Below are 57,671 nucleotides of genomic sequence, written 5' to 3'. Positions count from 1 at the left end.
AGGATCACGGTGTAGCGGCCCGGCTCCAGCGCTTTCGCATCGACCGAACGCAGGGCCTTGTCGATCGCGATCTCGGCCGCTTCGGCCGCGTTGAAGCGGCGCGCATCGACCGCCGAGCGGGTCACCCAGCCCGAACCGCGGCCGTCTTCGGTGCGCGCGGTGCAGGTGAAGGACAGGTCGGTGAATTCCTGGAAGCCGAACACGCCCTTCGAGTTGGCGATGCAGGCGAAGCGGTTGCTATCGGTGAAGAAGCCGGCGGTGACCAGCTTCTTGGCGCGCGCCCGGCTGATCGAGGCGGCCGCCACTTCGGCGCGGTAGTCCGGATCGATGGCCGCGGTCGACGACATGAAGGTCTTGGTGCTCAGGTATTCCTGCTTGCCGACGCTTGGGACGAATTCCGGATTCTCCGGCGCCAGGCGCGCCAGTTCCTCGGCGCGACGCACGGCCTTTTCCAGCGACTTGTCGTCGAACTCGTTGATGACGGCGGTGCCGACGCGCTTGCCGAAGGCGACGCGCACGGCCAGTTCGGTGTCTTCGGTCAGGCCGGCGGTCGACACGCTGTTGCGCGCGAAGCGGATGTTACCGGTGGTGTTGCCCTCGATCGACACGTTGCACTCGTCGGCTTTCGAGAAACCGATCACGCGGTCGGCGATGCGTTTTGCTTGTTCCTGGTTCAGCTGTTTCATGATGTTCTTCCCCTCAACCGATCTTGCGTGCGGTATTGATGACGTTGATGCCATTGAAGCGCGCGGTGCTCGAACCATGCGAGACTGCGCTGACCTGGCTCGGCTGGCCTTTGCCGTCGAAGAACGAGCCGCCCATGCGCCAGTCGCGCTCGTCGCAGATGGCCGAGCAGGCGTTCCAGAATTCCTGGGTATTGGTCTGGTAAGCGACATCTTCCAGCTGGCCGGTGATCTTGCCGTTCTTGATCTCGTAGAACAGCGTGCCGCCGAACTGGGAGTTGTAGCGCTGCTGGTCGATCGAGTAGGAACCGCGGCCGAGGATGTAGATGCCCTTCTTGACATCCTTGACCATCTCGTCCGGGGTCAGGCGCTGCTTGCCCGCCTCCAGCGAGATGTTCGGCATGCGCTGGAACTGGATGGTGCTCCAGCTGTCGGCATACGAGCAGCCGTGCGATTCCTTCTCGCCGATGATGTGGGCCTGGTCGCGCGTGGCCTGGTAGTTGACCAGGATGCCGTTGCGGATGATGTCCCACTTCTTGGCGCGCACGCCTTCGTCGTCGTAGCCGATCAGGCCGAGCGAACCCGGGGTGGTACGGTCCGCAACGAAGTTCACGCGTTCGGAACCGTACTTGAATTTCTTCGATTCCCACTTGTCCAGGCCCACGAAGCTGGTGCCGGCGTAGTTGGCTTCGTAGCCGAGCACGCGGTCCAGTTCCGTCGGGTGGCCGACGTTCTCGTGGATGGTGAGGAACAGGTGTTCGGGGCTCAGCACCAGGTCGTACTTGCCCGGCTCGACCGACTTGGCGCTCAGCTTGTCGCGCGCCTGCTTGCCGGACAGCCGGGCGTCCTCGATGATGTCGTAGGAATTGGTGTACAGCGTGGTCACGCCGCCCGCGGCCTGCACCTTGTCGCTGGCTTTCGCGTCGAAGTACTCGTAGCCCATGCTCACCGGCGAGCTCAGGCCGGCGCGCGAGCGGAACTTGCCGCTGGCCTTGTCGACGGCGGTCGCATTGATCGGGGCCCACAGGCGGTGGATGTCCTGGTCGATGTAGGAGCCGTCGGTGGAGGCGAAGTACTTCTGCTGGTTGATCTGGAACAGCGAGGCAGTCATGAAGCTGGCGCCGGCGTCCAGGCCCGCCTTGTTGGCGGCGATCAGCATGTCGGCCTTGTCCTTGACCGGGATGCTGCGCCAGTCCTTCTTGACCGGGGTGGCCCAGGCCACTTCGCCGACGCCCTTCACCGGGGCGAGGCGCACCGGTTCGGTCTGCAGCCGGGCGTTGGCCTTGGCGATGGCCACCGCCTGGCGCGCCGCGTTGGCGATGCCGTCCGGGGTCATGTTGTTGGTCGAGGCAAAGCCGTAGGCGCCGTTGGCGATCACGCGCACGCCGACGCCGGTCGACTCGGTGTTGCTGATGTTCTCGACGTTCAGGTCGCGCGTGATGATGAACTGGTTCAGGTAGCGGCCGATGCGCACGTCGCAATAGGACGCGCCGGCCTTGGTGGCGGCGTTCAGCGCGGTATCGGCAAGAAGCTTCTTGGCGCTGGCGGGCATGGCGCTCATCAGCTCATCGGCGGCGATGGCATTGCCGAAGACCGGAATGAGCATGGCGCCGGCCGTGCCGGCGCCGATCTGGAGGAATTTACGACGTTCCATGGTGGTTTCCGTATGTGTACGCGGGGCGTGTTGCTTACACCGCGTCCGAGAGCGAGGTAAAGTTGAAATCGCGGATCTTCATCGACGGGATCAGCATCGAGTAGTTCGCCTCGTCGCCGCCGATCACCAGCGGCTTGCCGATTTCCTCGATGTTGTTCAGCATGGTCACCGGGCTCTCGTTGAAGCGGAAGTTCTTGATCGGGTACTTGACCTTGCCGTTCTCGATGTAGAAGGTGCCGTCGCGGGTCAGGCCCGTGACCAGCACCGACTGCGGGTCCACCATGCGGATGTACCAGGTGCGGGTCACCAGCACGCCCTTCTTGGTGTTGGCGATCAGCTCCGCCGTGCTCTTGTCGGTGCCGGCCATGATGATGTTGCCGGCGCCGCCGGTGGCGCGCTGGTTCTTCTTCTGGGCCCAGTAGCGCGAGTAGTTCAGCGCGTTGATGCGGCCGTCCTTCACCAGGTGGGTGCGTTCGCGCGGCAGCATGTTGCCGTCCCACGGCAGCACCGGCACGTCCTTGTCCCACGGGTCCGACCAGATGTTGACCTGCTGGTCGAACAGCTTGTCGCCGAGGCGGTTGGCGCCGCCCTTCTTCGACAGGAAGCTGCGGCCTTCGTCGGCCATGCGGGCGTTGAAGCCGCCGATCATGAAGGTCAGCAGGTCGCTGGTGGCGCTCGGCTCCATCACCACGGTGTAGCGGCCCGGCTCGAGCGCCTTGGCGTCCACCGAGCGCAGTGCCTTCTCAATGGCGACGTCGGCCGCTTCGCGCGGGTCGAATTTGGCCACGTCGCGCGCCGAGCGCTTGACCCAGCCCGAACCGCGGCCGTCTTCGGTGCGCACGGTGCAGGTGAAGTCGAGCGAGGTGGCGACCTGGTGGCCGAACACGCCGTTCGAGTTGGCGATGGTTTCAAAGCTCTCGCGGTCGGTGAAGAAGCCGGCTGCGACCAGGCCCTTCTTGCGGCAGGCTTCCATCGCATAGGCGGCGGCCTGGGCGCGGAATTCCGGATCGATGGCGGCGGTGCGCTGGACATACGTCTCGGACGACTGGTAGGCGGTCTTGCCGATCGTCGGCATGAACTCCGGGTTCTCCGGCGCCAGGCGCGCCAGGTCTTCGGCGCGGCGCACGGCCTTTTCCAGCGACTTGTCGTCGAACTCGTTGATGGTGGCGGTGCCCTGGCGCTTGCCGAAGGCGACCTGCACCTGGATCTGGGTGTCGTCGGCCAGGCCGGCGGTCGACACGGCGTTGCGGGCGAAGCGGATGTTGCCGATGCGGCTGCCTTCGACGTTGACGATGCACTCGTCGGCTTTCGAGAGCGACAGCACGCGGTCGGTGATGCGCTTGGTCTGGTCCTGGGTCAGGATGCTCATGGGGGTCCTCTGCCTTAGCCGATCTTGCGGGCGGTGTTGATCACGTTGATGCCGTTGAAGCGCGTGGTCGACGAACCGTGCGAAACGATACTGATCTGCGGCGGCTGACCTTTGCCGTCGAAGAAGGAACCGCCCATGCGCCAGTCGCGCTCGTCGCAGATGGCCGAGCAGGCAGTCCAGAACTCCTGCGTGTTGGCCTGGTAGGCGACGTCTTCCAGCATCGGGCCGATCTTGCCGTCCTTGATCTCGTAGAACAGCTGGCCGCCGAACTGGAAGTTGTAGCGCTGCTGGTCGATCGAGAACGAGCCGTCGCCGACGATGTAGATGCCCTTCTTGATGTCCTTGACCATCTCGTCCGGGGTCAGCTTCTTCTTGCCGGCGGCGAGCGAAACGTTCGGCATGCGCTGGAACTGCACCGAATTCCAGGAGTCGGCATACGAGCAGCCATGCGATTCCTTTTCGCCGATGATGTGGGCCTGGTCGCGGGTGGCCTGGTAGTTGACCAGGACGCCGTCCTTAATGATGTCCCACTTCTTGGTCTTGACGCCTTCGTCGTCGTAGCCCACGCAGCCGAGCGAACCCGGGGTGATCTTGTCGGCGTACAGGTTGACCATCGGGTTACCGTACTTGAATTTCTTGGTTTCCCACTTGTCGAGGGTGGCGAAGCTGGTGCCGGCGTAGTTGGCTTCGTAGCCGAGCACGCGGTCCAGCTCCGTCGGGTGGCCGACATTCTCGTGGATGGTCAGCCACAGGTGTTCCGGGGACAGCATCAGGTCGTACTTGCCCGGGGTGACCGACTTGGCGGTCAGCTTCGTTCTAGCGTCGCGACCGGCGGCCTTCGCATCCTCGATCAGGTCGTACGAACCGGTGTACAGGGTGGCGACGCCGCCGGCGGCCTTGATCTTGTGCTCGGGGCGGGCGTCGAGGTATTCGTAGCCCATGCCGACTGGCGCACCCAAGCCGGACCTCGAGCGGAACTTGCCGGTGGTCTTGTCCACGGCGGTGGCCTGGAACGGAGCCCACAGGCGGTGCACGTCCTGCTCGATGTAGGAGCCGTCGGTGGAGGCGAAGTACTTCTGCTGGTTCACCTGGAACAGCATCGAGTTCATGAAGGTCGCGCCGCCGTCCATGCCGGCCTTGTTGGCGGCGATCAGCAGGTCCGCCTTCTCCTTGATCGGCACCGTGCGCCAGTCCTTCTTGATCGGCGTGGCCCAGGATACCTCCCCCACGCCCTTCACTGGTGCAAGGCGCACCGGTTCGGACTGCAGCTTGGCGTTGGCCTTGGCGATCGCCACCGCCTGGCGCGCCGCGTTGGCGATGCCGTCGTTCGACATGTCCGAGGTGGCGGCGAAGCCGTAGGCGCCGTTCGCGATCACGCGCACGCCGACGCCGGCCGACTCGGTATTCGCCACGTTCTCGACATTCAGGTCGCGGGTCGTGATGAACTGGTTCAGGTAGCGGCCGATGCGCACGTCGGCGTAGCTGGCGCCGGCCTTGGTGGCGGCGTTCAGCGCGACGTCGGCCAGCGCCTTCTTGGCGGCCGTGGGCATGGAGCTGAGCAGTTCTTCCGCGGCGATCGCGCGGCTGAAGGGGACGAGCGTGGTAGCGAGCGCCAGGCTGCTAAAATTGAGAAAGGTACGGCGTTCCATAGAGTCTCCTGAAATCAAGCTACTTCTGGGCAGCGGTCCCGCCTTATGGTGCGGTCCGCTATTCGTATTTACGGCGCAAATGAAGGGTCTTCACCGGACCGATGCAGCCTCGGCAAACTTGTCAACCTTAGCAGCAACTTGCGCTTTTGAATAGGCAATTGTTGTGCCATGTCAAAGCGTCTTTCAAGTGCATGATTTGGTGGGCGCCCACTGTCCGGGGCGAGTGTCCGCGGGCGTATCCGGGTGTCCGCTGCGGACACATTGAAGAACGAAATGTATGCATATACAGGCAATGCTTGACTGTCCGCCAAGTGTGACCGATCATCAGCGCGGCGGCGGCGTCCCGCCCGGCCGCGCACAACACGATGGAGACTTCACACCGATGAAACGACTGATCCTGACCGCGATGCTGGCCACCGGCCTCGCCGGCGCCGCCGGTACCACCCTGGCGGACGACGCCCTGAAAGCCGCCATCGCGGGTGAACACCGCAGCGCCGCCAACAAGGCGCGCGACGCGGCGCGCCACCCCTACGAGACCCTCACCTTCTTCGGCATCAAGCCGAACATGACGGTGGTGGAGCTGGCGCCCTCGGGCGGCTGGTACACCGAGATCCTGGCCCCCTACCTGCGCCAGAACGGCAAGCTGATCGGCGCGGGCGAAGAGATCGCCCCGGAAAAGCGCTACGGCATGGCCTTCAAGAAGAAGCTCGATTCGAATCCGGCGATCTACGACAAGGTGGTCCCGAGCATCTTCGAACCGCCTGCGCGCTACCAGATCGCGGCGCCGAACAGCGTCGACATGGTGCTCACCTTCCGCAACCTGCACAACTGGGTCGGCGGCGGTGAAGACGCGCTGAAGACCACCTTCAAGGAAATCCACAAGGTCCTGAAGCCGGGCGGCGTGCTGGGCATCGTCGACCACCGCCTGCCAGCCTCGATGACGCAGGATGCCAAGGCCTCGAGCGGCTACGTGCACGAAGCCTGGGTGATCAAGCAGGTCGAAAGCGCAGGCTTCAAGCTGGCGGGTAAATCCGAAGTCAACGCCAACCCGAAGGACACCGCCAACCACGAAAAAGGCGTGTGGACCCTGCCGCCGGTGCTGGCCAACAAGGACAAGGACCGCGAGAAGTACATGGCGATCGGCGAGAGCGACCGCATGACGCTCAAGTTCGTGAAACAATAAGCTTCACACCGGGGGCGGCGCCTCCCGGTGACGATTCGTGTATTTCCTTCGGCGGCGAGCGTGTATATTCTTGCGAGTTGTACTATTCGCATCATTCGTACGTTTGAGCCACCGAAGGAATCCATGAAAACCGCACGCCTCGCAGCCGCCGTGGCATTCGCCCTGGCCGGCCTCGTCCACGCACAGGACACCACCCTTCCTCCAGCCCCCACGCCCGAGACGCCACCCTCGCAGGCGGTCGCGACCCCGTCGGCCACCAAGGCACCGGCCTTGCCGGCCATCGAGAACTCGGTGGTCAAGATCTTCGCCACCGTGCGCCGTCCCGACCCGTACAAGCCCTGGGCCAAGCAGTCGCCGGCCAACGTCACCGGCTCGGGCGTCATCATCGAGGGCAAGCGCATCCTGACCAATGCCCACGTGGTCGGCTATGCCAGCCAGGTCGAGGTGCAGGCCAGCCAGTCGGGCGACAAGGTCTCGGCCAAGGTGATCGCGCTGGCGCGCGGCCTGGACCTGGCGGTGCTGGAGCTGGAAGACCCCTCCTTCTTCGACAAGCGTCCGCCGGTACAGCGGGCGGCCGTGCTGCCGGACGTGCGCGAGGCGGTGTTCGCCTATGGCTATCCGGTCGGCGGCAATTCGCTCTCGACCACCCGCGGCATCGTCTCGCGCGTGGAGTTCGTCGGCTACGGTTCGTTCAGCTCGGGCCTGCGCATCCAGATCGACGCGCCGATCAACCCGGGCAACAGCGGCGGCCCGGTGATCGCCGGCGACAAGATGATCGGCCTGGCCTTCTCGATGGCGACCAACGCCCAGAACATCGGCTACGTGATCCCGAACGAAGAAATCGAGTTGTTCCTGAAGGACGTGGCGGACGGCCGCTACGACGGCAAGCCGCTGCTGCACGACAGCGTCCAGACCCTCGAGAACCCGGCGCTGCGCCAGTACCTGAAGCTCGACAAGTCGGTGGAAGGCGCGCTGGTGCACCGCCCGTACAAGCTTGACGCGAGCTGGCCGCTGAAGGAAGGCGACATCATCACCCACATCGGCGAGTACCCGATCGACAACCAGGGCATGGTGCAGCTGGGATCGAACCTGCGCGTGCGTTTCCAGTACCGCATCCAGCAGGTCGCCAGGAACGGCAAGCTGCCGATGACCATCGTCCGCGGCGGCAAGTCGATGAAGGTCGAGGTACCGGCCAGCGGCCCGCGTCCGCTCCTGATCCCGGACCTGAACGGCGCCTATCCATCCTACTTCGTGTACGGCCCGGTGGCCTTCACCCGAGCGACCAGTGAATTCCTGGCGTTCATGGTGATGAATGCGGCGGCCGCCAATGCCTACGCCTTCAACGACAGCCCCCTGATCACGCAGCGCGGCGATTCGCCGGACCCGGCACGCGAGGAGCTGGTGGTGATCAGCGGTCCGTTCTTCCCGCACAAGCTGGTGAGCGGCTACAGCAACCGCTTCGGTTCGGTGGTCGATACGGTCAACGGCGTCAAGATCCGCAGCCTGGCCCACCTGGTCTCGACGCTGCGCGACCTGAAGGACGAGCACGTGGTGTTCAAATTCGACCAGCGCTATGGCGAGACCATGATCCTGCCGCGCAAGGCGGTGCTGGATGCGACCGAGGGAATCCTGTCGGATAACGGGATTCGCACGCAGGGGTCGGAGGATATGATGAAGGTGTGGGGCGGGAAGTAATTCCCGCGCTGCAGAATGAAAGACCGCAGCCTCGGCTGCGGTCTTTTGTTGCTTACTTCGCCTTCTTCACCGGCGTGAACAGCAGATCCTGGAAGTCATAGCTGAAGTCCGTCTCCGTCGACACCGGCTTCATGCGCACCCGCTCGATGCTGCCGTCGTGGTCCAGCGAGAAGGTGACGTAGGCATCCGCATTGAAGTTGCGCTCCTTCCAGCGCACGATGAAGGTGTCGTGCTGGAAGTGCTCCATCTCCCCGGTCAGGTCCGGCGTCTTCGCGAAGGCCAGCACCAGCCTGCTGCCGTTGCGGCGGATCGACGCCTTGCCGTACCACGCGTCCTCGTACTCGCCCTCGTACGAGGCCAGCGGCAGCGAGGGCTTCGACGCCGCCGCGCGCGCCGCCGCTTCGCCCTTCACGCGGGCCGCTTCCTTGGCCTGGTTCTCGCGGTCGATGTCGGCGATGCGGCCGATCCAGTCGGTCGGCGCCACGCCCAGGTGCTGGTCCAGCAGGCGGTACTGCAGGGCGTTGAGCGACGGTCCGCTCTCGGCATTGGTGAAGATCGCGATGCCCAGCTTCGATTCCGGCACCAGAAGCACGCGGGTGTAGAAGCCCTGCAGGGCGCCGCCGTGCATCGCCACCAGCTTGCCCTGGTAATCGCGCAGCTGGAAGCCGAGGCCGTAGGCGTAGAAGTTCGGCTTGGTCGCCGCCAGCGGCGGACGCGGCTCGCTGATCTTCATCGGCGTCTGCGGGGTCCACATCTCGCGCGACTGCTTGTCCGACCACAGGCGCACTTCCTTGCCGGCGGCGTCCGTGCCGACCTTGCCGCCGTCGAGCAGCACCTGCATCCAGCGCGCGATGTCCTCGGCGCTGGTATTGATGCCGACCGCACCGTCGGCATTCGCCACCGGCATCGGCTTGACCGGCACCGCCTTGCCGTTGATCTTGCTGTGCGGCGCCGAGACGTTGGCGAACTTCGCGTTCTCCGCCAGGCTGGTGGTGGTATTGGCCATGCCGACCGGCTTGAGGATCCACTCGTGCATGGTTTCGCCCCAGGTCTTGCCCGACTTGCTGGCGATGATCTTGCCTGCCACGATGTACAGCAGGTTGTCGTAGGCGTAGGCGCTGCGGAAGCTGGTCGCCGGCTTGATGTAGCGGAGGTTGTGGATGATCTCGTCGGTGGTGAAGCTGGTGGTCGGCCACCACATCAGGTCGCCCGCACCCAGGCCCAGGCCGCTGCGGTGGACCAGCAGGTCGCGCACGGTCATCTCGGCGGTGACGTAGGCGTCGTACATGCGGAAGTCCGGCAGGTGCTTGATCACCGGGTCGTCCCAGGCCAGCTTGCCCTGGTCGACCAGCATGGCCAGCGCCGCGGCGGTGAACGCCTTGGAGTTCGAGGCGATCTCGAAGATGGTCTTGCCGTCCACCCTGGCCGGCTCGCCGCGCTTGCGCACGCCGAAGCCCTCAGCGGCCAGGACCTTGCCGTCCTTGACTACGGCGATGGCGATGCCAGGCACGTCGAACTCTTTCATGACGCGCTCGACGTCGGCCTTCAGGTTGTAGGCGGGAGCCTGGACAGCGGTGGCCGGCACGGCGGTCTGCGCCAGCACGGCGCTAGTGGTGGAAAACGCGATCAGGACCGCGGCTGCAAGTCGATTCATGGAAAACACGCTGTTCATCCTCTTATTTCTTGTTCATCTGCTTGTCGACGCTGGCCTGCGTCTCCGGGTGGTAGCGCTCGCGCGCGGCCTTGTACACGCGCTCGGCCCAGGCCCGGTCTTCGGGATTGGCGCGCAGTGCGCCGTACAGCGGCACCACGAACTTCTGGCGGCCCACGCTCATCAGGAAGGCTTCCAGGTTGGGGCGGATGCCGCGGTAGCCGGCGTGCACCGATGCGCGGTAGAAGCGGAAGGCCACCTCATTGTTGCCGGTCTTGGCCAGGCCGAAGGCCTTGTCCAGTTCTTCCAGCTTGGCCGCATTCGCCTTGTTGTCGATATCGTTCAGGAACTTCATCCATTCGGCGGCGTTCCAGTTCCTGGTATCGAGCTGGGCGGTCTTGATGTCGCCCTTGAGCCAGCGCGCCGTGGTGTCGTTCAGCTTCGCCAGGCGGGTCGAGACGGCTTTCCTGGCGCTGGCCGGGATGCCCGGGCCGTACAGCCATTCGTCGAGTTCCGCATCGCTCATGATCTTCGGATTCTTCGACAGCAGGTTCGCGCGCAGGTATTGCACAAACTGTTCGGTGGTCACGCTCTGGAAAGCGTGCTGGTCGAACCAGCCGCGCAGGAAGGGGTCGAAGGCGGCGCGGCCGGCGCGCTGTTCCAGCGTGCGCAGGAACCAGGCGCCTTTCGGATAGGCCAGGCCTTCGTCGGTGTAGTGCTGCGAACTCGTGTCCGGGTCGCGCGTGAGCAGGGCCTGCTTGGCTTTCGGGATGTCCTTGAGCGAATCGAGCGCTTCTTCCTGTTCCAGCTGCAGGTTCATGGTCGCCACTTCCTCGCCGTACATCTTCTCGAGGATGCGGGTGGTGACGTAGGTAGTGAAGCCCTCGTTGAGCCACCAGTGCTTCCACGAGGCGTTGGTCACCAGGTTGCCCGACCAGCTGTGCGCCAGCTCGTGCGAGACCAGGTCGACCAGGCTGCGGTCGCCCGCGATCATGGTCGGGGTCAGGAAGGTCAGGCGCGGGTTTTCCATGCCGCCGATCGGGAAGGACGGCGGCAGTACCAGCATGTCGTAGCGCCCCCAGCGGTAGGGGCCGAACAGCGCTTCGGCCGCGGCCACCATCTTTTCGGTGTCGGCCAGCTCGTACTCGGCGGCCTTGATGCGCATCGGTTCGGCATAGACGCCGGTGCGCCCGCCCAGGGTGCGCGCTTCCAGCTCGCCGATGCCGATCGCGATCAGGTAGGACGGCACCGGCTGCGGCATGGTGAACTTCCAGCCGCCCTTCCCTAGGGCCTTGGGGTCGTTATCGGCGCTCATCACGACGCGCATGCCTTCCGGCGCCTGGATGCGCGCGGTGTAGGTGAAGCGCACCGCCGGGGTGTCCTGGCTCGGCACGAAGGAACGTGCGGCGATCGGCTGCGACTGGCTGAACATGAACGGGTACTTGCCCGACATGGTCTGCTTCGGCGTCAGCCACTGCAGCGCGGGCGCGGTCGGCGCGGTCTGGTAGTGGATCCGCACCTTGGCCGGCTGGCCGGGCAGCGCGATGCGCAGGGCCTGGCCCTTCTCGGCATCCAGCTTGTCGAGGGTGTACTTGACCGGGCGCCAAGCGCCTGCCGCGTCCTGTGCTTCGATCTTCGAGATGCTCAGCTCGCGGGTGTCGAGGTCCAGCGTGGTGGCTTTCTTGTCGATCCAGTTCAGCGTCAGGTCGGCGTAGCCGGCCAGGGTCTTGCGCGTGAAGTCGGCCTTCAGGTCCAGGTGCAGGGCCGTGGTCTTGACCTGGTCGTATTTGGCGTAGCTGAGGGGGTCGAGTGCGAACGCGTCCGCGCTCCATTGGCAGATAAAGGCGCAGGCCGAGGCGCGCAGCAGGGTGCTTGTCTTCATGATCTCTCGCATGGAAGGGATGAAGCCGGACAGCCCGGGTAGGGCCGGAGGCGCAGGCAGGATAGCATCTTCAAACCTGGCCGGAAAGCGCCTGTGCCGGCTACCCTACTCCTGCGTCACCCACACCGGCGCCGACCACAAGACCTTGCCGTCGTCCTGCGTCACCCGCGCATAATAGAAATGCCTGCCCGGCCCGGGAGTAAAAGTGGTCGTGGCAAGGTTCGAGACTTCGGTGACGCTGCCGTTCCGCCCCGGCACACCCTCCATGATCGCCACCGCCGCCACCTTCTTGCCCGCAGCCGAGGCGAAATTCGCGCTGAGCGTCAGCGGACCGCGGTTGCTGAAGCGCTCCCCCATCAATCTTCCGTTCGCGGTGAAGACCAGCTGCGAGCCCTTGTCCATGGTGGCGAACACGCGCCGCGCCTTGATGGCCTCGACGAAGCTGTCGCGCGTCAGCGCCGTCCCGTTGGGCAGCAGCACGCCGGTTCGGTTGGTGTAGGACGCGCCCCAGTTGGCGCAGTGGTTGTCCTGGTTGGTGCTGAAGGCCACGCGGTAGCCGGCTTCCAGCAGCCGGTTGCAGGACTGCTCGAAGTTGCTGCGCCGGGTTTCGGTCTCGGTGTCGTTGGTCGAGAAGGCGGTGCTGTTCATCACCTCGCACAGCGCCATCGCCTCGTCGCCGTCCTCGGTATACCCGAGCGGCACGCCGTTCACCTTGAACTGGCCGCTGTGCGAGGGATGGTTGAACTGTCCCACCCAGCCGCGCCGGCGCATCAGGGTGTAGAGCGCGGCGTAGTCGTTGCGCGCGGTCGCCGTATCGGCCAGCAGTTCGCCCAGGGCGTTGGTCTCCCAGCCCAGCAGCTCGTCGCTGTTGAAGATGTTGACGTGGCCGCCGTTGTCGATGACGCCCCACTCCATGCCGTACAGCGCCAGGAAGCCCGGCTTGGTGGCGTTGAAGGCGGCCGCGCTGGCCAGGCCGGCCTGGTACAGGTCTTTCGCCCTGGCCGGGTCGGCGGTGGCGTCGGTGCCGTCCGAGCCGTCGTACATGTGGTTGTGCTCCGAGACCGCCAGGATATCCAGGCCGCGTCCGCGGGCGTAGGCAAAGGCCGCTTCCGGTCCGTACCTGGCCTTGAGCGGGTCCTGGGCGCCCCTGCAGTCGTCGAGGGCGGCGCCGCCGTCGCTGTGGTTGCTCTGGCTGTGCAGGTTGGCCAGGTAGACCGTGTAGGGCAGCGCGCCGGTTGCCGGCGCCATCGCCGTGCCGCCGGCGGCGTCGCGGACGCCCGGCAGCGGCGCGAAGCGCGGCATGCGCTGGGCCGGGCGGGCGCCGACCGCGATCTGCCAGTCCTGCTCGACGGCGCCATGGTGCTCGTCATGGTGGACGCCGCGCAGGATGGCGCGCATGCGCACCCGGTACAGGCCGCTTGGTGCGGGCGCGCCCTTGATGCGGCCGTCCCAGGCGACCTGCAGGGGGACGTCCTGGCCGGCGATGGGAAGGCTGCCGCGCCAGCGCTGGACGACGCGCCCTTGCGGATTCACCAGTTCCAGCTTCCAGTAGACGGTCCCGGGCTGTTCCAGGCCGGGGTAGCTGAAGTTCAGGCTGAAGGTCCGGCGCGCATCCGCCGCAGCCTGGAAAGGTGCGTGCAGGGTGGCTTCGAATTCCTTGTGCTCGGCAGGGGCCGCGACAGCGCCGTTGCAGCACAGGGCCAGCAGCAGCGCACCGGAAGTGGGGGGCAGGGTGATCTTTTTCATAATGCAATTTTGACAATTGCATCGAACTCGACCTTGCGCTTCCCTGCCTTCGAAGTTGCAAATTTATCTACATTATTTGAGAGGATTCAATTGTTCCGCGAGGAAGTCGATGAATGCCCGGGCGCGGATGGTCTGGTTACGCTGGCTGGGGTAATACACGAACAGGTCGGCGTCCGGCAGCACGAACTCGGGCAGCACGATTTTCAGGCGGCCGCTGTCGAGGTACCTGGCCAGGTCCCATTCCGACCTGATCAGGATGCCATGGCCGTCCAGCGCCCAGCCAAGCACGATGTCGCCGTCATTGCTCGACAACATGCCGTGCACCTTCACGACTTCGGTATGGTCGTGATGCTGGAAACGCCAGATACCGTAGGCATCGTCGTTTTGCCGGTGGATGATGCAACGGTGCCTGGCGAGATCTTCCAGCTTCTCGGGCGTTCCGTGCCGTTCCAGATAGGCCGGCGAGGCGCACAGGAAGCGCCGGTTCGACATGATGCGCCGCGCATTCAGGCGCTTGTCGGGCAAGGCGCCGAAGCGTATCGCCAGGTCGAAACCGCTGTCGACCAGATCGATGGGCCGGTCGGTCACCTCCATTTGCAGTTCGACTTCCGGATAGCGCAGCGCGAACGCGGAGACCAGCGGGGCGATCGTGGTGCGGCCGAAGCCGAGCGTCGCGTTCACGCGCAACAGGCCGCGCGGGGTCGCACGTCCCTGCGATACCACGTCTTCCATTTCCCGTATCTCGGCCAGGATGCGCGTCGCGTGCTGCAGGTAGGTCTCGCCTTCGCTCGTCAGGCTGAGGCTGCGCGTGGTCCGGTTGAGGAGCCGTACGCCCAAGCGGCTCTCCAGGGCCGCCAGACGCTTGGTGGCGGCAGGAGGCGTCAGGTCGATCGCGCGCGCCGCCGCCGCCAGGCTGCCGTGCCGGGCAACCAGGGCAAAGAACTGCATGTCGGAGGTCGGATCGGTCTTCACTTATATTCACTTGATAATTGAATTCCAGTGAATTATAGGAGGATTTTTTGCGCTTACCCTACAAGCCTTCCGTCATACGATCACCAGGAGCCTCCCGTGAAAATTGTTGAAATCCGTGAAAAAACCGTCCCCATCAGCTCGCCGATCCGCAATGCCTACATCGACTTCAGCAAGATGACCCTGAGCCTGGTGGCCGTGATCACCGACGTGATCCGCGACGGCAAGCCCGTCATCGGCTACGGATTCAACTCCAACGGCCGCTACGGCCAGGGCACGCTGATGCGCGAACGCTTCATCCCGCGCATCCTGGAAGCCGACCCGGCCTCGCTGGTCGACGACGCCGGCACCAACCTGGATGCGCACAAGATCTGGAACTGCATGTTCACCAACGAAAAGCCTGGCGGCCATGGCGAGCGCTCGGTGGCGATCGGCACCATCGACATGGCGATCTGGGATGCCGTCGCCAAGATCGAAGGCAAGCCGCTGTTCCAGCTGCTGGCCGACCGCTACGGCAACGGCAAACCCGACCGCAAGATCTTCGTCTACGCCGCCGGCGGCTATTACTACCCGGGCCAGGACCATGGGAAGCTGAAGGACGAGATGCGCAGCTACATCGACCGCGGCTATACGGTGGTGAAGAAGAAGATCGGCGGCGCGTCGCTGGACGAAGACCTGCGCCGTATCGACAGCATCCTGTCGGTGCTGCAGGATGGCCAGAAGCTGGCAGTGGACGCCAACGGCCGCTTCGACCTCGACACGTCCATCCGGTATGCGAAAGCGCTGTCGCAGTACGACCTGTTCTGGTACGAGGAACCGGGCGATCCGCTCGACTTCGAGCTGCAGGCGACCCTGCGCAACTACTACAAGAACCCGATGGCGACCGGCGAAGACCTGTTCTCGATGCAGGATGCACGCAACCTGATCCGTTATGGCGGCATGCGCGCCGACCGCGACTGGCTGCAGTTCGACTGCGCGCTGTCCTACGGCCTGGTCGAATACCTGCGCACCCTCGACATGCTGCGCGAGCACGGCTGGTCGCCGAAGCGCTGCATTCCCCACGGCGGCCACCAGATGTCGCTGAACATCGCGGCCGGCCTGGGCCTGGGTGGCAACGAGTCCTACCCTGACCTGTTCCAGCCCTACGGCGGTTTCCCGGACGGTGTCACGGTCGACAACGGCTACATCACCATGCCGGACCTGCCGGGCATCGGCTTCGAAGGCAAAGCGGACCTCTACGCCGAGATGCAAAAGCTGTCTGTCTGAAGCCTTGCCTAGTGCGCAGGCGGCGTAACGCTTCCCTCGACGATAGACACCCGCGAGCTCGCCGATCGATCGCGGATGGGAATCAACTTGCGATCGGCGGGAGAGTCGTACCAGGCCAATGAGGGCCGTGGCGATCCAGCGCCGCATGCCGGGTTTCGTCTTCATGGCGTTTCCCTCTGACCAGTTTCGAACTGCGTTTTCCGCAAGTACGACCATCATGTGGGCAGCAGGCTTCAGGCGGTATCCTCATCCTGCCGATTTGTTGCCTGATCCTCTGACTGGCTAACAATTGCATAGGCATCGATCGGATTCCGCCTTATTCTTATGACGGAAATGGAGACCGCTACCGTGCACCTGCTTGCCCCCACCCCGTCGCCCTCGTCTTCGCCCCGTCGCCGCGAAGAATTGCGGGCGCAACTGGCCGGCCGTACTGCATCCTTGATCGGCTCCGCAGCGAGCCTCGCGACCCTGGGCGACATCAGCCAACGGACGGCCAGGGCCATCGAATGGATCAGGGAACACTACACACAGCCGCTGCGCATGGAAACGCTGGCCCAGATCGCCTGCATGGGGGTGTCGACACTGCAGCACCACTTCCGGACGCTCACGTCCATGACGCCGCTCCAGTACCAGAAGCAGCTCCGCTTGTATGAAGCGCGGCGGCGCATGCTCGTGGACGGCCTCGATGCCGCGAGTGCGGCCTTCGAGGTCGGCTATGAAAGTGCCAGCCAGTTCAACCGCGAATACAGCCACTGGTTGGAAAACCGAAGGTATGGAGTGGCTGATCCGTCAATGCTTCGCATTGGCAATCCCTGCGTGGCTGCTGTTCAGCTTTCACCCGGCTCACGCCCAAGAGCAGCAGATGATGGTCCGGATTTCGGAGATACAGGTACACGCGGCGCATCTCGAACAGTACAAGGCGATTCTCAAGGAGGAGGCTGAAGCATCGGTGAGGCTGGAACCGGGCGTGATCGCCATATTCCCGATGGTCCAGCGAGAAAACGCCACCGAGTTCCGGATTCTCGAGATGTATGCCGATCGCCAGGCCTATGAGGCCCACCTCAAGACGCCGCATTTTCAAAAATACAAAGCCACGACGCTCCACATGGTCAAATCGCTGAAGCTGGTGGACATGCAGATACTCGATGCAGCCACCATGACCAGCATGTTCAAGAAAATGAAGCGCCGGTAGTCATTCTCAGAAATGGAAATCCGCCCGCAGCATCGGCGTGCTGGCGCGTTGCCCCGCCCCGCCCGTGGTCCGGCGCGAATTGCCGAACTTGTTATTCCAGAACTGGTAGCCGACGCCGACCCGGATCTTCTTTTTCGCGTAGCCGAAACGCGGGCCGATGTCAACCATGAGCGCCATGTCGAGGTTGGTCTCGGCGCTGGTCGGCGCGCCGGTCTCGTCCAGCCCCTTGGCGGCGATGAAGTTCAGGAAGCCTTCGAAGGACCAGGCTTCGGCCACCGGGATGCCCCAGCTGGCGCCGAACATCGGGTGGGTGTCGTAGGTGTAGCGCCCGCGCACGTTGGCGATCGGCGGGAAGGGTCCGCTCGGCGCATTCGATTCGCGCAGCCACAGGATGCTGGTGTTCAGGAAGCCCGGCACGTCCCAGAACAGGGTCGGACCGGCGACCAGCATGCGCTTGCGCGAGTTGTAGCCGACATCGTCCTTGTGGTTGACGTCGAAGCCGACCGTCAGTCCCACGCCCTTGACCTTGCCGAAGCGGATCTCGGCGCCGCGCAGCGCGCCGATGTCGAGCGTGTGGCGGTACAGCAGGTAGGCCTCGCGCGCGCCGCTGTCGCTGCCGAGCGAGCGCGGGTCGGTACTGTCCGACTTGAGGACATCGAGATTCAGGTAGTTGCTGCCGTACTTGTAGCCGCTGGCGTGGGTGAAGGCCACGATGTGCTTCTTGATGTGCTCCGGATTGAAGGGTTCGGCGAAGCTGGTGCCGTAGCGGTAGCTGATGGCGTTGTCGCTCCAGTCCACCGCCCTGGCGGGCAGCGCGCAGATCAGCAAGGCGGCGCAGGCCGCTCCAGTCGCTTTTTTTCTCATGTTGTCGTCCCCGGCTGGTTGTCGTGATGGCCGGCGAGCGCATCTCCCGGCCTGCGTTCCACATACAGTGCTAGCTTGTGCTCGCGGCCGTCGTCCACGAGCTCGATCGCCGTCCCCTGCTGCGGCTCGCCGTCGAGCACGAGCAGCTCGCCCACCGTGGCCGGCAGCACCGTGACCTGGTAGTCGGTCCGCCCGCTGCGGTAACGGAAGCGCAGGCTGTCCCAGCCGACGGGCAGCAGCGGCGCCAGCGCCAGGCGGTCGACCGTACGGCCAAGGCCGAGCAGCGCGTCGGTCAGCAGCACATGGGTCCAGCCGGCCACCGGTCCGGCGTGCGCGCCATCCATCATGAAGCAAGGCGCAGCGCCGCAGCGCACGGATGCCCCGGGCTTGTCCCTGCCGCCAAGCGGATTCAGGCTGCCGGCCAGCTCCCAGGCGCGCGTGCCGGCGCCCTCCCCGGCCAGGGCCAGGGCCGTCCAGGCCGCCGTGCGCCCACCCTGGCCATCGGCAGCGGCGAGCGCGCCCAGCGCCGCCTTGACGCGCTCGGGATCGGCGCCGGCCATGGCGGCCCAGGCCTGGGCCGCCGGGTCGCCCCCTGCATCGCCATAAGCGGTCCCGTTCCAGCCATATTCCTCGGCCTGGGCCTTGAGCGCAAGCGCGGCGCCGCGGCAGGTGGTGGCGAAGCCGAAATCGGCGCGGCGGTCCGCCACCTCGGCGAAGCGCTGCAGCACCGTGGCGAGCAGGAAGGCCAGGCCCACGCTCTCGGGCCGGGCATCCAGCTCCTGCTCGTCCTCGTGCATGCGCGCGTCCTGCAGCGGCATGCCGTGCAGCCCAAAGCGCAGGCAGCCGCGCAGGCCATGCACGCAGTACTGGTAGAGGTCGTCGCGGGCCAGGCGGGTGCCGCTGGACGGGTCGCCGCCGGCCGGCTCGCGCAGGATGCCGTAGTCGCCGGTCACACCGACATAGCGCTGCAGGGCGTAGGGCAGCCACAGGAAGTCCTCGACCGGCGCGCCGGCCGCGCCGATGTCTTCGCGCGCGGCCCGCAGCAGGGCATCGCGCAGCAGTTCCGGGCCGCCATGCACCGCCGCCATTGCCCCCTGCAACTGCTGCGCCGGGGTGCCGCCCATGCTGCCGGCCAGCGCGCCATAGGGCAGCCAGCCATTGGCGAACATGTCGAAGGCCGCATCCGGCGTGGATACGCGCACGCTGCCCAGCAGGTCGTCCCACAGCGCATGCACCTGGCGCAGCGCCCGCGCCGCCGCTTTCGCGCCGCCGTGTTCCTGCACGCTGCGGCTGGCCGCCAGGACATCCGGACCGGCGACGCCGAGCAGGAACACCAGCTCGGTCTCGGCGCCCGGAGCCAGCGCGACCCGGGTCTGCTGGGCCGCGCAGGGATCGAGCCCGGCGCCGACGGTGCCGGCCAGCCCGTTGCGTTCCAGCGCCGCCGGCCGTGCCAGGCTGCGGTGGCGGCCGACGAATTCATGGCGGTCGCAGGTCGACGCCACCTGACTTCCTTGTGGCGCCTCCAGGTGGAAGAAGCCGACCTTGTCGCCGAAGCCCTCGCCGAAGGCATTGCGCGCGACCAGCGCGCCGCTGGCCACGTCGACGCCGGTGACGATCTGCAGCCCCGGCGCGGCCCCTGCATCGTCCATCCACCACTGCACATAGCCCGTCACCGACAGGCGCCGCGGCGCGCTGGAGGCGTTGCGCAGCCTGAGCACCGCATATTTCAGCGGCGCGCCGGGAGCCACGAAGCAGCGTAGTTCGGAGCGGATGCCCTGCGCCACGTGCTCGAACTGGGTGTAGCCGAAACCATGGCGGGTCAGGTAAGGCGCGCCGGACGGCATCGGCCAGGGTGTCGGCGACCATGTTGCGCCGCTGTCCTCGTCGCGCAGGTAGAAGGCTTCGCCCTGGCTTGCGCTCAAGAGCAGGGTGCGGCGGCCGCACCAGGTGCGGCCCGGACCGGATTCCGGCAGCACGGCACCGAAACCTCCGTTGGCCAGCGCATGCTCCCACGGCGCCGCGCCGCTGCGGATGAGGGCTTCGCGCCCGTCCTGCGAGAAACCGCCGCTGCCTTCGTCGGCAGGCAAGCCGGCATCGCTGTCCCAGGACGGCGGTTCGGCCTCCGGAACGAAGGGCGCCGGCAGCGCGCGCAGCACCGGCGCCGCACGGCGCAGCTGCTCGGCCAGGCTGCCGCGTTCCTCCAGCAACAGTACGTGCGCCGCCGCACGCAAGAGGATGCGGTCTTCCTGCGGCAGGTCCGCGAGCAGGTGAAGGTGGGTCCCTTCCAGGTCGCCGGGCGCGAGCGCCCTCAGCTGCTCGAGGATCTCGCGGCCCTCGCACAGCACCAGCAAGTCAGCCTCGAAGCCGCGCGCACGCCAGTAAGCCTGCGCCTGCAGGACCTCGCGCGCCAGGCCGCTGTCCGGACCGGGCTGCAGCACCAGCAGCGGACGGCTGCCGTCCACGCCGTAGGACCGCAGGGCCGCGCGGCCGCGCACGTTGCGCTCGATGACGCCGGCTTCTGCCCGCAGGCTTGGCAGCGGATCGAGCAGGCAGCCGGCCAGGCGGTTGTAGAGCTGGGCCTGGGCTTCGCCGAGGCCGGAGGCGCGCAGGAAGGCCTGGCCATGCGTCCATGCCGCCTCCACGGCCTGCCCCACGGCCTGGGTTCCGGCATACCGCGCGGCCAGTTCGCGCGCCGCGGCGGGCGTCGGCGCCGCGCCCAGCACCAGGTCGATGCTGACTTCCTGGCCCGGCGCCAGCGTGATGTCGCGCCGGATCGCCAGCGCAGCAGCGGCCGCATTCACAGTATGCTGCGCGGCATCCAGGGGCGGCAGCGCACCGGCAGGATCGAGGCAGCTGCTGCAGAAGCGCGGCGCACCCGCTTCGCCGCGCACCGCCATCAGGTGCAGGATGGTCGGCGCGCCCGGCCCGAAGGCGCACAGCATGGCCTGCGCCGCCTCGTCGATCCGCACCGTCGCCGGCGCGGCCAGGACGACGTGGCTGGTCAGCTCCAGCGTGCGCGGCGTATCGCGGGTATTGCGGATGCGGATGCGGCGCAGCTCGACGTCATCTTCGGGCGCCACCACCACGTCGCTCATGAGCGACAAGCCGCGCTCTTCGCGGCGGAAACTGGCGCGGCCTTCCGCGAACACCGCTTCGTAGCGTTCCGGCGCACCGAAGACCGGCGCCAGCGTGGCCGACCACAACGCGCCGGAGCCGGTATCGCGCAGCACGCAGGCGAGGCCCCCGCGTGCGCCGAGCGGATCCGGCTGCCAGCCGGTCAGCGGCAAGTCTCCCCAGCGGCTGCGGCTGCTGCCGTCGCTGTTTACCATCAGGTGGTAACTGCCGTTCGACAGCAGCTGGATGTCCGGCGCCGCCGTGTCCAGCCGGTCGATGAGCCGTCCCTGGGCGGGGCCGGCCTGCTGCGCCGCCGTGTCGTAGGGCGCGGGCCGCGATGCACCGCAGGCCGGCGGCGGCTCCTGCAGCAGCGGCAGCGCCGCGCGCAGTTCGGCGTCACGCTGGAGGCGACGCTGCATCGGCGCGTCGTGCAGCAGTTGCAGCAGCGCGAGCAGGCCCATGCCCTGGTGGCGGGAGGCGACTGCACGCACCACGTGGCGCTGCTCGCCATGCGGCAGCCGGCCCGGGGTATGGTCGACCGCATCGAAGAATCCATAGTCGCCGAGCAGGCCTTCCTGCGCCATGCGTTCGAGGTTGGCCAGCGCCGGGGCCGGCGCGACCGGCAGGGCCAGCATGGCCGCATAGGGCGCGGCGACCAGGCCGGCATCCGGGCTGCGTGCCAGGCTGGCGGCGGGAATGCCGAACTGGCCGAACTGGAAGCGCAGCTGCGCATCGACCGCGTTGCAGGCCGATTCCGCAAAGCCCCATGGCATGCCGTGGCGGGCGCCGTGCGCCACCTGGGCGCGCACGGCGGCCCGGCCCGCGTGGTCGAGCAGGGTTTCGCGCCACACCGGCAGCAGCAGCTGCGGCGCCAGGTAGTCCGACAGCGCACCGCTGCGCGACAGCAGCAGCTGCTCCGATTCGGCGATGCGCAGCGGCCGTCCGAGCGCCCACCAGTGGCGCTGCCCGAGCTGGCCCTGGGCCACCGCCAGGAAGCTGGCCATGCGCGCCTCGGAGGCCAGCAGGTCGCAGCTGCCGCCGTCCAGGCGCTCCTCGCGCACGTGGCAGCCGGCCGCCAGCAGGCCGGTCTCGCGGTCGAGCAGCGCGGCGAAATCCATCCCGGCAAAGCTGCGCGCCTGCGCCGCCAGGCGCGCGCACTCGGCCAGCAGTCCTTGCGCATGCTGGCGCCCGTCGCGCACCAGGCGCGCCAGCCCGTGGTGGCTGCCTGCCGGCGCCTCGAGGGCCGCCAGTTCGCGCAGCGTGGGGATGCGCGTCAGGCTGGCGTCGAGCACGTATTCCTGTTCGGCGCGCATCCACGGCGCCAGCGCCAGCAGGTCATCCTGCACCGCATGGCATTGCGCGGCAAGGCGCGCGGCCCAGTCGCGCAGGGCGGCATCGGCCGTGCCGGGGAGGCCGGCCGCCAGGGCATCGGCGGCGGCGGCAGCGTGACGCAGGCAGCCGGACAGGCCGGGCAGCGTGTCGGCCGCGCGGCAGCGCTGCGGATCGAGCGCGCCCCACACGGCGGCCACCAGGGCGCGCACGGCGTGTGCCTGGTGCTGCGCCAGTTCGTCCACCACGTACAGGGCGCCGCGGATGCCGTCCAGGACCTGCGGCCCGGAGACCGGCGCGTCCGGCAGCTCGTCCAGGCCGGAGGCCAGGGTGCGCAGGCCGAGCGCCAGCCAGCCGCTGTCCCGGGTGGATACATAGGCCGGTTCGCCCGGCGCCAGGGTGGCACTGTCGTAGGAAGCCAGGAAGTGGCCTTGCCAGCGCTCGAGCAGGGCCATCGAGGCCAGCGAGACATCCAGGCGCCTGAGCAGCTCGCCCGCCGGCACATAGCCGAAGTCGCGCGCCGCCAGGGTGGACAGCAGGAAGACCGCGATGCCGGACGGTGTGGTGCGGGCATCGAGCATGGGGTGCGGATGCTCCTGCACGCTTTCCGGCGGCAGCCAGTTGCTGGCCGGGCCGGCGTGGTCTTCGAAGAAGCTCCAGCTGCGGCGCGCCAGGCGCTGCAGGAAAGCGTGGCGCGCCGTCGACAGGCGCGGCGGATGGAAACGCAGCGGCAGGCTGGTCCACCATGCCAGCAGCGGCGACAGGAACCACACCAGCAGGACCGGCGCGGCCGTGAACAGCGAATACGGATTGGCGAAGGTCAGCAGCAGCGCCGTCGCCACCGCCAGGGCCGGCGCGAACCACATCGTCAGCCAGTTGTTGGCCACCACGAGGGCGGAGCGTGCCAGTCCCGCCGCGCGCCATTCCAGCTGGCGCCGGCGCGACACGTGGCGGCGCCACACCGCCCGCAGCACCGCGTCGAGCTGGCACCATGCCGCATGCGGCAAGAAGCTGGTCGCCAGCGCGGCGCGCACCAGCGGCACGCGGGCACCGCGTATCCAGCTGTCGAGGTGCTGGCGCCAGGGTGCGTCGTGCGGGCGGTCGACCAGCGCCACCAGGCCGCCCAGCAGGGCCGGCAGGAAGAATACCGACAGCACCATGGCGGTCCAGAACGCGGGCGCCGCCAGCGTGCTCCAGCACAGCACCAGCAGCGTGGCCAGCGCCGGCGCCACCAGGCTGTCGCGCAGGGTGTCGAACAACTGCCAGCGGGCCTCCGCCGTCATCGGATTGGATTCACGCCTGCCTTTGCCATGCTCGATATGAGGGCGCAGCCAGCCCGCCGCCTGCCAGGCCGCGCGCACCGCGCGATGACGGCGCACCGCATGTTCGCCATAGCTGGCGGGAAGCGTTTCGGCGAGCCGCAGCTCGCAATCGTTGGCCGCGTGCAGGCAGCCCTCTTCGACCGCGCCCGGCAAGGGCAGCGCGTCCTCGGGCAGGCGGCCGCGCAGCACCCGTTCATAGGCGTCGACGTCGTAGATGGCGGACCAGCCGAACATTCCCTGCGCTTCGCATTCGCGTCCGGCCAGGCCGGCGGCCCAGGTGCCGTGGGCTTCGAGCCACATGCGCTGGTAGCGGCAGGCCTGGGGTCCGGGCAGCGCGGCGCCGACGGCGGGACGCAGCATCGCATGTCCCTCGGCCACGCGGGTGCCGCCGGTGTCGAGCGCGGGCTGGTTGAGCGGGTGGGCCATGGCGCCGGCCAGGCGCCGCGCCGCATCGCGCGGCAGGTCGGTGGCGGCGTCGAGGGCGATCACGTAGCGCATTTCCGCCAGCCCGGCCGTGTTCCCGGCGACGGTCGCGAAACGCTCGCGACCCGTGCCGGCCAGGAAGGCATTCAGGTCGGCCAGCTGGCCGCGGCGGCGCGCCCGCCCGATCCATTCCTGCTCGCCGCTGTTCCAGGTGCGCGGGCGCTGCAGCAGCAGGAAGGGTTCGACCAGCTGCGTGCTGGCCGCAGGCTGGCCGTCCTCGTCGAGCGTGGCAAGGCTGTGCCGGCGCGCATGCCGGCGGTTGAGGGCGTCGATGACGGCGACGGCATGCGCCACCAGCGCCTCATCGCCCGGAAGGTGTTCGGCCGGCGCATCGTGCAGGTCGGCCAGCAGGCAAAAACGCAGGCGCGGATCACGGTTGGCGAGATGGCGCACTTCGAGGTCGCGGCACAGGGCGTCGACCTGGCCGGGACTGGTCAGGCGCGCCGACACGGCCACCAGGGTCTGCGCTTCCGGCGGGATGCCGTCGCCGAAATCCATCCGCACACTGGCGGCCGGCGGCGCCAGCCAGCCCGCCATCATGTCGACCAGCGCGCGCGCCAGGCCGCTCGCACCGAGCAGCGCCAGCAAGCCGATGAGGGCCTGCAGCCACGGCCCGGCGCCCTGCTGGCGCGCGCAGACGACGACCGCCGCCGCGAACAGCAGCGTGAGCAGCGCCATCGCGCCGATGCGCGCTGCCAGCGGCGCATGGCGCAGGCGCCGCCTGAGACGCGTGGCCAGGGCGGGTTTCGGCTGCAGTCGCGCTTCCAGCGCCGCCAGGCCGGGACCGAGCAGGTAGTAGCCGATATGGCGGCGGCGCGCATCGAGCCCGCCTTCGCCGGGGGTGCGGTGCACGCCTGCCAGGGCCAGCGCCTCCTGCGCCACCTCGGCTTCGCCGCGGCCGCTGCGCCGCGCCAGCTGTTCGACGGCGAGGCGGTACTGGTCGCGGGTCGCGCCGTCCATGCGCGGGTAGCTGCCGTCCGGATCGGCCCGCAGCAGGGCCTCGACCGCACTGGCGCCTTCGGCGAGCAGGCGCCAGTCGACCCCGCCCAGCAGGCGCAGGCTGGCCAGGCTGTGTGCAGCCCTGCTGCCGTCGGCCGCCATGGTGTCGCGCTCGTGCTGCACCTGCTGGCCGATGCTGGAGCCGGCGTCCGCCAGGCGCGCGTCGATCCAGGTGAGCGCCTGCACGACGGCGGCGCCCTGCCCCTGCAGGCGGCGCGCCAGTTCGGCGACAAAGCTGCTGCCCAGCGGCTGCACCGCGCGCGCCATGTCGGCCACCAGCAGCACCAGGTCGCCGGAACGGTGGGTGGCGGTGTCGAGCATCCGGCCGGCCCAGTCAGCGGCGAGGATGCGCTCTTCGCAGGCGCGGGCGCCGCGCACGGCGATCTGGCGCAGCCCGTCGAGCAGGACCACCCGCAGCGCCGCCGGGAACAGGCGCAGTTCGGCCAGCCGCAGTGCTGCGTCCTGCTGGCAGGCGGCGAGGAAGCGCGCCAGGCCTTCGCGTTCGATGCGGCCGTCGTCCCGCTCCACCGCCTCGCGCGCCAGCGCCAGGATACGGGCGCCGCCCGCAGCCTGTAAGGGCAGCACGCCGCGGTCGTGCCGCAGCTGGCCGCGCGCCTGCCGCAGCTGGGCATCGATCAGGGGGGAGTTGTCGAGGATGAGGCCGGCGGCAGGCGGAAGATCGCTGCCGCGCCGGCGTGCGCGGTCGAGCGCATCGCATGCGGCGTCGAGCGCCCCGGCCAGCTCGGCCAGTTGTGCCCGCAGGCCAGGCGCACCGTCGTCGTCAGCAGGAGTACGCGTTGCTGCGGCGCCGGATTCGGCCTTCGGATTCTTCTCTTGCTTCAACAGGGACCTCGACACAGAGGCGCGCGCTGTCGACCGCCGGCACACAATGCGCCCGAAGCAGGTCGATGGGAAGGGAAACGCAGGGCGCGCACGGCCACCGCCATGCTAGAAGAAGCCGGCCGTGCTTACTGTGCGGTGGCGTACACAGGCGGCAGATGCGCCCGTGGTTTCGGGATCAGCCGGCCAGGGCCAGGCCGCCGGCGACGTGCCAGGCCTGGGCGTGGCCGAGGCGGCGCAGCAGGCGCGCGGCGCGTGCGCTGCGGTTGCCGCTGCGGCACAGGAACACCAGCGGGCGCGGTTCGCGCAGCCACTGGGCGGCCTGGCCGGCCAGCTGCGACAGCGGCACGTGCTGCGCCCTGCGCCCGCGCAGCTGGGCGCTGGCGGCCGCATGTTCCGGCAGCTCGCGCACGTCGACCAGCAGGGCGTCCGGGTGGGCCGCCAGGTAGGCGGCGGCCGAGGTCGGATCGAGATCGATGCCCTCGTCCGGCAGCGCAGCGGCGCCGGGACGCGACACGGCGGGTTCGCCGATGCGGTGACAGCACAGCGCGGCATCGAGGGCGGCACCGGCTGGCGCGGCGCCGAACACGAAACGCACGCCCTGCGGTGCCAGCATGCCGTTCTCCGCGCGGCCCAGCAGCCAGGCGTCGCCGGCGTTCGCGAGCACGTCCTGCCCGAGTGCGATGGCGTCGATCATGCCGCCGCCGAAAACCACGTGCTGCGCCCCGCCCGGCCAGCCCGGCTTCACGCCCAGGATCTCGCACAGTGCGTCGGCGCCGCCGGCCCCGTGGCTGGTGTCGAAGCAGGCCAGCAGGCGGCAGCCGCGCGCCTCCAGGTCGGCGGCAATGCGCTGCGCCAGCGCCGCCGGGGGGTCGATCGCGATGCAGTGGCGGCCGGCGTCGTCGAACAGCAGCCAGCCGCTGGCGCCGCAGGATTCGAGCTGCTGCAGCCGCGCAGCAGGTCTCGCAGCCGTCAGGGCGCGGCCACAGTGCAGGATGCGGGCGCAGGCGTCCTCGATGAAGCCCTCGTCCGCCAGCGGCCCGAAGGACAGGCGCACGGCCGATGCGCTGCGCGCCGCCGGCACGCCCATCGCATCCAGCACGTAGCTCGGCGCCGCCTTGGCGGCAGAACAGGCCGAGCCCGCGCTGACGCGCACGCCGGCGGCGTCGAACAGGTCGAGCAGCTCCTTGCTGCTCATGCCCGGCACCGAGAAATTCAGCGTGGTCGGCAGCGCATGCTCGAGCGGCGCATTGAACACCAGGCCCGGGAAGGCTTCGCGCAGTGCTTCCGCAAGGCGGTCGCGATAGTCGCGCAGTTGCGCATGGGTGCGGAACGTGCCGCCCTCTTCCAGCGCGCCGAGCACCGCGCCCAGGGCCGCGATGCCGCCCATGTTCTCGGTGCCGGAACGCTGTCCGGCTTCCTGGCCGCCGCCGCACATCAGCGGCGTGTAGGGCGCGCCTTCGCGCACGTAGAGCAGGCCGACGCCCTTCGGGGCATACAGCTTGTGGCCGGAGAACGGCGCATAGTCGATGCGGGTGGCGTCGAGGGCGAGCGGCAGCTTGCCGAGGGCCTGCACGCAGTCGACCATCCACAGCGCCGGACTGCCGGTCTCGGCGAGTACGCGGGCGATGCCGTCGAGGTCGGACACGACGCCGGTTTCATTGTTCGCGGCCATGGTGCATACGAAGGCGGCGCGCGGCGCCAGCTCGCGCAGCACGTCCAGGCGGTGCCGGCCGTCGGCGTCGACCGGCAGCACGCGCAGCTCCAGCCCGGTGCCGAGCAGGCGGTTCCAGTGCGCCAGGCTTTCCGGCACGGCCTTGTGCTCGGTGGCGCCCACCACCAGCAGGTCGCCGCAGGCCGCGCCGCGCCGGCGCCTTTCCTGCACTGCGCACAGTGCCGACAGCACCGCGGTCTGGATGCCTTCGGTGGCACCGCTCGTGAACATCACCCGTCCGCTGGCGGCGCCCAGCACCCGGCGCGCCCGCGCCCGCGTGGCGTCGAGCAGGGCCTTGGCGCGCAACCCGCAGGCATGGCTGCTGCTCGGGTTGCCGAAGCAGGCCTGCATGGCCGCCGTCGCCGCGTCGATGGCAGCCGGCAGGACCGGCGAGGTGGCATTGGCGTCGAGGTAAAGTTCAGTGTTCATATTCATAATTACAAAAAAGTAATTAGTTGTTGCGGATCGTGTTATCGTTAGCGAATATGTTACGGAGTCGTGCCGGTAAACATATCCTAATTTTTCCGCTTAATGGCGCGGAATTGGCATATACGTTCTCCATATATCGATATAGGGAAAATGAATTCACTCGACAAGTTTGATTGCGCTATTCTTGCCGCATTACAGGCGGACGCAACCCTCTCCATTTCCGGCCTCAGCGAAAAGGTCGGCCTGTCCAGCACGCCTTGCTGGAAGCGCGTCAAGCGCCTCGAGGAAGAGGGCTACATCGAGAGCCGGGTCAGCATCGTCAACCGCGACAAAGTGGGCCTGCCGGTGACGGTATTCGTCAGCGTCCGGACCAGCGAACACGATGAGAAATGGCTGGCGCGCTTCGCCTCGGCCGTGGTGGCGCTGCCGGAAGTGCTCGAGTTCCACCGCATGAGCGGCGACGTCGACTACCTGCTCAAGGTCGTCACCACCGACATCGCCGGGTACGACCGCTTCTACAAGAAGCTGATCAAGGCCGCGCGCCTGACCGGGGTCTCGTCCGCCTTCTCGATGGAGCAGATCAAGTGCACCACCGCGCTGCCGCTGGAGCTGATCTCGCACGGGATACCCGCTTAACCACTGGCGGGTTTCATGCGATGATGGCGTCCGTTTTATACACAAACGGAGACCCAGGAATGCCATCCAAACTGCACATGGCGCCGCTCGCGCTGGCCGCGCTGCTCGTCGCAACCGGCGCCAACGCCGCCGAACAAGTCGTCAAGGTCGGCGTCAGCGGCCCGCTGTCCGGTTCCAATGCCTTCGCCGGCAAGGACAACGAGAACGGCGTGCGCCTCGCCATCGAAGAACTGAACAAGCAGAAGCTCCAGGTCGGCGGCAATACGCTGCGCTTCGAGCTGCAGTCCGAAGACGACCAGGGCGACCCGAAACAGGGCGTGACGGTGGCGCAGAAGTTCGCCGACGCCAAGGTGAAATTCGTGCTCGGCCCCTATAACTCGGGCGTGGCCATTCCCGCTTCGCGCGTGTACAACGACAACGGCATCCTGATGTCGACCGTCGGCACCAATCCCAAGATCACCCAGTCCGGCTACCCGACCGTATTCCGCATCGTCGCCAGCGACACCCAGGTGGGCGGCTCGATGGCGGCCTACGCGGCCAAGGAACTGAAGGTCAGGAACGTCGGCGTCATCGACGACCGCACCGCCTTCGGCCAGGGCATCGCGATGGAATTCAAGCGCCAGGCCCAGAGCAACGGCATGAAGGTCGCCGGCCACGAGTACACCACCGACAAGGCGACCGACTTCGCCGCCATCCTCACCGCCCTGAAGGCCAAGCGCGTCGATGCGGTGTTCTTCGGCGGCTACGCGCCGCAGGGCGCCCCGATGGCGCGCCAGATAAAGGCGCTCGGCCTGAACGTGCCGCTCCTGGGCGGCGACACCCTGTGCAGCCCGGAGATGGCGAAACTCGGCGGCGCGGCCGTCGGCGAGAACGTGCGCTGCGCCCAGGCCGGCGCCATCGTCGCCAAGCAGCCGGGCGGCCAGGCCTTCATCGACGCCTACAAGGCGCGCTTCAAGCGCGACCCGGACGTGTATGCGCCGTCGTTCTACGACCAGACCAGGTTCATCGCCCAGGCCATGAAGACGGCGAATTCCGTCGATGCCGCCAAGGTCGGCGCCGCCATGCACACCATCAGCTACCAGGGCGTGGTGGGCAACTATGGCTATGACCCGAAGGGCAACCTGAAGAAGACGACCGTCACGGTCTACACCTTCAGGAACGGCGCCCTGACGCCGCTGGCCAGCTATTGATTCGCAAGGAGAACGCATGAAAGCCATGTTCAAGCTGGCGGCCCTGTCCGCCGCGGCGCTGCTGGTGTGCGCGCCTGCTCCGGCCGCGCAAACCGACGCCCCCAAGCCCGCCGTTGCCGCGGCAACGCCGGAAAGCCGTGCGATCAACGCGCTGGCCGACGAGTACTACGAATCGCTGGCGCGTTTCGAGCCGGTATGGGCCACCGAAAACGGCGACAGCCGTTTCAACGACAAGCTGGGCCTGTCGATCTCGCCCAAGCTGCGCGAGCAGCAGTTCGCGCGCTACCGCAGCTACCTCAAGCGCTTGTCGAGCATTCCGCGCGAGCGCCTCGGCAGCCGCGACCAGACCAGCTACGACATCCTCAAGTTCGAACTGGACAGCGCACTGCGCCTGGCCGCCTTCCCGGAACACCTGATCCCGATCGACCAGATGGTCAGCATGCCGGTGATCCTGGCGAACTACGCCGGCGGCCAGGGCGCCCAGCCGCTGAACACGGTGCGCGACTACCGCGCCTACCTGAGCCGCCTGGCCCAGCTGGTGCCCCACATCGACCAGTCGATCGTCAACATGCGCGAAGGGGTCCGGCGCGGCGTGGTGCAGCCGCGCGAGCCGATGCAGTCGGCCCTGCCCCAGTTCAAGCAGCTGGTGGCGAAGAAGACCCAGGACAGCATTTTCTACACGCCGGTCAAGAACATGCCGGCCAGCTTTTCCAAGGCCGAGAAGCGCAGCCTGAGGGAAGCCTACCGCAAGACCATCGCCAACAAGCTCAATCCGGCCCTGGCCCGCCTGGCGACCTACCTGGAGAAGGACTACCTGCCGAAGACGCGCAGCAGCGCCGGCTGGAACGCCCTGCCGAACGGCGCCGCCTGGTATGCCGCGCGCGCTGCAGCGATGACGACGACCGACCTCACGCCCGAGCAGATCCACGAGATCGGCCTGAAGGAAGTGGCGCGCATCCAGGGCGAATATGCCGTGACCGGCCCGAAGATGGGCTACACCGGTCCTGCCGCCGGCCTGCCGCGCTGGGTCTCGGAGCAGCCGAAGTACAAGCCCTTCACCTCGGACCAGCAGGTGATCGACGTCTATCGCGACCTCGACGCCAAGGTGCGCGCCAAGCTGCCGGCCCTGTTCACCCTGATGCCGAAGGCGCCGCTCGACCTGCGCCTGGAGCCGGAACTGTCGCGCGCCACCGCCTCGGACCACTACACCCCGCCGGCCGCGGACGGCTCGCGTCCGGGCGTGTTCTGGTCGGTGGTGAACGATCCGAAGCTGTACGGCAGCACCGGCATGGTCACGCTCTACCTGCACGAAGGCCAGCCGGGCCACCACTTCCACATCGCGCTGGTGCAGGAACTGGGGCTGCCGAACTTCCGCAAGTTCGGCGGCAACAATGCCTTTACCGAGGGCTGGGCGCTGTATGCCGAGACCCTGGGCAAGGAGATGGGCCTGTTCGAGAAGCCGGAAGATTATTTCGGCCACCTGAACGACGAAATGCTGCGTGCGGCGCGCCTGGTGGTGGATACCGGGCTGCACGCGAAGGGCTGGAGCCGTGCCAAGGCGATCCAGTATTTCCAGGATACGCTGGGCTACTCGGAAGCCGAGGCGCGCGCGCAGATCGAGCGCTACATGGTGTGGCCGGGGCAGGCGCTGGGGTACAAGATCGGGTCGCTGAAGATCATGGAACTGCGCAAGCGCGCGCAGGACGCGCTGGGCAGCAAGTTCAGCCTGCCGAAGTTCCACGAGATCGTGCTGGGCGAAGGCACGCTGCCGCTGGCGGTGCTGGAGGCGAAGGTGGACCGGTGGATCGCGGAGTCGAAGTGAACGCCGCGTAGGCAACGGGCCTTCACCACCGCTTTGCCGCAAGGCGTGCACGGGTCGGCGCATTCCACTGGACCGCCGTCCGGCCGCCGCCTAAGGTGGGGACTTTCCAACCACGGGAGTTCCCATGCGCGCCCTGCTTTCTTCCATCCTTATCGCATTGTGCCTTGCCGGCCCGGCCCACGCCGCCGATAGCGCCGCCACCGGCGCCCGTGCGGCCGACGTGGCGGCGATCAACGCGGTCGTCGAGCAGTTCAAGGCCGCCATCATCGCCCGTGACGGCAAGACCCTCGGCAGCCTGTTCCTGCAGGACCACAACAGCTGGCTGTCGGTCGCCGACGAGGCGGCCTGGGCGAAGGTCAAGGCGCGCAACCCGAAGGCGCGCAAGGTGTTCCCCTCCACCTGGAAGTCCTTCGCCGAATTCGTCCAGACTTCCAATAAACCGATCGAGGAACGCTTCTACAACGTGCGCATCGACACCAACGGCGCCGTCGCCTCGGTCTGGTTCGATTTCGACTTTCTGGAAGACGGCAAGGTGACCAACCGCGGCAGCGAGAGCTGGCAGATGGTGCGCGCCGAAGACGGCTGGAAGATCAGCTCGATGCTGTTCTCGATGGGTGACTAAGGCGATAGAATCGCACGATGACAGTTCCGGAATCCAGCATGAAAGTCGAAACGCCCCTGCTCGTCCCCGTGCTGGCCGCATTGCCGGTCTGCGCCTGCATGGCCATCCTCGGGCTGCCGGCCTTCGGCCACGGCTTTGCCGCCGCCTTCCGCACGCTGTACTTCGTCGCCTGCCTGGCGTGGCTGATTCCACTGGCGCTGCTGCAGCGGGCCATGTGGCGCCGCGACTGGCACTGGCTGCGGATGGCGCTGGTGCTGCTGGTGGCCAGCTACGCGATGTCCATCCTGAACGCCGTGCTGGGACAGCGCCTCGCGATCTCGCTCGGGCTGGAAACGGGCTACCAGTGGGGTGAGCTGGTGCAGGGCCTGGACGGATGCTGGCTGGCCCTGATCGCGTTCTGCGCGGTGCATGCGGTGGCGGCCTATTACCTGTCGCTGCAACAAGTCCACCTGCGCCTCGCTCAGGCGCAGGCAGCGGCGCGCGACGCCGAGCTGCGTGCGCTGCGCCTGCAGGTCAATCCGCACTTCCTGTTCAACTCCCTGAACGCGATCTCCGCGCTGGTGTCGGCCCAGTCCAACCGCGAGGCCAAGCGCATGCTCGCCTGCGTGTCCGACTTCCTGCGCGCCACCCTCGCGCACGACGGCCGCCACGAGCATACGCTCGCCGAAGAACTGGCCCTGCTCGACGCCTACCTCGAGATCGAAAAGGCGCGGCTCGGCGAGCGCCTGCGCCTGACGATGAAGGCCGGTCCCGACCTGCTGGACAGCGTCGTGCCCTACCTCATGCTGCAGCCGCTGGTCGAGAATGCGATCCGCCATGGCATCGCGCCGCTGGCCGTTCCCGGGCGGCTCGACATCCGTCTCGAGCGTGATCGGACGCACCTGCTGGTCGACGTGCAGAACGACGGCTGCCAGCCGGTGAACGCGGGGAGCGGCATCGGCCTGGCCAACGTGCGGGAACGCCTGCGCCACCTGTACGGCGACGATCACCGGGTCGACGCGGGATGGGGCCGCGATGGCCGCTTCGGCGTGCGCATCGCCCTGCCGCTGCGCGGCATGGAGGCGGCAGCATGAACATGCGGGTCGTGATCGTCGACGACGAACCGCTGGCCAGGCTGGCGGTCAAGCTCAGGCTGGCGCGGCGCAGCGGCTTCGAGCTGGTCGGCGAATTCGCCGACGGCGACAGCGCTTGCGCGGGTATCGCGGCGCTGCGGCCCGACCTGGCCTTCGTCGACGTCGCGATGCCGGGCAAGACCGGGCTCGAGGTGCTGGCCGCGCTGCCCCCTGGTCAGCGGCCGATGGCGATCCTGCTGACCGCCTACGACGGCTTCGCCCTGCAAGCCTTCGATCTGGCCGCCCTGGATTATCTGCTCAAGCCCGTCGAGGACGACCGCCTGGACGAAGCCCTGGACCGCGCACAACAGGCCTTTCCCTACCGCGGCCAGGGCCGTAGCGCGCTGCCTGCCGCGCCGATGGTGCGCAGCTTCAGCGTACGGGTCGGCACGCGCACCGTGCTGGTGCCGGTTGCGGAAGTCGAGCGCATCGAGGCCGACGGCGACTACGCCACCCTGCATGCGAACGGCAAGACCTGGCTGGTGCGCGAACGCCTGCACAAGCTTGCCATGCAACTCGATCCGCGCCAGTTCCACCGCGTGCACCGCTCGGCCATCGTGCGGCTCGACATGATCGCCGAACTGCGCGCACTCACCAACCGCGACGCCCTGCTGCGCCTTCGCGACGGCAGCGTGCTGCGCGCCAGCCGCAGCTATATGCCCGCCCTGGCGGAAGCACTACAACAACTCAACAAACAATCCGCATGATGCCCCTTGAATCGAAACCCGCCCGGCTCGCCGGGCTGGACACCTTGCGCGCGCTCGCCATCGCCCTGGTCCTGATGTCGCACTACAACAGCTTCGTCAGCCAGGCGCCGACCTTCGGCGTCATCGGCAGCATCGGCTGGGCCGGCGTCGACCTGTTCTTCGTCCTGAGCGGCTACCTGATCGGCAACCAGCTGCTGGCGCCTGCCGCGCGCGGCGAGAGCCTGGACCTGAAGAGTTTTTTCGCGCGCCGCCTGCTGCGTACGCTGCCGAACTACTACGCGGTGCTGGCCGTCTACCTGCTGCTGCCGGATAGTCCGATCGCCGGCAAGAGCATGGCGCCGGCCTGGCGTTTTCTCACCTTCACCCAGAACTTCGGGCTGAACTACGGGGAGACCTTCACGCATTCATGGTCGCTGTGCATCGAGGAGCAGTTCTACCTGGTGTTGCCGCTGGCGGTGCTGGCCCTGGTCGGCAGCCGGCGCTCGCCGCACCTGCTGTGGTGCGCCCTGTTTGCCGCCATCGGCGCCGGCATGATGGCGCGCGGCGCCGCCTTCATGGACGGCAAGGATGTCTTCGCGGCGCCGGTCTACTACTCGAGCTTCTGCCGCTTCGACGAACTGCTGCCGGGTGTGGCGATCGCCATGCTGAAGAACTTCCACCCCGCGGTGTTCGCGCGCGTCCTGCGCCACGGGAACGCGCTGCTGGCGGCGGGCCTGGCGCTGGCGGCGGCTGTCCTCTACGGTGTGATGAACGAGGCGCCGAGCGCCTTCATGGCTTCCACCTTCGGGTTCTCGCTGGTCGCTGCCAGTTTCGCGCTGCTGACCTGCGCTGCGCTCAGCCCTGGCTCGCTGCTGAACCGCCTGCGCATTCCCGGTGCGGGCAGTCTGGCGCTGTGGTCGTATGCGGTCTACCTGGTGCACAAGCCGGTGTTCATGGCGCTGCGGCCGGAACTGGTCAGCAGGGACATCGACCCGGGTTCGCCTTTGACCATTGCGGCCGTCATGGGGGCCGGCGTCCTGGGTGGCTGGGTATTGTATCGGGTGGTGGAGACGCCGTTCATGCGGCTGCGGGCGCGCTGGTATCCGGCCGGTTCACCCAAAACGCGTCACACGGCCGTTTCTGCGCCCTCCGGTAGTGCCGTCAGCGGCTAAGCTCGGCACCTGTCGATGCAGGCAGCGGTGTGTGAGCCTGCTGCGGATGCCTCGTGCTGGACTCAAGCTCGAACCGAGCCCGCGTATTTTTTCACACAAAACCAAACGATGAGTGGTTCACTTGGAGGCAAGTAATGTCAGGCAAAATGAAGTTTGTCGCAGGCGTCGTGTTGAGTAGCCTGTTGTCGTTTCCCGCCTATGCGGCGGAGTACAGCACCATAAACAGCAGGTGGGGTCAGGTCTGACAATCGGACACGCACTCATCAATATGGATTTTCATTTGCACTGTAGGAAACGTTCGCCTGCGGATGAGTTTGTGTCTGAATGTCAGACCTGACCCCGGCCTCGCGCCGCCATCTTGCGCAAGCTGCTGTCCTCCGCAAAGGACGACAAGGAACGCACGGAACTGCAGCGTGTCCTGGCGATGGTGGAGAAAGGAGAAACCGAGAAGCCAGTCTACACGCTAAAGGGAAGGCGTTAATTTGATCAGCCGATCATGAACACCGGATACCGCCTCCACTCCGGCTCACGATAGCGCTCGCAATTCGCAAAGATAAAGTCCAGCACCGCCTCCTGATTCGACAGCAGCGCCGGCTTCGCCTCCTTCCACGCCTCGAACTTCGCCGCCAGCGCCGGCTCGTCGTTCAGCAGTTCGGCCGCATGGTCCTCGAACACGTAGTCCGAATACGCCTCCTTCTTCTCCAGCACGCTGTTGAAGAAGCCCCAGCGGAAGAAGCTGTCGTGGCCCAGCGGTTCCAGCGTCTCGACCGCGTAACGCGCATTGTCCTGGTCGAGCGGCACGATATAGTCGCCTTCGCGCAGCAGTACCTGGCCGCGGCGCTTTTCCAGCACCACGTCGTCATGGAACATGTGGCCCTCGTAGGCGTTCGGACGCGAGGCGACCGACACCACGTGGTAGTAGTCCACCTCTTCCATGCGCTCGGCTTCCACGCGCTCCAGGCGCACGCCATTCCACTGCAGGCGCTCGATCGCCTCGCGCCACTGCTGCGGCACCACGTAGGCGCGCGGCGCCGGGACGTGGACGTCGGCCGGGAAGCGGTTGTACCAGGCAATGTCGCGCTCCCATGGCTTGGTGCGGTCGTACCACAGGCGCGAATAGGTACCCAGCACGCTGGGCTTGTACCCGGCCTCGTAGCCCTTGAAGCGGAAGGTCGACGGATTGTTCTCATCCATGGACCAGTGGACCGGCCATTCGCGGCGCGTACGGCCGGCCTGCTTGGCGGCACGGCGCAGCGCCTGGATCTGCTCCGCGTTCGCGACCGTGAACGCCAGCGCCGTCTCGACCAGTGCGCGCATCGACTCGTAGCGGTCCTTGAACGGCTTGAGCATGTGCGTCTCGGGCATGAAGCCGATCGTGTGGTGCAGGGCCGCGTAGCCGGTCGAGAAGCGTGGCGTCTCGAGGAAGTCGACGATGCCGTGGTCCGGGCTGTCCTTGAGCGGGTTCACATAGGGGCAGGTCGGCCAGCCGCGCGCTTCCATGTCGGCGTACATCGCCGGCAGCATGGTGTCGCGCAGGAAGTCGCCCAGCTCTCCGCCCAGCTTGTCCGCCTGGGTGTGGATCAGGGTCATGGTGTAGCTGTAGTCGGCGCCGTTTGACGTATGGGTGTCGACCATGACGTCCGGGTCCCAGGCCGTGAACAGCTTGTTGAACACCTGGGCGGTGAGCGAGTCGCACTTGATGAAGTCGCGGTTCAGGTCGAGGTGGCGGCTCATGCCGCGGAAGCCGAACTGCTCCGGGCCGTCCTGGTTCACGCGCGAGGTGTCGGCGCGATTCAGGCTGCCGTCCACGTTGTACAGCGGGACGAACAGGAACACGGTCTTGCCCAGCGCCGCCAGGCGCTCCGGCTGGGCGCAGAAGTCGCGCACCAGCGCCATGCAGCCATCGACGCCTTCCGGTTCGCCCGGATGGATGCCGTTGTTGTTGAAGAAGACCGGGCGGCCGGCGCGCTTGATCTCGTCGCGCTCGAACACGCCGTCGCTGCTCACCACGCCGGCGTGGATCGGCACGCCCGCATCCGACACGCCCACTTGGTAGAAGCGCAGCACTCCAGGGTGGCGGCGCGCAAGGTCTTCATACCAGGCGATGCAGTCGGCGTGCGTGGTGGTCTGGTTCAGGTTCCCCTGTTCGTAGGGCGTCAGCTGTTCAATGGACATGGTTACTTATATGTTGGGTTAAACCGTAGGGACCGGCGTGACGGTCACCGGCGCGTGCAGCGGCAGCGTGATCGCCACCACGGTGCCGCCCCCTAGGCTGGAGCGCACGTCCATCACGCCGTGCACGGCATACACGCGCTCGCGCATGCCGATGATGCCGATGCCTTCCGAGGCGCTGGCCGGGTCGAAGCCGTTACCGTCGTCCGCGACCACGATGCGCAGGGTCTGGGCGCCTTCGTCCAGCACCAGGCGCACCTGGGCCGAGGTGGCGTGGGCGTGCTTCATCACGTTCGACAGGGCTTCCTGCACGATGCGGTAGGCGGAGATCGCCAGCTCGTTCGACAGGCGCGAGAAATCGCCCTCGCCGTGGAATTCGAAACCGCAGCCGGCGCTGCCGTCGTAGTGGCGCACCATCTCTTCCACCGCGCCGTGCAGTCCCAGCATGTCGAGCACCTCGGGACGCAGGCGCCGCACCAGGCGGCGGCCATTGGCGTACAGGTCGAGCGCGAGCTTGGTGATGGCCTGCGACTTGCGCCCGATCTCCTCGATCTCCGGGGTCGGCGGGACCTTGGCGGCGAGCGCGCCGATCGACTGGGCCTCGAGGCGCGCGGCGATCAGGGAGGCGTTCAGTTCATCGTGGATCTCGACCGCGATACTCTTGCGCTCATCCTCGATGATCGAGTTCACTTTCTGGATCAGCTTGCGCTTGTCGGCGTCGGCGCGCAGCGCCTCGTTGCGCGAGGCCAGCAGGTCGCGGGTGCGCTCGGCCACCTTGTTTTCGAGGTCGCGCTTGGATTCGTCGAGCGCCAGCGACATCTCGCCGATCGAGGCCTGCAGCTCGCCGACCTCGCCGCCGGAATTGACCGGCAGGTGCACGCGGAAGTCGCCGTTGCGGATGCGGCTCAACGCGCCCATCGCCTCGCGCAGCGGCACCGTGAGCGAGCGCGCCAGCACCCAGGCCAGCACGCCGCTGACCACCAGCGCCAGCGCGGCGATGCTCACCTCGAAACGGAAGCGGCGGGTCTGCTTGGCCATCATGTTCGAGGGCGACATCGTCACCCGCACCCAGCCGACGATCTCGGTGGTGAGGGTGGGCGGACGCAGGTCGCTCGAGGCGGAGACGTGCGGCGTGCCGTTGTCGGTGAACAGGTTGATCCACACCACCTGCTTCTTGATCGGCGCTTCGTAATGGTGAGGCTGGGCGTCGATGGCCGATTCGGAATCGACCCGCACGGCCTGGGTGCCGTCGGTTCCCACCACCTCGATGCGGTAGATGCTGCTGTCGGACTGCACCAGGCCGTTGATGGTCAGGCGCAGGTCGGACAGGTTGCCCGAGATGACGTTGTATTCGCTGGTCTCGGCCAGCGCGCGCGCCAGCGTGCGCCCGCGCTCGGCCAGTTCCTCGGCCACCTGCGCGCGATGCGAGTAATACGAATACCACACGAAGGCGGTGAACAGGAAGGTCACCGGCAGCATGGTGATGAAGGCCATGCGCCGGCCGATGCTCCAGCCGCGCCAGAAGCGCAGGTTCATGGCCTGGCCGCCGGCCGCACGGGCAGTTTTGCCGGCAGGTGCGCAAAGCGGCGCGCGCCGTCGGTCACGCGCACGTCGAGCGAGCGCGCCACGCCTTCGTTGACCAGGGTGCGGAAGTAGCGCGGGAACTGCGGTGGCGGCAGGTTACCGGTGACGACAAAGGCGGCGGCGATCTCGGCCACCTGGGTGTTGATGTCCTCGATTTCGGAATAGGTGGTGGCCAGCGCACCCACCTTGACCATGTCGGCAGAGAAGCCGATCACGCCCTGCTTGCGGCGGTAGGTCGAGAGCAGGATGTTGCGCACGTTCTCGGGGTTGTAGACGTCGCCGTCGGGCATTGCCAGCAGCACCTCGGCGCGCGTCATGCGGTTGAGCGTGTGGTTGATGTCGTCGCCGGCGGCGAAGGGCTGCACCTCGACCTCGGCCTCCAGCGCGGGGCGCAGGAAGGTGGTGTCTTCGCCGAGGATGGCGCCGACCCGCACCGGCCGGCCGTACAGCAGCGCGGCCAGGCGCAGCTGGTCGGCCGGCGCCGGCTCGGCATACACGGCGGTGGTCAGGCCGGCGCGCACGCCCGGCGTCTTGTCGGTGAGCGCGCGCCACACCTGGCTGGAGGTGAAGGCGGAAATGATCACGCAGTCGCAGCGGCGCGCCACGGCGTCGCGCAGCGCGGCCGGGCCGATCGCCACATACAGCATGCGGCGGCGCTGCCCCAGCTCGGTGCGGAAGGCGGCGAAGGTGGGCACCAGGCGCTTGTACAGGTCTTCGGCGATGCGGCGCGTGACCTCGCTGTCGTCGCCGGTCAGGATCTGGAAGCGGAAGCCGGTGACTTCTTCGTCCTTGCGCGCCTGGTCGGCAGCCTGCACCCCTACGGGCTGGAGCACGCCGGCAAGGAGCGCAAGCGCGGCCACGGCCGCGCGCAGGAACGTCGGGAGGCGCATCGCTGTCTTAAGGCTCGATCAGGCCGTGCTTCACGGCCAGCAGGGTGATGTTGGCCTGGCGATGCACGCCCAGCTTTTCCTTGATCGACTGGCTGATGTTGCTGATGGTCTTGGTCGAGAGGTCGAGCTTCTCGGCGATCTCGGCGTTGGTCATGCCTTCGGCCATCAGCTTGAAGATCTCGAGGCCGCGTTCGTCCAGCTGCGACTGCGGCGTCACGTCGCCGCGCACCGCCATGCTGGCCAGGCGCGAGGCGATCTGCGGCAGGAAGTACAGCTTGCCGTCGTTCGCATGGCGCACCGCCGTCACCAGGTCGGACGGGTCGCAATCCTTGGTGACGAAGGCGTGCGCGCCCATGCGGTAGGTTTCCTTGATCAGGCTGTCCTGGTCGAACTGGCTCAGGAAGATGATCCTGGCGCGCGGGTCGTCCTTCAGGATGCTCTGCGCGGCATCCAGGCCGGTCAGCTCGGTCCCGAAACGCATGTCGAGGATGACAACGTCGGGCTGCTGCGCCGCATACAGCGCCACCGCCTCGCTCGGGGTCTTGGCCTGACCCACTACCTGCATGCCGGCCGCTTCCAGGGACATCGCAAACCCGGTCATCACGATCGGGTGGTCGTCCGCAAGCATGACGCGGATCGGTTTTTTCTGTTCGGACACGACTTTCACTCCTGTGTTTCACCCGCCGTTTGGCGCACTCATTTGCACATTTACATTCGCTTACCAATCTCTGGCAGAACTGTGTGCCAAGCGACAGAAAGCATGCGGGTTGTAAGAGGATTATTTCATACAACGGGCCGTGACGCGAGTACCCATCCATTATCTGCTCCCGGCCCAAGGAGTATTACACCTGGAAGCAAAATTACCAAGAAAGCGCTTTACATTATGCTAGGCCCTAGCATATATTGATTCCATCAACTATCAGATGCATATCTTTCCTTAAGCAAAAAGTTCTGCGACCCCGTCGCTGGGCCTAACAAGAAGAGGAGAACGCCATGCACTTCACGCAACTCAACGATGGGACCGGCGGCAAAGCCGGGAAGTTCGCCCTGGTGACCGGCCTGCACCTGCTGGTGGGCATGGGCCTCATCAACGTGATGAACTCCAAGAGCATCACCCTGCCGAAGCTGATCGAGGACGCCACGGTCTGGATCCAGCCCAAGGTGCCGCCGCCGCCCCCGCCGCAACCGCCGCAGCCCCAGCAGCGGGTGGTCAAGCCCAAGATCGTGGTGCCGAAAACCGAAGTCGAGGTTCCTCCGCCTCCGGTCGAGGAGCAGGTGCAGGCCAGCACCGAGCCCGACCCGGCGCCGGAACAGGCGCTGCCCTCCACCAATGACGCGCCGCCCGCCCCGCCGGCGCCCGCCACCAGCAATCCGGGCCAGATGCGCAGCGCCGTGCTGGCCAACGCCGACGGCTGCGCCACGCCGGCCTACCCGGTCAGTGCGGCGCGCAACGGCGACAGCGGCACCGTGACCCTGGCGCTGCTGGTCGGCGCCAATGGCCGGGTACAGGATGCACGGGTCCAGAAGTCGAGCGGCCACCGCGAACTGGACCGTGCCGCCCTGAGTGCCCTGAGCCTGTGCCAGTTCAAGCCCGCCATGAACAACGGCGTCGCCGAAGCCGGCTGGGGGCAGATCGCCTACGTCTGGACGCTCGAGTAAACACACCGGTTCCCTTCTTCGCCCGCTTGCATCGCGGGCTTTTTTTCGCCTGTATCGGGAAATCCGGAACAACAACACCAACAACGAGGAGAGAGAAGCAATGCTTACCGCTGGAATACCGACGGCGCCGCCGCGCGTCCCGAGCCTGGCCAGGCTGGCAGCCGGCCTGCTTGGCCTGCTGGTGCTGGCCGTGCTGGCCTGGACCGCCATCGCCCCCCCGGCCCCCTCCGCACCGACGGCGCCGCCGCCCCTCGACCGCATGATGCGGCACGTGTCGGTGCTGGCGGCGGCGCCGCGGCCGATCGCCACCCGCGCCAATGCCGAGGCGCGCGACTACATCCTGGCCCAGCTGCGCGGCATGGGTGTGGCAGCGTCGGTGCAGCGCACCACGGTCCAGAAGACCACCATCCGCTACTGGGGCGGCACCAACGTGACGCTCGGCGTGGTGCACAACATCGTCGCGCGCCTGCCCGGCAGCGCGCCCGAAGGCCAGCGCCGTCCGGCCCTGCTGCTGGCAAGCCATTACGACAGCGGTAATGCGACGACGGGTGCGGCACGCGGGGCGGCGCAGGTGGCGGCCATGCTCGAGACCGCGCGCTTACTGCGCGCGGGTCCGGCGCACGCGAATGACATCGTGCTGCTGTTCGCCGACGGCGAGGACGTCGGCGGCCTGGGCGCCAAGGGCTTCGCCGAACAGCATGCGCTGGCGCGCCAGGTCGGACTCACGCTGAAGTTCGACGCCGCCGGCAGCGCCGGGCCGCTGGTGCTGCTCGACGCCAGCGGCGCGGGTGGCGACGTACTGCGCGGCTGGGCGCGGGCGGCGCCCGAGGTGGAGGGATCGTCGCTGATGACGCGGCTGTACAAGCTGTTGCCGGACATGCCGCGCGTCGGTTCCCTGGCCGCCATCGATGCCCCTGCCCTGCTGTTCGCCAACACCGGGCGGCGCTTCGAAGGCCGCAGTCTTGATACCGTGGAGCGCCTCGACCCGGCCATGCTGGCGCAGCTGGGCGGCAGCATGCTGCGCCTGGCCCGCCATTTCGGCGATGCGCCGCTGGCGCGCGGCGCCTACCGGCCGCGCGCGTATTTCAGCCTGCCGCTGGCGGGCAAGGTCCAGCATCCAGCCATCCTGTCCTGGGGCCTGGGCGCGCTGGCCTGCCTGATGCTGGTGCACGGCTACCGCCAGTCGCTGGAGCGGGCCGGCGACACGGTGGCGCCGCTGGTGCAGGGTTTCTTCGGGGTGGCGCTGATCCTGCTGGCGACGCGCATGCTGCTGTGGGAGCGGCGCGAAGAGCTGGCCACGCTGACGCAGGCACAGGACAGCGCGGCGGCGCTGGTGTTCCTGGTGTCGAGCGCCTGCCTGTTCATCGGCGCGCTCTACCTGCTGCGCAGGATGACCGGCGCGGTTTCCGTGTTCCTGGGGGCGATGAGCTGGCTGGCCATGGTACTGCTGCTCGTCCTCCTGACAGCGCCCGACGCCGCCTGGCTGCTGGCCTGGCCGCTGGCCGCGGCGCTCGCGGCCTTCACGGCGCTGCAGGCGCCGCGCTCCCCCGCGCCGAGCCGCGCCCTGCTTGCCGCCGGCCTGGCCCCGGTGCTGCTGCTGTTCGTGCCGGTGCTGCGCGACGCGTGGCTGGTCTTCGCCCCGTATGGGCAGTATCTGCCGGCCCTGCTGGTGGCGGTCCTGATGCTGTGCTTTGCCAGCCTGTTCCTGCTGCTGCCGCTCGGGCGTGTCGTCATCGGCGCGTCGGCGCTGGCCTTCGCCGGCTGCCTGGCGCTGCCGGGACAGGCCTCGGCGCCGCCGCTGCCGGAGCGCGCGGGGCTCGAGCCGAACCGCCTGGTCTATTTCAAGGACATGAACAGCTGGCGCGCCTACTGGCTGCTGCCTCCGGAGCCGCTGGACGCCTGGTCGAAACAGCTGTTCCCAAACCTGGACAAGCCGTCGATCTACGTCGACGTGTTCGGCTGGCACAGTCCGCGACAGTGGTTTGCGATCGCGCCGCGCGAGGACCGGATCGCCTTCCCGGAAGCCTATATGCTGAAGAATCCGGCGCTGGCCAAACCCTCCCTCGATCCCGGCCTGCGGCAGGTGGAATTCACGCTGCGCTCGAAGAACCGCGCGCCGCACATCAAGATGTGGGTGGCCGGCACCAAGCCCTGGCGCTCGACCCTCAACGGGCGCGTGCTGACCTCGAAGGAAAGCCCGTGGTCGCTGTCGCTGTACGGGATGGAGGACGGGCTGCTGCGCTTCACGATCGACGCCCCGGCGGACGACATCCTGGCGGTGATCGTCGAGGAGCGCATGCCCGGCCTGCCCGAGCACCTGCTGCCGCCCGGCGCGCCGCCGCGGATGCCGGGCACCGGCACCACGGTGTCCTCGGATGTGTTGCGGTTTTACTGAGCAGTTGGCATACAATGACCGACGCACTGCGTGCACCATCCAATCAACCCAAGCAGCAGGAAGCCATGCACAAGATCGTCTCCTCCGTTGTCCTTACCGCCCTCGCAAGCAGCCTGGCGCTGGCCTACCCGGCCCATGCAATTGGCTTCGCCGATGCACCGCAGCCAGCACAGGCCGCGACCGTCAAGGAAGCGCCGCTGCGCGCCCACCTCGCCTTCCTGTCGTCCGACGCCGTCGAAGGACGCGGCACCGGCCAGCGCGGCGGCGAACTGACCGTCACCTACCTGGAAACCCAGGCCGCCGCCGCGGGCCTGCTGCCCGCCAACAACGGCAGCTTCCGCCAGCCGGTGAAGATCGCCGGCGTGCGCTCGCTGCCGCAGAAGAGCACCATCGCCCTCATCGCCGGCGGCAAAAAGCTGCCGCTGCAGTTCGGCGCCGACTGGGTCTGGGGTCCGGGCGATGCCAAGGCCGACCATGCGCTCGACGCCGAGATGGTCTTCGTGGGCTACGGCATCAATGCGCCGGAAGAAGGCTGGGACGACTTCAAGGGCCAGGACTTCAAGGGCAAGGTGCTGGTGATGATGGTGAACGATCCCAAGCCGACCGCCGCCGAGCCGAAGCGCTTCAACGGCGACGGCCTGACCTACTACGGCCGCTGGACCTATAAACTGGAAGAAGCGGCGCGCCAGGGCGCGGCCGGCGTCCTGCTGATCCACACCGATTCCTCGGCCTCCTACGGCTGGAGCGTGGTGCAGAACAGCTGGGCCAATGCGGAGCGCTTCCAGCTGGCCGAGGGCAAGCTGGGCACCGGCCTGCAGGGCTGGATGACCGATGCCACCGCGCGCAAGCTGTTCGCCGCCGGCGGCCAGGACCTCGACAAGCTGCGCGCCGCGGCCGAGAACAAGGACTTCAAGCCGGTCGTATTGACGGCCCGCGTGAAGGGCCAGGCGCGCGCCGAAGTGCGCACGCTGAACGAGTTCAACGTGGCCGGCATCGTGCCGGGCACCGACCCGGCGCTCAAGGACGAGCTGGTGGTGTACAGCGCGCACTGGGACCACATGGGCAAGCAGGGTACCGAAGGCGACACCATCTTCAACGGCGCGGTCGACAATGCCTCGGGCACCGCCGCCCTGCTGGCGATGGCGCAGGAAGCCGTGCGCAACCCGGCCAAGCGCAGCCAGATGTTCCTGTGGGTCGCGGCCGAGGAACAGGGCCTGCTGGGCAGCGCCGCCTATGCCGCCAAGCCGCTGTGGCCGATCGAGAAGACGGTCGCCAACCTGAACCTGGACAGCCTGAACTTCGTCGGCCTGGTCAAGGACGTCAACACCCCGGGCAGCGAGCGCACCGACCTGGGCGCGATGGCGGCCGCCACCGCGCAGAGCATGGGCCTGAGCATCGCCCCGGCCAAGCCCGACCTCGGCGGCGGCTACTTCCGCAGCGACCACTTCAGCTTCGCCAAGGCCGGCGTACCGGCATTCTCGGTAGGCGCGGGCCACGGCTGGGTGAAGGATGTCGAAGCGAGCAACGCCAAGCAGCAGGCCTACCGTGCGCGCTACCACCAGGTGACGGATGAATACGATCCGGGCTGGGACCTGTCGGGCATGGTGCAGCAGGCGCAGTTCACGCTGAACCTGGGCCGCATGGTGGCGGATGCGCCGAAGGCGCCGGCGTGGAAGGAAGGGGATCCGTTCGGGAAGGCGCGTACGGCTTCTAAATAATCGCGTTTGCGACTACGGATGGGAACTTGGGTCCCGGCCTGCGCCGGGACCCAAGTTCAGATACGCCGGCCAGGGCAGTAGCTCGAGCCGGGCCAGCTTCTGCTTCAGCAGCAGGAAGACTTCTGCGATCAGGGAGTGAAATTTCATTTCTTATTAACCCCTATTTTGAAATTTTATTTCATCCCTGATTTGCCAGGGATGCTTACTGGATGACGCCGCAGGCCATCCGCCCGCCCCCGCCGCCGAGGGGCGCCGGGTGGTCGGCGTGGTTGTCGCCGCCGGCGTGGACCATCAGGGCCTTGCCCTTGACGTCCGCCAGCTTCAGGCGCGGCGCCAGCACTGGGTTGGTGGCCGTACCCTTGTCGTCGACGCTCAAGGCCGGCAGGTCGCCGAGGTGGCCGTCGCCCCAGGGCAGGCCGTGCTTGCCGGTCTTGTTCGGATCGAGGTGGCCGCCGGCGGCGCCCGCGGGCACCGTCTTGCCATCCTTCTGGTTCGGAGCGCAGCTGCCGTTTTCGTGCACGTGGAAGCCGTGCAGGCCGGCCGGCAGCTTGGTCAGCGCCGGCGTGAACACGAGGCCATGGCGCGTCTCGCTGATGGTCACGGTGCCGACCTCGGCGCCCTCTCCTTTGTCGGTCGCCATCTTCATGGTGACCTTCATGTCGGCGGCATTGGCAACGGCGCAGGTGGCGCCCAGCAGGACGGCGCACATCCATCGAATGTTCATGTCAAACCCCTTGGTGTAGTTGAGATGATAGGCAGCCCTGCAAGTGTATTCCATCCCTTGGCTGAAGGATGTTCCGCAGTAGCCAGCTATGCGGCGCGCTGCCGGCGGCGCGTCCAGCCGAGCAGCGCCAGACCGGCGCCGACCAGGCCGAGCGGGGCCGGTTCAGGCAGGTCCGCGGCTGGCGGCGTGGGCAGCGCCAGCACTTCCGCCTGGGTCAGCGCGGTACTGTAGACGCGGATGTAGTCGACCGCGCCCGCGTTGGCTTCACCGGTGTATGAACCGCTGGTGTTATCGCGGAAAAAATGGGCCGGGTTGGTGCCGAAGTCGGCAATGCCGTCGACGTCGTTCACGCTCAGTACCTGCACACGTACTGGTTGTCGACGAACTTGCCGCCGAAGTGTTCCAGCGAGGTCTCGGTGAGCGAATCCTTCAGCGATCCGTTCAGGTTGAACTGGTGGATCAGCGCAGCCTGGCTGCTGGCAGCAAGGCACAGCAGTGTTGCTGCGATCAAGGAATGCAGTTTCATTGGTGTCCTTTCATGTTGGCAATGACCAGCATGATAAAAAATGAAACAAAGGCATTCCCCCCCGGGGTGGGGGATGTTCGGGAGACAAGCTTACATGCGCGAGATGGCGGGACGCAGGATGGCCAGCAGGCCGGCTTCGGAGGTGCAGCCGAACTTCTCGTAGACCGCCTTGACGCAGTCGCGCAGCACGGCGTCGCTGACGTCCATGCGGCTCCTGGCCGCTTCGCGTCCGCCGCCCAGGCCCATCCAGAAGGCCACTTCCATCTGCTGCGGCGACAGCTCGACGCTGCCCAGCGCGCGCCAGATCCGCAGCGGCATCGGCACCACGAACTTCAGGAAGATGCCGACGGTGCGGCTATGGATGGCGTCGTAGGAACCGGCGCTCATCCACTGCGCGCGCGCTTCCAGCACGCCGCCGGCCAGCTCCAGCGTGCCCGCCGGCAGGCGCCAGGGATAGCGCTCGCCGTACACCACCGACTCCACCAGGCGCAGGCAGAACGGCGGCAGGGTGCGGCGGTCGAACACCTGCTGTTCCTGCGAGGCCAGCTGGTCGAGCAGTGCGCCGGCCGAATCGCTCAGGAACAGGATGTCGCCGTTGGTGGTGGCCAGCAGCATGGCCTCGTCCTCGATCACCCCTAGCAGGCCGTTGCCGGCCACGGCCGCATTGCGCAGCGCATGGTCGAAGTAGTTGGCGACGCGCCCCAGGTCTTCCTCGTCGTCGGTATCGAAGGGCGGGCCGTCGTCGCGCAGCAGGGTCAGGGTGCCGACCGGGTTCGCGGCCGACCCGAGGCGCGCCTCGAGCACGTGGGCCGCGCGTGCGCGCGCCTCCGCCGGGGGCACGCCGAAGTCCACCGAGTCGCCATAGAAGTAGCCGTTGGGCGGCGGCAGCACGCCCAGTACGTTGGCCTCGTGCAGGTCTTCGGGCGACTGCTGGGCGAGCAGGAACAGCTGGGACGCGCTGTTGGGAATCAACTCGCGCACCAGCTCCAGCGCATCGGGGATCAGGGTCATCAGGTGCAGGCCGCCGGAACACAGGATTCGCAGGCGCGCCCACTGGCGACTGTTCTTTTTACGGGACACAGCTCAGGTAAAGATGTCGAGGATTTAACAATATTGCTGAGTTATAGCAATAAAGTCAAACCCAATCAACTTACGCCCGCAATATCCGCTTCCTGCGCTACAGCTTTTTGTTCCTCCGCAAGCGCCGGCTGGCACTGCGGCAGCTGGGCCAGGATGTCGGCCAGCGCCCGGAATTCCACCGGCTTGACCAGGTGGTGGTCGAAGCCGGCCTGCTTCGACAGGTCGCGGTCGCGCGCCTGGCCGTAGCCGGTGAGCGCGATGAAACTCGCGCCGGGGTGCTCGCGGCGCAGGCGGCGCGCCAGTTCGTAGCCGGTCATGTCGGGCAGGCCGATGTCGAGGATGAAGGCGTGGGTACGCGCGATCTCGCTGGAGGCGAGCGTGCGCAGGGCGCCGTCGAAGACGTACACGGTATGCCCCTGCTCGCGCAGCAGCACCGCCAGCGACTGGGCCGCATCGACGTTGTCGTCGACGATGGTGAGCGTGCACGGCGCGACCTGCTGCGTGCGGGTATGGCGGTGCAGCGGCGCAGGCGCGTTGGCGCCATCCAGCGCGGTGGCCAGCGGCAGCAGCACCGACACCGCGGCGCCGAGATTGGGGCCGTCACTGTGCGCCTCGACCTGCCCGCCATGCATGTGGACGATGGTTTTCACCAGCGCCAGGCCGATCCCGAGGCCGCCCTGCGAGCGGTCCGGCGTGCGCTCGGCCTGGGTGAACAGGTCGAACACGTGCGGCAGCAGCTTGGCGTCGATGCCGGCGCCGTTGTCGATCACGGTGAGGCGCGCCTGCTCGGGGCCGGCCTCCAGGCGCAGCGTGACCTGTCCGCCCGCCGGCGTGTACTTGGCCGCGTTGTTGAGCAGGTTGACCAGCACCTGCACCAGGCGCGTGCGGTCGCCCCGGACCAGCACCGGCTGCATTGGCGCCTCCACCGTCAGCACATGGTTCTTGGCTTCGATGTGCGGGCGCGCCTGCTCGACGGCGGCGCGCAGCATGGTGTTCAATTCCAGCGTCTCGGTCTCCAGCTTGACCAGGCCGCGGGTGACGCGCGAGACGTCCAGCAGGTCGTCCACCAGCTCCGTCATGTGGCGCACCTGGCGCGAGATGATGTTGCCGGCCTTGAGGCGCAGGTTCTCGTCCACGGTCGGCATCTTGAGCAGCTGGGCCGCATTGGTGATCGGCGCCAGCGGGTTGCGCAGCTCGTGCGCCAGCATGGCGAGGAACTCGTCCTTCATCTTGCTGTGGCGCTCAGCCTCGGCGCGCGCGGCGCGCTCGCTGGCCAGGATGCCTTCGCGCTCCTTGGCCGCGCGCTGCGCAAGGTCGTACAGGCGCGCGTTGTCGATCGCCACCGCGGCCTGGGACACGAAGCCGGTGATCAGCTGTTCGGTGCGTTCGTCGAACTGGTGGGTCTTGGAGTGGCCGAAGAACAGGCCGCCCAGCACCTCGCCGGAGCGCGAGCTGACGCAAGCCGCCAGGTAGCTGCGCACCGGCAGGTGGCCCTTCGGCATGCCGTGGTGCGGCCCCATGCTGCCGTAGCGCGGATCCTTGGTGATGTCGTCGCTGCGGATCGGCGGGCCGCCGCGGAAGGTATGTCCGAACAGCGCGGTCGGACGCGGGTGGCCGAGGTGCTGGAAGGCTTCGCGCGGCGCGCCGGTCAAGGTATAGAGCAGGTAGGCGTCGCCGTTGGCGTCCTTGCCGTTGTAGAAGAAGGAGCCGAATTCGGCGCCGGTCAGTTCGGTGGCGGCATCGGTGACCGCCTGCAGCAGGGTGTCGATGTCGAGCGTGGAGGCCAGCACCTTGCCGGCCCGGTTCAGCAGTTCGAGCATGCGCGTCTCTTCGCGCAGGGCTTCCTCGGCGCGGATGCGGCGCAAGGCCTCCCAGGTGCGGCGCGACAGGTCTTCGGCCAGGATGCGGTCGTCCTCGTTCCAGTGGTAGGCGCGGTCCCTGTACAGGAAGCCGGCACCGTGCAGGCGGTCGCCGTCCTTGAGCGGGATGACGATCACCGAGCGGATGCCGAGCATCAGGCAGGGCCTGGCGACGGCCGCGCACTCCGGATCGGTCGAAACGTCGTCGATGCAGATGGTGGTGCCGGCCCGCAGCGCGTCGAGCTGGCTCGGGGACAGCATGTCGATCGGCAGCGTGCCATGGGCGCCGCCGGTCTCGACGCCATCTTTCCACTCTTCCTTGACGGTGAAGGTACGCTTTTGCTCGTCCAGTTCGACGTAGGCGACATTGGAGCCGCTGAAGTATTCGCTGGTGAGGCGGATGGTCGCCTTCAGCATCGGGCCGAATTCGATTTCTCGCCGCAGCGTGTCTGCCAGCTTCACCTGGTAATGCCGGCGTCGTTCACCCAGCACGGCCTTGGTGGTTTCGGCGAAGGTAACCAGCACACCCTCGACGGTGCCGGTGTCGCCGTAAATAGGGCTGTACGAATAGCTGAAGTAGCAGGTCTCGTAATAACCGAAGCGGTTGATCGTCAGCGGCATCCCTTCGGAGCCCAGCGCCTCGCCCGCCCGCACCTGCTGCCATATCGGGCCGATTGTGGGCCAGATCTCGGCCCAGGTAATGCGGGAATCGTTGCCGAGGGCAGCGTCGTTCTTGTCGCCCAGGATGGGTACGTAGGCATCGTTGAAGAACTGGACGTAAGAATCGCCCCACGCGAGATAGGCTGGCAGGCGCAGGTCGAGCACGGTGCGGACGGCCTGTTTCAGGCTGTGCGGCCAGCCGCCGACTGGACCGACGGCAGTGGTCTCCCACGGGAAGGCGCGCATGCGGCGCTCCATCTCCGTCATGTGGCTCGCTGCGCTTGCGGCGTCCGGGGTGGCGTCAAAGGGCCAAGGCATATTGCTCTTAGGGCAAGTAATGTGGATAGATCGTTAACTCAGCGGTGCATGATAGCAGTCCTTACATGGAAGGGGCGTACGGATGAGTTAGATGGCCAACATTGTGCGGGCTTGCATCGGTTCTTACCCTGGGAGGATGAGTTGCGCCGGCACGGTCTCCGGATTCGCTATTGGGGTGATGAGTCGGCTTAGAATGCTTGTTGCACTTCAGGCATTGCTTCTTCTCGTCAGCGAAAGGAATCCAGGTGAACCGTTCTGTTCTGCTCGTCGTCCTGCTCGGATTTATGGCGGCGCCTCTTGCCCAGGCTGAGGAACCCTCGATGTGCACATCGGTGTGCTCGTCTGAAAAGGAACAATGCACGAAGCGTGCAGGCAAGATGACCGAGCTCGATAGCTTGCCCAAGCTGGAGGAGAAAAATCCGTTTGCGCGGACTGCGGACGGGGCCGGCCAGGTGTGGTCGGAGTCGGCGCGTGCGAACGAGCGGCGGGCGGCGCAACGGCGTAACAGCGAGCGGGTCGATGCGTGCAATGCGAGCTATAAGCGCTGCACGGGTGCGTGTGCGCCGGCTACTGCCCCAACCAGCGATCAGGCTCTGCCGGCGAGATGAATTCAATCAGGACTTTCGACTGGCCCGGCATGGCGCCGCGTCCCTGCTTCCTTCGCCGAGATACGTCCATCGCGATGAGAGCCGGGTACGAACTGGAGCGGGCCGTCATTGCTCGAGCACGGGTCAAGGTGAACGCGCAGGGCGACCAGTTGCTCCAGGAGGCTTGCAGGCGGCTGGACGAATATGCCGCCTTCCTTTTCCGACCACCCACGCAACGCGGGATGCTCGACGCGGGCTGCAACCGGAATGCTCAATTCCTGATCGATGGGAACCAGCCAGTTTCGCTCCACCGACTTTTCGAAGTACGTGCACTGGACCGCGACTAGCCCGGCAGGAACGAGGTCTGCGACACCGGCGTGCTCACGTAGGCATCGGACCGGTTGACGGCACCATTCTTCGGCCAGCAGGCAGCGGGTGTCGGCAGCGTCGGTGCCGAGCGTTGTGGTCATGGCAGCGATATCGTTGCATTCACGTGCAGAAAGCACCTGCGGAACGCTGGCGAATCCATCGCTATCGAATCGTTCTCTCAACATGGCATGGCTGACGGTTCTTATGTGAAATGAAAGCACAAGAAGCAGAAGGTCGGCGGGGAGTCGGGGGAAACACAGCAGGAGCATAGTATCTCGCCACAAACCGTCGCGCATAAAAAAACGGCACCCTCAGGTGCCGTCTTCATGTCAGCTAGCTAGCTAAAACGATTACTCGCCGTCGCTGTGATGCTGCTCCGCCGGAGCCGCAGCATTCTGCTGGTCTTCCATCGCCTGCAGTTCGGCAGCCATGTTGGCCTTCTCCTGCTGCAGCAGTGCCTGGCGCTCTTCCGCCTCCCACACTTCCTTCTCCTTGCGGGCGCGGTGGAATGCCAGGCCGGTACCGCCAGGGATCAGGCGGCCGACGATGACGTTTTCCTTCAGGCCGCGCAGGCCGTCGCGCTTGCCCATGATCGCCGCTTCGGTCAGCACGCGGGTGGTTTCCTGGAACGATGCGGCCGAGATGAACGAATCGGTCGACAGCGATGCCTTGGTAATACCCAGCAGCACGTTTTCGTAGGTTGCCGGCAGCTTGCCAGCAGCGACGACCTTGTCGTTTTCTTCCAGCAGCTCCGAACGCTCCACCTGCTCGCCGACGATGTAGTCGGTGTCGCCGGCTTCGACGATCTGCACGCGGCGCAGCATCTGGCGAACGATCACCTCGATGTGCTTGTCGTTGATCTTCACGCCCTGCAGACGGTAGACGTCCTGCACTTCGTCGACGATGTAACGTGCCAGCGCTTCGATACCCAGCAGGCGCAGGATGTCCTGCGGATCGGCCGGACCATCGACGATCATCTCGCCCTTGTTCACCACCTGGCCGTCGTGCACCAGCACTTGCTTGTCCTTGGTGATCAGGAACTCGTGCTTGGCGCCGTCCATGTCGGTGATTTCCAGGCGTTGCTTGCCCTTGGTCTCTTTACCGAACGCGACGGTACCGGTGACTTCCGCCAGCATGCCCGCGTCTTTCGGCGAACGTGCTTCGAACAGTTCGGCAACGCGCGGCAGACCACCGGTAATGTCACGGGTCTTCTGCGATTCGGTCGGGATACGTGCCAGCACTTCACCCACCGTTGCCTGCTGACCGTCCTTGACCATGATCAGCGCGCCGACCTGGAAGCCGATCGTCACGGCGTGTTCGGTGCCGGCGATCTTCACTTCCTGGCCTTCTTCGTTCAGCAGCTTGACCTGCGGACGCAGGACCTTGCCCGAACCGCGGCGCTTCGGATCGATCGCCACCAGGGTCGACAGGCCGGTCACTTCGTCCACCTGGCGAGCGACGGTAACGCCCTCTTCCACGTTTTCGAACTTGATGGTACCTGCGTACTCGGTGATGATCGGACGGGTCAGCGGATCCCAGGTCGCCAGTGCGGTACCGGCCTTGACTACCTGGCCGTCCTTGACGATCAGGGTCGCGCCGTACGGCACCTTGTGACGCTCGCGCTCACGGCCGTGGTCGTCGGTGATCAGGACTTCGCCCGAACGCGAGATCACGATCTGCGCGCCCTTGCCGTTGGTGACGTAACGCATGGTCGCGGTGAAGCGGACCGTGCCGTTCGACTTGGCTTCGACCGACGATGCCACTGCCGCACGCGATGCCGCACCACCGATGTGGAAGGTACGCATGGTCAGCTGGGTACCCGGCTCACCGATCGACTGCGCCGCCACGACGCCGACTGCTTCGCCGCTGTTGACCAGCATGCCGCGGCCGAGGTCACGGCCGTAGCACATTGCGCACAGGCCGAAGCGCGTGTCGCAGTTCAGCGGGGTGCGGACCTTCACTTCGTCGATGCCGAGACGTTCGATCTCTTCGACCATGTCCTCGTCCAGCAGGGTGCCTGCTTCGAACACGGTTTCCTGGGTTTCCGGGTTGACGACATCGGTGCCGGTCACGCGGCCGAGGATACGGTCGCGCAGGGCTTCGATGACTTCACCACCTTCGACCATCGCCTTCATGTGGGTACCGTTGCTGGTGCCGCAATCGTCTTCGGTCACCACCAGGTCCTGGGTCACGTCGACCAGTCGACGGGTCAGGTAACCCGAGTTCGCGGTCTTCAGTGCCGTATCCGCCAGACCCTTACGGGCGCCGTGGGTCGAGATGAAGTACTGCAGAACGTTCAGGCCTTCGCGGAAGTTCGCGGTAATCGGCGTTTCGATAATCGAACCGTCCGGCTTGGCCATCAGGCCTCGCATACCGGCCAGCTGGCGGATCTGGGCTGCCGAACCACGGGCGCCCGAGTCGGCCATCATGTAAATCGCGTTGAACGATTCCTGGGTGCCTTCGGTGCCGTCACGCTTGATGACCGGCTCCACTTTCAGCTGGTCCATCATCGCCTTGCCGACTTCGTCCGAGGTCTTGCCCCAGATGTCGACGACCTTGTTGTAACGCTCGCCGGCGGTGACCAGACCCGAAGCGTACTGCTGCTCGATCTGCTTCACTTCCGCTTCGGCGCTCGCGATCATGCCCTTCTTGACATCCGGGATCAGCATGTCGTCGACGGCGATCGAGATGCCGGCACGGGTCGCCAGGCGGAAGCCCGACTGCATCAGCTTGTCCGCGAAGACGACGGTCGCACGCAGGCCGCACTTGCGGAACGACGTGTTGATCAGCTTCGAGATTTCCTTCTTCTTCAGCGCGCGGTTCAGCACCGAGAACGGCAGGCCTTTCGGCAGGATCTCGGACAGGATCGCACGGCCGACCGTGGTCTCGTAGCGGGTCAGGGTCTGCACGAATTCGCCGGTGACCGGGTCCTTCGGGTTCTCGACGATACGCACGGTGATGCGGGTCGCCAGTTCGACTTCCTTGTTGTCGTACGCGCGGATGACTTCCGAGACGTCCGGGAACAGCATGCCCTCGCCCTTGGCGTTGATCGCCTCGCGCGACGCGTAGTACAGACCCAGCACGATATCCTGGGACGGCACGATCGACGGTTCGCCGTTCGACGGGAACAGGATGTTGTTCGACGCCAGCATCAGGGTGCGCGCTTCCATCTGCGCTTCGATCGACAGCGGCACGTGGACTGCCATCTGGTCACCGTCGAAGTCGGCGTTGAACGCCGCGCAGACCAGCGGGTGCAGCTGGATCGCCTTGCCTTCGATCAGGACCGGCTCGAACGCCTGGATACCGAGACGGTGCAGGGTTGGTGCACGGTTCAGCATGACCGGGTGTTCTTTGATGACTTCTTCCAGGATGTCCCAGACCACCGGTTCCTGGATTTCGACCAGCTTCTTCGCCGCCTTGATGGTGGTCGCGAGACCCATCAGTTCCAGCTTGTTGAAGATGAAAGGCTTGAACAGTTCCAGGGCCATCAGCTTCGGCAGGCCGCACTGGTGCAGTTTCAGCTGCGGACCGACCACGATGACCGAACGGCCCGAGTAGTCGACGCGCTTGCCCAGCAGGTTCTGACGGAAACGGCCGCCCTTACCCTTGATCATTTCAGCCAGCGACTTCAGCGGACGCTTGTTGGCGCCGGTCATCGCTTTGCCGCGACGGCCGTTGTCCAGCAGCGAGTCGACCGCTTCCTGCAGCATGCGCTTTTCGTTACGCGTAATGATTTCCGGAGCGCGCAGTTCCATCAGGCGCTTCAGGCGGTTATTACGGTTGATGACGCGGCGGTACAGGTCGTTCAGGTCGGAGGTCGCGAAACGGCCGCCATCCAGCGGGACGAGCGGACGCAGCTCCGGCGGCAGGACCGGGAGCACTTCCATGATCATCCACTCAGGCTTGATGCCCGAGCGCTGGAAGGCCTCGAGCACTTTCAGGCGCTTGGCGTATTTCTTGATCTTCGCTTCGGACTTCGATTCCTTCAGCTCGACGCGCAGGGCTTCGGCATCGCGGTGGATGTCGATCGAGCGCAGCAGTTCACGGATGCCTTCGGCGCCCATGAATGCGGTGAAGTCGTCGCCGTACTCTTCGTACTTGGCGGCGTAGTCGTCTTCCGACATGATCTGGCACTTCTTCAGCGGGGTCATGCCAGGATCGGTCACGACGTATGCTTCGAAGTACAGCACGCGTTCGATGTCGCGCAGGGTCATGTCCAGGACCATGCCCAGACGCGACGGCAGCGACTTCAGGAACCAGATGTGCGCGGTCGGCGAGGCCAGTTCGATGTGGCCCATGCGCTCACGGCGCACCTTGGCCAGCGTGACTTCGACGCCGCACTTCTCGCAGATGACGCCGCGGTGCTTCAGGCGCTTGTACTTGCCGCACAGGCATTCGTAGTCCTTGATCGGGCCAAAGATCTTGGCGCAGAACAGACCGTCGCGCTCAGGCTTGAAGGTGCGGTAGTTGATGGTTTCCGGCTTCTTGACTTCGCCGTAGGACCACGAACGGATTTTCTCGGGCGACGCCAGGCCAATCTTGATGGCGTCGAAGCTCTCGTTTTGCTGAACTTGCTTGAATAGATCGAGCAGTGCTTTCATGTATCACTCCAGGTGATTGAATTCTTTACTGAGTACTACTACCGCCGCTTCTCACCGATTTTCGCCGGTGCTTGCTGAGCCCGCTGCCCTTGAAAGCGTCATCCCGGCGCAGGCCGGGATCCAAGTTTGCCGGCTATTCACCGGACTTAGGCCCCGGCCTGCGCCGGGGCGACGACTCGAAGGTCGCGGACCAGCCCGAAGGCTGGCGGCCATGCTGGCCCTGCTTAGTTGCGCTCGAGATCGATGTCGATACCCAGCGAACGGATTTCCTTCACCAGCACGTTGAACGATTCCGGCATGCCGGCGTCGATCACGTGATCGCCCTTGACCAGGTTCTCGTACACCTTGGTACGGCCGTTCACGTCGTCCGACTTCACGGTCAGCATCTCCTGCAGCACGTACGATGCGCCGTAGGCCTCCAGTGCCCACACCTCCATCTCACCGAAGCGCTGGCCACCGAACTGGGCTTTACCACCCAGCGGCTGCTGCGTCACCAGCGAGTACGGGCCGGTCGAACGGGCGTGCATCTTGTCGTCGACCAGGTGGTGCAGCTTCAGCATGTGCATGAAGCCGACGGTGACCTTGCGCTCGAATGCTTCGCCGGTGCGGCCGTCGAACATCGTGACCTGGTTCTTCGACGGGGTCATGCCCAGGTGGTTCGCGATCTCGTCCGGGAAGGCCAGGTCGAGCATGCGGCGGATTTCCGACTCATGCGCACCGTCGAACACCGGAGTTGCGAACGGCACGCCGTTCTTCAGGTTGTTCGCCAGGGTCAGGATCTCTTCATCGCTGAAGCTGTCGAGGTCTTCCTTGCGGCCGGTCTCGTTGTAGATCTTGCCCAGGAAGCCGCGGACTTCTTCTGCCTTCGCTTGAGCCCGCAGCATGTCGCCGATACGCAGGCCCAGGCCCTTCGCCGCCCAACCGAGGTGGGTTTCGAGGATCTGACCGACGTTCATACGCGACGGGACGCCCAGCGGGTTCAGCACGACGTCGGCCGGGGTACCGTCGGCCATGAACGGCATGTCTTCCACCGGCACGATACGCGAGACCACACCCTTGTTACCGTGGCGGCCCGCCATCTTGTCGCCCGACTGCAGGCGGCGCTTGACGGCCAGGTAGACCTTGACCATCTTCTGCACGCCAGGCTGCAGCTCGTCGCCTTGCGTCAGCTTCTTGCGCTTCTCTTCGAAGGCCAGGTCGAACTGGTGACGCTTCTCGTTGATCGATTCCTTGATCGCTTCGAGCGCGTTGGCGGT

The 57,671-nt window shown here is 66.7% G+C and carries 38 protein-coding genes and 1 pseudogene (2 of these 39 running past the window's edge); 16 read left to right on the top strand and 23 right to left on the bottom strand.

Going from position 1 to position 57,671, the window contains the following annotated elements; translation table 11 throughout:
- The 4 genes in view from AC56LK_RS11145 to AC56LK_RS11130 are tightly spaced (at most 34 nt apart) and all read right to left on the bottom strand, a layout consistent with a single transcriptional unit that may run on beyond the window.
- Positions 1-686, bottom strand: the 5' portion of a protein-coding gene (locus AC56LK_RS11145) for a TldD/PmbA family protein (RefSeq protein ID WP_497184602.1). 652 nt of this gene lie to the left of the window's left edge; only the first 686 of its 1,338 coding nucleotides appear in the window; its start codon is at positions 684-686; the stop codon falls past the left edge of the window.
- 13 nt (positions 687-699) lie between these two features.
- On the bottom strand, positions 700-2,337 hold the full coding sequence (locus AC56LK_RS11140) for a TldD/PmbA family protein (protein ID WP_497184601.1): 1,638 nt from the start codon (positions 2,335-2,337) through the stop codon (positions 700-702).
- Positions 2,338-2,371: 34 nt separating this feature from the next.
- On the bottom strand, positions 2,372-3,706 hold the full coding sequence (locus tag AC56LK_RS11135) for a TldD/PmbA family protein (RefSeq protein WP_497184600.1): 1,335 nt from the start codon (positions 3,704-3,706) through the stop codon (positions 2,372-2,374).
- A 14-nt stretch (positions 3,707-3,720) separates the two neighbouring features.
- Positions 3,721-5,355 (bottom strand): TldD/PmbA family protein, encoded by a 1,635-nt coding sequence (locus AC56LK_RS11130; RefSeq protein ID WP_497184599.1) that lies wholly within the window; start codon positions 5,353-5,355, stop codon positions 3,721-3,723.
- A 382-nt stretch (positions 5,356-5,737) separates the two neighbouring features.
- On the opposite strand from AC56LK_RS11130, the gene AC56LK_RS11125 reads away from it, so the two are divergent.
- Positions 5,738-6,538: a class I SAM-dependent methyltransferase gene (locus AC56LK_RS11125; protein ID WP_497184598.1), complete on the top strand. Its 801-nt coding sequence runs from the start codon at positions 5,738-5,740 to the stop codon at positions 6,536-6,538.
- A gap of 123 nt (positions 6,539-6,661) precedes the next feature.
- Positions 6,662-8,233, top strand: coding sequence for a S1C family serine protease (locus tag AC56LK_RS11120; RefSeq protein WP_497184597.1), 1,572 nt, complete (start codon positions 6,662-6,664; stop codon positions 8,231-8,233).
- A gap of 52 nt (positions 8,234-8,285) precedes the next feature.
- Here AC56LK_RS11120 and AC56LK_RS11115 read toward each other — a convergent pair whose 3' ends face one another.
- The 4 genes from AC56LK_RS11115 to AC56LK_RS11100 form a co-directional block, all read right to left on the bottom strand.
- Positions 8,286-9,887: a serine hydrolase gene (locus AC56LK_RS11115; protein ID WP_497184596.1), complete on the bottom strand. Its 1,602-nt coding sequence runs from the start codon at positions 9,885-9,887 to the stop codon at positions 8,286-8,288.
- Between the two features lie 22 nt (positions 9,888-9,909).
- Positions 9,910-11,766, bottom strand: coding sequence for a M1 family metallopeptidase (locus AC56LK_RS11110; RefSeq protein WP_497184595.1), 1,857 nt, complete (start codon positions 11,764-11,766; stop codon positions 9,910-9,912).
- 105 nt (positions 11,767-11,871) lie between these two features.
- Positions 11,872-13,512 (bottom strand): CehA/McbA family metallohydrolase, encoded by a 1,641-nt coding sequence (locus AC56LK_RS11105; RefSeq protein WP_497184594.1) that lies wholly within the window; start codon positions 13,510-13,512, stop codon positions 11,872-11,874.
- A gap of 72 nt (positions 13,513-13,584) precedes the next feature.
- Complete coding sequence (locus AC56LK_RS11100) at positions 13,585-14,460, bottom strand: LysR family transcriptional regulator (protein WP_497184647.1); 876 nt, start codon at positions 14,458-14,460, stop codon at positions 13,585-13,587.
- A 120-nt stretch (positions 14,461-14,580) separates the two neighbouring features.
- Here AC56LK_RS11100 and AC56LK_RS11095 point away from each other — a divergent pair, with 120 nt between their 5' ends.
- From AC56LK_RS11095 to AC56LK_RS11085, 3 genes and pseudogenes are all read left to right on the top strand, one after another.
- Positions 14,581-15,747, top strand: a complete 1,167-nt coding sequence (locus AC56LK_RS11095) for a mandelate racemase/muconate lactonizing enzyme family protein (RefSeq protein WP_497184593.1) — start codon at positions 14,581-14,583, stop codon at positions 15,745-15,747.
- 324 nt (positions 15,748-16,071) lie between these two features.
- Positions 16,072-16,446: pseudogene (locus tag AC56LK_RS11090) on the top strand (AraC family transcriptional regulator); the annotation flags it as partial.
- A 16-nt stretch (positions 16,447-16,462) separates the two neighbouring features.
- Positions 16,463-16,939, top strand: a complete 477-nt coding sequence (locus AC56LK_RS11085; RefSeq protein ID WP_497184592.1) for a putative quinol monooxygenase — start codon at positions 16,463-16,465, stop codon at positions 16,937-16,939.
- Between the two features lie 6 nt (positions 16,940-16,945).
- On the opposite strand, the gene AC56LK_RS11080 is transcribed toward AC56LK_RS11085, so the two are convergent.
- The 3 genes from AC56LK_RS11080 to AC56LK_RS11070 form a co-directional block, all read right to left on the bottom strand.
- Positions 16,946-17,803, bottom strand: a complete 858-nt coding sequence (locus AC56LK_RS11080; protein WP_497184591.1) for an outer envelope protein — start codon at positions 17,801-17,803, stop codon at positions 16,946-16,948.
- Complete coding sequence (locus AC56LK_RS11075) at positions 17,800-25,893, bottom strand: GH36-type glycosyl hydrolase domain-containing protein (RefSeq protein WP_497184590.1); 8,094 nt, start codon at positions 25,891-25,893, stop codon at positions 17,800-17,802. The genes AC56LK_RS11080 and AC56LK_RS11075 overlap by 4 nt, the downstream gene beginning before the upstream one ends.
- Positions 25,894-26,068: 175 nt before the next feature.
- Entirely contained in the window at positions 26,069-28,033 is a 1,965-nt protein-coding gene (locus AC56LK_RS11070; RefSeq protein ID WP_497184589.1) for an aminotransferase class V-fold PLP-dependent enzyme, read from the bottom strand.
- 150 nt (positions 28,034-28,183) lie between these two features.
- Between AC56LK_RS11070 and AC56LK_RS11065 the strand changes: the two genes are divergently transcribed.
- The 7 genes from AC56LK_RS11065 (at position 28,184) to AC56LK_RS11035 (ending at position 35,273) form a co-directional block, all read left to right on the top strand.
- A complete protein-coding gene (locus tag AC56LK_RS11065; RefSeq protein WP_436107968.1) occupies positions 28,184-28,669 on the top strand; it encodes an Lrp/AsnC family transcriptional regulator in 486 nt (161 codons plus the stop codon).
- 59 nt (positions 28,670-28,728) lie between these two features.
- The gene (locus AC56LK_RS11060) at positions 28,729-29,859 is read left to right on the top strand and encodes a branched-chain amino acid ABC transporter substrate-binding protein (protein WP_497184588.1); all 1,131 of its coding nucleotides are present in this window, start codon (positions 28,729-28,731) and stop codon (positions 29,857-29,859) included.
- Between the two features lie 16 nt (positions 29,860-29,875).
- Entirely contained in the window at positions 29,876-31,681 is a 1,806-nt protein-coding gene (locus AC56LK_RS11055) for a DUF885 domain-containing protein (RefSeq protein ID WP_497184587.1), read from the top strand.
- Between the two features lie 124 nt (positions 31,682-31,805).
- Positions 31,806-32,303 carry a hypothetical protein gene (locus AC56LK_RS11050; protein ID WP_497184586.1) on the top strand — a complete coding sequence of 166 codons (498 nt, stop codon included), beginning with the start codon at positions 31,806-31,808 and terminating at the stop codon, positions 32,301-32,303.
- A gap of 38 nt (positions 32,304-32,341) precedes the next feature.
- Entirely contained in the window at positions 32,342-33,376 is a 1,035-nt protein-coding gene (locus tag AC56LK_RS11045; protein ID WP_497184585.1) for a sensor histidine kinase, read from the top strand.
- On the top strand, positions 33,373-34,122 hold the full coding sequence (locus AC56LK_RS11040) for a LytR/AlgR family response regulator transcription factor (RefSeq protein ID WP_497184584.1): 750 nt from the start codon (positions 33,373-33,375) through the stop codon (positions 34,120-34,122). Before AC56LK_RS11045 ends, AC56LK_RS11040 begins: the two co-directional genes overlap by 4 nt.
- Complete coding sequence (locus tag AC56LK_RS11035; protein WP_497184583.1) at positions 34,119-35,273, top strand: acyltransferase family protein; 1,155 nt, start codon at positions 34,119-34,121, stop codon at positions 35,271-35,273. Before AC56LK_RS11040 ends, AC56LK_RS11035 begins: the two co-directional genes overlap by 4 nt.
- 486 nt (positions 35,274-35,759) lie before the next feature.
- Here the strand turns inward: AC56LK_RS11035 and AC56LK_RS11030 are convergent, their stop codons facing one another.
- From AC56LK_RS11030 to AC56LK_RS11015, 4 genes are read right to left on the bottom strand one after another with little or no spacing between them, the layout of a single operon-like run.
- Positions 35,760-37,448: a M14 family zinc carboxypeptidase gene (locus tag AC56LK_RS11030; protein ID WP_497184582.1), complete on the bottom strand. Its 1,689-nt coding sequence runs from the start codon at positions 37,446-37,448 to the stop codon at positions 35,760-35,762.
- 18 nt (positions 37,449-37,466) lie between these two features.
- Positions 37,467-38,981, bottom strand: a complete 1,515-nt coding sequence (locus AC56LK_RS11025) for a sensor histidine kinase (protein WP_497184581.1) — start codon at positions 38,979-38,981, stop codon at positions 37,467-37,469.
- Entirely contained in the window at positions 38,978-39,919 is a 942-nt protein-coding gene (locus AC56LK_RS11020) for a hypothetical protein (protein ID WP_497184580.1), read from the bottom strand. Before AC56LK_RS11020 ends, AC56LK_RS11025 begins: the two co-directional genes overlap by 4 nt.
- A gap of 7 nt (positions 39,920-39,926) precedes the next feature.
- On the bottom strand, positions 39,927-40,577 hold the full coding sequence (locus AC56LK_RS11015; RefSeq protein ID WP_497184579.1) for a response regulator: 651 nt from the start codon (positions 40,575-40,577) through the stop codon (positions 39,927-39,929).
- Positions 40,578-40,912: 335 nt separating this feature from the next.
- Here AC56LK_RS11015 and AC56LK_RS11010 point away from each other — a divergent pair, with 335 nt between their 5' ends.
- The 3 genes from AC56LK_RS11010 to AC56LK_RS11000 all read left to right on the top strand — a co-directional run bounded on the left by AC56LK_RS11010 (position 40,913) and on the right by AC56LK_RS11000 (position 45,691).
- The gene (locus tag AC56LK_RS11010) at positions 40,913-41,578 is read left to right on the top strand and encodes an energy transducer TonB (RefSeq protein ID WP_497184578.1); all 666 of its coding nucleotides are present in this window, start codon (positions 40,913-40,915) and stop codon (positions 41,576-41,578) included.
- Between the two features lie 100 nt (positions 41,579-41,678).
- Entirely contained in the window at positions 41,679-43,973 is a 2,295-nt protein-coding gene (locus tag AC56LK_RS11005; RefSeq protein WP_497184577.1) for a M28 family peptidase, read from the top strand.
- Between the two features lie 65 nt (positions 43,974-44,038).
- Positions 44,039-45,691, top strand: a complete 1,653-nt coding sequence (locus tag AC56LK_RS11000; protein ID WP_497184576.1) for a M28 family peptidase — start codon at positions 44,039-44,041, stop codon at positions 45,689-45,691.
- Between the two features lie 202 nt (positions 45,692-45,893).
- On the opposite strand, the gene sodC is transcribed toward AC56LK_RS11000, so the two are convergent.
- The 5 genes from sodC to AC56LK_RS10975 all read right to left on the bottom strand — a co-directional run bounded on the left by sodC (position 45,894) and on the right by AC56LK_RS10975 (position 50,858).
- Positions 45,894-46,415: a superoxide dismutase [Cu-Zn] SodC gene (gene sodC, locus AC56LK_RS10995; RefSeq protein ID WP_497184575.1), complete on the bottom strand. Its 522-nt coding sequence runs from the start codon at positions 46,413-46,415 to the stop codon at positions 45,894-45,896.
- An 86-nt stretch (positions 46,416-46,501) separates the two neighbouring features.
- Positions 46,502-46,765: a PEP-CTERM sorting domain-containing protein gene (locus AC56LK_RS10990; protein WP_497184574.1), complete on the bottom strand. Its 264-nt coding sequence runs from the start codon at positions 46,763-46,765 to the stop codon at positions 46,502-46,504.
- 2 nt (positions 46,766-46,767) lie between these two features.
- Entirely contained in the window at positions 46,768-46,941 is a 174-nt protein-coding gene (locus AC56LK_RS10985; RefSeq protein ID WP_497184573.1) for a hypothetical protein, read from the bottom strand.
- A gap of 90 nt (positions 46,942-47,031) precedes the next feature.
- The gene (locus AC56LK_RS10980; RefSeq protein ID WP_497184572.1) at positions 47,032-47,952 is read right to left on the bottom strand and encodes a helix-turn-helix transcriptional regulator; all 921 of its coding nucleotides are present in this window, start codon (positions 47,950-47,952) and stop codon (positions 47,032-47,034) included.
- A 134-nt stretch (positions 47,953-48,086) separates the two neighbouring features.
- Complete coding sequence (locus AC56LK_RS10975; protein WP_497184571.1) at positions 48,087-50,858, bottom strand: hybrid sensor histidine kinase/response regulator; 2,772 nt, start codon at positions 50,856-50,858, stop codon at positions 48,087-48,089.
- A gap of 245 nt (positions 50,859-51,103) precedes the next feature.
- Here AC56LK_RS10975 and AC56LK_RS10970 point away from each other — a divergent pair, with 245 nt between their 5' ends.
- Entirely contained in the window at positions 51,104-51,466 is a 363-nt protein-coding gene (locus AC56LK_RS10970) for a hypothetical protein (protein WP_497184570.1), read from the top strand.
- A 2-nt stretch (positions 51,467-51,468) separates the two neighbouring features.
- Here the strand turns inward: AC56LK_RS10970 and AC56LK_RS10965 are convergent, their stop codons facing one another.
- The 3 genes from AC56LK_RS10965 to rpoB all read right to left on the bottom strand — a co-directional run.
- Positions 51,469-51,999: a phytanoyl-CoA dioxygenase family protein gene (locus tag AC56LK_RS10965; protein WP_497184646.1), complete on the bottom strand. Its 531-nt coding sequence runs from the start codon at positions 51,997-51,999 to the stop codon at positions 51,469-51,471.
- 165 nt (positions 52,000-52,164) lie between these two features.
- Positions 52,165-56,415: a DNA-directed RNA polymerase subunit beta' gene (gene rpoC / locus AC56LK_RS10960; protein ID WP_497184569.1), complete on the bottom strand. Its 4,251-nt coding sequence runs from the start codon at positions 56,413-56,415 to the stop codon at positions 52,165-52,167.
- A 224-nt stretch (positions 56,416-56,639) separates the two neighbouring features.
- A protein-coding gene (rpoB, locus tag AC56LK_RS10955) for a DNA-directed RNA polymerase subunit beta (protein ID WP_497184568.1) crosses the window boundary here: on the bottom strand, positions 56,640-57,671 show its end. The gene runs 3,078 nt beyond the window's last position; 1,032 of the gene's 4,110 nt are visible here — the last part of the coding sequence; its start codon lies beyond the right edge, outside the window; its stop codon occupies positions 56,640-56,642.

The sequence above is a fragment of the Telluria sp. ZB4P36 genome (assembly GCF_059685865.1).
Note: the sequence above shows the minus strand (reverse complement) of the source record. Positions and strands in the feature narration are given on the sequence as shown.

Excerpts from the sequence above, each read along its gene's own strand:
- AC56LK_RS11140 (WP_497184601.1), bottom strand. The coding sequence starts at position 2,337 with ATGGAACGTCGTAAATTCCTCCAGATCGGCGCCGGCACGGCCGGCGCC.
- AC56LK_RS11135 (WP_497184600.1), bottom strand. The coding sequence starts at position 3,706 with ATGAGCATCCTGACCCAGGACCAGACCAAGCGCATCACCGACCGCGTG.
- AC56LK_RS11130 (WP_497184599.1), bottom strand. The coding sequence starts at position 5,355 with ATGGAACGCCGTACCTTTCTCAATTTTAGCAGCCTGGCGCTCGCTACC.
- AC56LK_RS11125 (WP_497184598.1), top strand. The coding sequence starts at position 5,738 with ATGAAACGACTGATCCTGACCGCGATGCTGGCCACCGGCCTCGCCGGC.
- AC56LK_RS11120 (WP_497184597.1), top strand. The coding sequence starts at position 6,662 with ATGAAAACCGCACGCCTCGCAGCCGCCGTGGCATTCGCCCTGGCCGGC.
- AC56LK_RS11115 (WP_497184596.1), bottom strand. The coding sequence starts at position 9,887 with ATGAATCGACTTGCAGCCGCGGTCCTGATCGCGTTTTCCACCACTAGC.
- AC56LK_RS11110 (WP_497184595.1), bottom strand. The coding sequence starts at position 11,766 with ATGAAGACAAGCACCCTGCTGCGCGCCTCGGCCTGCGCCTTTATCTGC.
- AC56LK_RS11105 (WP_497184594.1), bottom strand. The coding sequence starts at position 13,512 with ATGAAAAAGATCACCCTGCCCCCCACTTCCGGTGCGCTGCTGCTGGCC.
- AC56LK_RS11100 (WP_497184647.1), bottom strand. The coding sequence starts at position 14,460 with ATGCAGTTCTTTGCCCTGGTTGCCCGGCACGGCAGCCTGGCGGCGGCG.
- AC56LK_RS11085 (WP_497184592.1), top strand. The coding sequence starts at position 16,463 with ATGAAAGTGCCAGCCAGTTCAACCGCGAATACAGCCACTGGTTGGAAA.
- AC56LK_RS11080 (WP_497184591.1), bottom strand. The coding sequence starts at position 17,803 with ATGAGAAAAAAAGCGACTGGAGCGGCCTGCGCCGCCTTGCTGATCTGC.
- AC56LK_RS11070 (WP_497184589.1), bottom strand. The coding sequence starts at position 28,033 with ATGAACACTGAACTTTACCTCGACGCCAATGCCACCTCGCCGGTCCTG.
- AC56LK_RS11065 (WP_436107968.1), top strand. The coding sequence starts at position 28,184 with ATGAATTCACTCGACAAGTTTGATTGCGCTATTCTTGCCGCATTACAG.
- AC56LK_RS11060 (WP_497184588.1), top strand. The coding sequence starts at position 28,729 with ATGCCATCCAAACTGCACATGGCGCCGCTCGCGCTGGCCGCGCTGCTC.
- AC56LK_RS11055 (WP_497184587.1), top strand. The coding sequence starts at position 29,876 with ATGAAAGCCATGTTCAAGCTGGCGGCCCTGTCCGCCGCGGCGCTGCTG.
- AC56LK_RS11050 (WP_497184586.1), top strand. The coding sequence starts at position 31,806 with ATGCGCGCCCTGCTTTCTTCCATCCTTATCGCATTGTGCCTTGCCGGC.
- AC56LK_RS11045 (WP_497184585.1), top strand. The coding sequence starts at position 32,342 with ATGAAAGTCGAAACGCCCCTGCTCGTCCCCGTGCTGGCCGCATTGCCG.
- AC56LK_RS11040 (WP_497184584.1), top strand. The coding sequence starts at position 33,373 with ATGAACATGCGGGTCGTGATCGTCGACGACGAACCGCTGGCCAGGCTG.
- AC56LK_RS11035 (WP_497184583.1), top strand. The coding sequence starts at position 34,119 with ATGATGCCCCTTGAATCGAAACCCGCCCGGCTCGCCGGGCTGGACACC.
- AC56LK_RS11030 (WP_497184582.1), bottom strand. The coding sequence starts at position 37,448 with ATGTCCATTGAACAGCTGACGCCCTACGAACAGGGGAACCTGAACCAG.
- AC56LK_RS11025 (WP_497184581.1), bottom strand. The coding sequence starts at position 38,981 with ATGAACCTGCGCTTCTGGCGCGGCTGGAGCATCGGCCGGCGCATGGCC.
- AC56LK_RS11020 (WP_497184580.1), bottom strand. The coding sequence starts at position 39,919 with ATGCGCCTCCCGACGTTCCTGCGCGCGGCCGTGGCCGCGCTTGCGCTC.
- AC56LK_RS11010 (WP_497184578.1), top strand. The coding sequence starts at position 40,913 with ATGCACTTCACGCAACTCAACGATGGGACCGGCGGCAAAGCCGGGAAG.
- AC56LK_RS11005 (WP_497184577.1), top strand. The coding sequence starts at position 41,679 with ATGCTTACCGCTGGAATACCGACGGCGCCGCCGCGCGTCCCGAGCCTG.
- AC56LK_RS11000 (WP_497184576.1), top strand. The coding sequence starts at position 44,039 with ATGCACAAGATCGTCTCCTCCGTTGTCCTTACCGCCCTCGCAAGCAGC.
- sodC (WP_497184575.1), bottom strand. The coding sequence starts at position 46,415 with ATGAACATTCGATGGATGTGCGCCGTCCTGCTGGGCGCCACCTGCGCC.
- AC56LK_RS10985 (WP_497184573.1), bottom strand. The coding sequence starts at position 46,941 with ATGAAACTGCATTCCTTGATCGCAGCAACACTGCTGTGCCTTGCTGCC.
- AC56LK_RS10980 (WP_497184572.1), bottom strand. The coding sequence starts at position 47,952 with ATGACCCTGATCCCCGATGCGCTGGAGCTGGTGCGCGAGTTGATTCCC.
- AC56LK_RS10975 (WP_497184571.1), bottom strand. The coding sequence starts at position 50,858 with ATGCCTTGGCCCTTTGACGCCACCCCGGACGCCGCAAGCGCAGCGAGC.
- AC56LK_RS10965 (WP_497184646.1), bottom strand. The coding sequence starts at position 51,999 with ATGTTGAGAGAACGATTCGATAGCGATGGATTCGCCAGCGTTCCGCAG.
- rpoC (WP_497184569.1), bottom strand. The coding sequence starts at position 56,415 with ATGAAAGCACTGCTCGATCTATTCAAGCAAGTTCAGCAAAACGAGAGC.